General features: G+C 69.8%; 58 protein-coding genes, 1 rRNA gene and 1 pseudogene. 25 read left to right on the top strand and 35 right to left on the bottom strand.

The features are described from left to right. The first annotated feature begins 244 nt into the window (after window positions 1-244). The 7 genes from ACLBWP_RS04860 to ACLBWP_RS04830 all read left to right on the top strand — a co-directional run bounded on the left by ACLBWP_RS04860 (window position 245) and on the right by ACLBWP_RS04830 (window position 5,344). Window positions 245-643: a hypothetical protein gene (locus ACLBWP_RS04860; RefSeq protein WP_447654301.1), complete on the top strand. Its 399-nt coding sequence runs from the start codon at window positions 245-247 to the stop codon at window positions 641-643. Between the two features lie 362 nt (window positions 644-1,005). Further along, window positions 1,006-1,281, top strand: coding sequence for a hypothetical protein (locus ACLBWP_RS04855; protein ID WP_447654300.1), 276 nt, complete (start codon window positions 1,006-1,008; stop codon window positions 1,279-1,281). A gap of 40 nt (window positions 1,282-1,321) precedes the next feature. Beyond that, a complete protein-coding gene (locus ACLBWP_RS04850; protein WP_447654299.1) occupies window positions 1,322-1,717 on the top strand; it encodes a BlaI/MecI/CopY family transcriptional regulator in 396 nt (131 codons plus the stop codon). 30 nt (window positions 1,718-1,747) lie between these two features. Continuing rightward, a complete protein-coding gene (locus tag ACLBWP_RS04845) occupies window positions 1,748-2,656 on the top strand; it encodes a M56 family metallopeptidase (protein ID WP_447654298.1) in 909 nt (302 codons plus the stop codon). Between the two features lie 149 nt (window positions 2,657-2,805). After that, window positions 2,806-3,513, top strand: coding sequence for an ABC transporter ATP-binding protein (locus ACLBWP_RS04840; protein ID WP_447654297.1), 708 nt, complete (start codon window positions 2,806-2,808; stop codon window positions 3,511-3,513). A gap of 977 nt (window positions 3,514-4,490) precedes the next feature. Continuing rightward, window positions 4,491-5,039, top strand: coding sequence for a hypothetical protein (locus ACLBWP_RS04835; RefSeq protein ID WP_447654296.1), 549 nt, complete (start codon window positions 4,491-4,493; stop codon window positions 5,037-5,039). Further along, the gene (locus tag ACLBWP_RS04830) at window positions 5,036-5,344 is read left to right on the top strand and encodes a hypothetical protein (protein ID WP_447654295.1); all 309 of its coding nucleotides are present in this window, start codon (window positions 5,036-5,038) and stop codon (window positions 5,342-5,344) included. Before ACLBWP_RS04835 ends, ACLBWP_RS04830 begins: the two co-directional genes overlap by 4 nt. Before the next feature lie 79 nt (window positions 5,345-5,423). On the opposite strand, the gene ACLBWP_RS04825 is transcribed toward ACLBWP_RS04830, so the two are convergent. From ACLBWP_RS04825 to ACLBWP_RS04790, 8 genes are all read right to left on the bottom strand, one after another. Beyond that, complete coding sequence (locus ACLBWP_RS04825) at window positions 5,424-5,960, bottom strand: hypothetical protein (RefSeq protein ID WP_447654294.1); 537 nt, start codon at window positions 5,958-5,960, stop codon at window positions 5,424-5,426. Further along, window positions 5,957-7,285, bottom strand: a complete 1,329-nt coding sequence (locus ACLBWP_RS04820; RefSeq protein ID WP_447654293.1) for a DUF58 domain-containing protein — start codon at window positions 7,283-7,285, stop codon at window positions 5,957-5,959. Before ACLBWP_RS04820 ends, ACLBWP_RS04825 begins: the two co-directional genes overlap by 4 nt. Further along, complete coding sequence (locus tag ACLBWP_RS04815; protein ID WP_447654292.1) at window positions 7,282-8,373, bottom strand: AAA family ATPase; 1,092 nt, start codon at window positions 8,371-8,373, stop codon at window positions 7,282-7,284. Before ACLBWP_RS04815 ends, ACLBWP_RS04820 begins: the two co-directional genes overlap by 4 nt. Beyond that, entirely contained in the window at window positions 8,370-8,879 is a 510-nt protein-coding gene (locus ACLBWP_RS04810) for a hypothetical protein (RefSeq protein WP_447654290.1), read from the bottom strand. Before ACLBWP_RS04810 ends, ACLBWP_RS04815 begins: the two co-directional genes overlap by 4 nt. Continuing rightward, the gene (locus tag ACLBWP_RS04805) at window positions 8,876-9,610 is read right to left on the bottom strand and encodes a DUF4129 domain-containing protein (protein ID WP_447654288.1); all 735 of its coding nucleotides are present in this window, start codon (window positions 9,608-9,610) and stop codon (window positions 8,876-8,878) included. The genes ACLBWP_RS04810 and ACLBWP_RS04805 overlap by 4 nt, the downstream gene beginning before the upstream one ends. A 4-nt stretch (window positions 9,611-9,614) precedes the next feature. After that, window positions 9,615-10,475 carry a serine hydrolase domain-containing protein gene (locus ACLBWP_RS04800; protein WP_243561094.1) on the bottom strand — a complete coding sequence of 287 codons (861 nt, stop codon included), beginning with the start codon at window positions 10,473-10,475 and terminating at the stop codon, window positions 9,615-9,617. Between the two features lie 5 nt (window positions 10,476-10,480). Further along, complete coding sequence (locus ACLBWP_RS04795) at window positions 10,481-10,795, bottom strand: SdpI family protein (protein ID WP_243561095.1); 315 nt, start codon at window positions 10,793-10,795, stop codon at window positions 10,481-10,483. An 80-nt stretch (window positions 10,796-10,875) separates the two neighbouring features. Continuing rightward, window positions 10,876-11,817, bottom strand: coding sequence for a LysR family transcriptional regulator (locus ACLBWP_RS04790; RefSeq protein ID WP_447654287.1), 942 nt, complete (start codon window positions 11,815-11,817; stop codon window positions 10,876-10,878). A gap of 72 nt (window positions 11,818-11,889) precedes the next feature. On the opposite strand from ACLBWP_RS04790, the gene ACLBWP_RS04785 reads away from it, so the two are divergent. Next, window positions 11,890-12,879 (top strand): putative oxygenase MesX, encoded by a 990-nt coding sequence (locus ACLBWP_RS04785; protein ID WP_447654286.1) that lies wholly within the window; start codon window positions 11,890-11,892, stop codon window positions 12,877-12,879. A gap of 21 nt (window positions 12,880-12,900) precedes the next feature. Continuing rightward, window positions 12,901-13,950: a methionine synthase gene (locus ACLBWP_RS04780; RefSeq protein WP_447654285.1), complete on the top strand. Its 1,050-nt coding sequence runs from the start codon at window positions 12,901-12,903 to the stop codon at window positions 13,948-13,950. Between the two features lie 57 nt (window positions 13,951-14,007). On the opposite strand, the gene ACLBWP_RS04775 is transcribed toward ACLBWP_RS04780, so the two are convergent. Together ACLBWP_RS04775 and ACLBWP_RS04770 are read right to left on the bottom strand one after the other, a co-directional pair. Continuing rightward, window positions 14,008-14,406, bottom strand: coding sequence for a hypothetical protein (locus tag ACLBWP_RS04775; RefSeq protein ID WP_447654284.1), 399 nt, complete (start codon window positions 14,404-14,406; stop codon window positions 14,008-14,010). Window positions 14,407-14,551: 145 nt separating this feature from the next. Then, a complete protein-coding gene (locus ACLBWP_RS04770) occupies window positions 14,552-16,438 on the bottom strand; it encodes an alpha/beta hydrolase (RefSeq protein WP_447654283.1) in 1,887 nt (628 codons plus the stop codon). Window positions 16,439-16,661: 223 nt separating this feature from the next. Here ACLBWP_RS04770 and ACLBWP_RS04765 point away from each other — a divergent pair, with 223 nt between their 5' ends. Then, the gene (locus ACLBWP_RS04765; protein ID WP_447654282.1) at window positions 16,662-17,177 is read left to right on the top strand and encodes a hypothetical protein; all 516 of its coding nucleotides are present in this window, start codon (window positions 16,662-16,664) and stop codon (window positions 17,175-17,177) included. 21 nt (window positions 17,178-17,198) lie between these two features. Next, window positions 17,199-17,519 (top strand): annotated as a pseudogene (locus tag ACLBWP_RS04760) (methionine synthase); the annotation flags it as partial. 149 nt (window positions 17,520-17,668) lie between these two features. On the opposite strand, the gene ACLBWP_RS04755 reads toward ACLBWP_RS04760, so the two are convergent. From ACLBWP_RS04755 to ACLBWP_RS04745, 3 genes are read right to left on the bottom strand one after another with little or no spacing between them, the layout of a single operon-like run. Beyond that, entirely contained in the window at window positions 17,669-18,244 is a 576-nt protein-coding gene (locus ACLBWP_RS04755; RefSeq protein WP_447654281.1) for a hypothetical protein, read from the bottom strand. Then, window positions 18,241-18,990, bottom strand: a complete 750-nt coding sequence (locus tag ACLBWP_RS04750; RefSeq protein ID WP_447654280.1) for a hypothetical protein — start codon at window positions 18,988-18,990, stop codon at window positions 18,241-18,243. Before ACLBWP_RS04750 ends, ACLBWP_RS04755 begins: the two co-directional genes overlap by 4 nt. A 29-nt stretch (window positions 18,991-19,019) precedes the next feature. Beyond that, a complete protein-coding gene (locus ACLBWP_RS04745; protein WP_447654279.1) occupies window positions 19,020-19,511 on the bottom strand; it encodes a hypothetical protein in 492 nt (163 codons plus the stop codon). Between the two features lie 403 nt (window positions 19,512-19,914). Between ACLBWP_RS04745 and ACLBWP_RS04740 the strand changes: the two genes are divergently transcribed. After that, on the top strand, window positions 19,915-20,340 hold the full coding sequence (locus ACLBWP_RS04740; protein WP_447654278.1) for a PRC-barrel domain-containing protein: 426 nt from the start codon (window positions 19,915-19,917) through the stop codon (window positions 20,338-20,340). An 87-nt stretch (window positions 20,341-20,427) separates the two neighbouring features. Beyond that, window positions 20,428-20,856: a hypothetical protein gene (locus ACLBWP_RS04735; protein WP_447654277.1), complete on the top strand. Its 429-nt coding sequence runs from the start codon at window positions 20,428-20,430 to the stop codon at window positions 20,854-20,856. Between the two features lie 29 nt (window positions 20,857-20,885). On the opposite strand, the gene ACLBWP_RS04730 is transcribed toward ACLBWP_RS04735, so the two are convergent. The 5 genes from ACLBWP_RS04730 to nrdH form a co-directional block, all read right to left on the bottom strand. Then, entirely contained in the window at window positions 20,886-21,164 is a 279-nt protein-coding gene (locus ACLBWP_RS04730; RefSeq protein WP_447654276.1) for a hypothetical protein, read from the bottom strand. 98 nt (window positions 21,165-21,262) lie between these two features. Further along, window positions 21,263-22,264 carry a class 1b ribonucleoside-diphosphate reductase subunit beta gene (gene nrdF / locus ACLBWP_RS04725; protein WP_243561107.1) on the bottom strand — a complete coding sequence of 334 codons (1,002 nt, stop codon included), beginning with the start codon at window positions 22,262-22,264 and terminating at the stop codon, window positions 21,263-21,265. A gap of 108 nt (window positions 22,265-22,372) precedes the next feature. Continuing rightward, window positions 22,373-24,478, bottom strand: coding sequence for a class 1b ribonucleoside-diphosphate reductase subunit alpha (gene nrdE, locus ACLBWP_RS04720; protein ID WP_447654275.1), 2,106 nt, complete (start codon window positions 24,476-24,478; stop codon window positions 22,373-22,375). A 17-nt stretch (window positions 24,479-24,495) separates the two neighbouring features. Continuing rightward, window positions 24,496-24,912 carry a class Ib ribonucleoside-diphosphate reductase assembly flavoprotein NrdI gene (gene nrdI, locus ACLBWP_RS04715; RefSeq protein ID WP_447654274.1) on the bottom strand — a complete coding sequence of 139 codons (417 nt, stop codon included), beginning with the start codon at window positions 24,910-24,912 and terminating at the stop codon, window positions 24,496-24,498. A 112-nt stretch (window positions 24,913-25,024) separates the two neighbouring features. Then, window positions 25,025-25,258 (bottom strand): glutaredoxin-like protein NrdH, encoded by a 234-nt coding sequence (gene nrdH / locus ACLBWP_RS04710; RefSeq protein WP_243561110.1) that lies wholly within the window; start codon window positions 25,256-25,258, stop codon window positions 25,025-25,027. Between the two features lie 356 nt (window positions 25,259-25,614). Here nrdH and ACLBWP_RS04705 point away from each other — a divergent pair, with 356 nt between their 5' ends. After that, window positions 25,615-26,820 (top strand): MFS transporter, encoded by a 1,206-nt coding sequence (locus ACLBWP_RS04705; RefSeq protein ID WP_243561111.1) that lies wholly within the window; start codon window positions 25,615-25,617, stop codon window positions 26,818-26,820. Between the two features lie 51 nt (window positions 26,821-26,871). Beyond that, the gene (locus ACLBWP_RS04700; protein ID WP_447654273.1) at window positions 26,872-27,690 is read left to right on the top strand and encodes an aldo/keto reductase; all 819 of its coding nucleotides are present in this window, start codon (window positions 26,872-26,874) and stop codon (window positions 27,688-27,690) included. Window positions 27,691-27,695: 5 nt separating this feature from the next. On the opposite strand, the gene ACLBWP_RS04695 is transcribed toward ACLBWP_RS04700, so the two are convergent. Continuing rightward, complete coding sequence (locus ACLBWP_RS04695) at window positions 27,696-27,947, bottom strand: hypothetical protein (protein WP_447654272.1); 252 nt, start codon at window positions 27,945-27,947, stop codon at window positions 27,696-27,698. A gap of 103 nt (window positions 27,948-28,050) precedes the next feature. Here ACLBWP_RS04695 and ACLBWP_RS04690 point away from each other — a divergent pair, with 103 nt between their 5' ends. From ACLBWP_RS04690 to ACLBWP_RS04680, 3 genes are all read left to right on the top strand, one after another. Continuing rightward, window positions 28,051-28,620 (top strand): hypothetical protein, encoded by a 570-nt coding sequence (locus tag ACLBWP_RS04690; protein ID WP_447654271.1) that lies wholly within the window; start codon window positions 28,051-28,053, stop codon window positions 28,618-28,620. A 73-nt stretch (window positions 28,621-28,693) separates the two neighbouring features. Continuing rightward, entirely contained in the window at window positions 28,694-29,518 is an 825-nt protein-coding gene (locus ACLBWP_RS04685; RefSeq protein WP_447654270.1) for a hypothetical protein, read from the top strand. A 79-nt stretch (window positions 29,519-29,597) separates the two neighbouring features. Next, window positions 29,598-30,119, top strand: coding sequence for a ribonuclease H family protein (locus ACLBWP_RS04680; protein ID WP_447654269.1), 522 nt, complete (start codon window positions 29,598-29,600; stop codon window positions 30,117-30,119). Window positions 30,120-30,152: 33 nt separating this feature from the next. On the opposite strand, the gene ACLBWP_RS04675 is transcribed toward ACLBWP_RS04680, so the two are convergent. Next, a complete protein-coding gene (locus ACLBWP_RS04675; protein WP_447654268.1) occupies window positions 30,153-32,717 on the bottom strand; it encodes a DEAD/DEAH box helicase in 2,565 nt (854 codons plus the stop codon). Window positions 32,718-32,823: 106 nt separating this feature from the next. Between ACLBWP_RS04675 and ACLBWP_RS04670 the strand changes: the two genes are divergently transcribed. After that, window positions 32,824-33,852: an LLM class flavin-dependent oxidoreductase gene (locus ACLBWP_RS04670; protein ID WP_447654267.1), complete on the top strand. Its 1,029-nt coding sequence runs from the start codon at window positions 32,824-32,826 to the stop codon at window positions 33,850-33,852. 529 nt (window positions 33,853-34,381) lie between these two features. Here the strand turns inward: ACLBWP_RS04670 and ACLBWP_RS04665 are convergent. After that, on the bottom strand, window positions 34,382-36,868 hold the full coding sequence (locus ACLBWP_RS04665) for a beta-glucosidase (RefSeq protein ID WP_447654266.1): 2,487 nt from the start codon (window positions 36,866-36,868) through the stop codon (window positions 34,382-34,384). A gap of 144 nt (window positions 36,869-37,012) precedes the next feature. On the opposite strand from ACLBWP_RS04665, the gene ACLBWP_RS04660 reads away from it, so the two are divergent. Both ACLBWP_RS04660 and ACLBWP_RS04655 read left to right on the top strand, forming a co-directional pair. Beyond that, window positions 37,013-37,603: a TetR/AcrR family transcriptional regulator gene (locus ACLBWP_RS04660; protein WP_447654265.1), complete on the top strand. Its 591-nt coding sequence runs from the start codon at window positions 37,013-37,015 to the stop codon at window positions 37,601-37,603. A 206-nt stretch (window positions 37,604-37,809) separates the two neighbouring features. After that, the gene (locus tag ACLBWP_RS04655; protein ID WP_243561124.1) at window positions 37,810-38,673 is read left to right on the top strand and encodes an NAD-dependent epimerase/dehydratase family protein; all 864 of its coding nucleotides are present in this window, start codon (window positions 37,810-37,812) and stop codon (window positions 38,671-38,673) included. Window positions 38,674-38,701: 28 nt separating this feature from the next. Here the strand turns inward: ACLBWP_RS04655 and ACLBWP_RS04650 are convergent, their stop codons facing one another. Beyond that, window positions 38,702-40,267, bottom strand: coding sequence for a DUF7059 domain-containing protein (locus ACLBWP_RS04650; RefSeq protein ID WP_447654264.1), 1,566 nt, complete (start codon window positions 40,265-40,267; stop codon window positions 38,702-38,704). Further along, a complete protein-coding gene (locus ACLBWP_RS04645; protein ID WP_243561126.1) occupies window positions 40,264-40,629 on the bottom strand; it encodes an ArsR/SmtB family transcription factor in 366 nt (121 codons plus the stop codon). The genes ACLBWP_RS04650 and ACLBWP_RS04645 overlap by 4 nt, the downstream gene beginning before the upstream one ends. Before the next feature lie 125 nt (window positions 40,630-40,754). Here ACLBWP_RS04645 and ACLBWP_RS04640 point away from each other — a divergent pair, with 125 nt between their 5' ends. Beyond that, the gene (locus ACLBWP_RS04640; RefSeq protein WP_447654263.1) at window positions 40,755-42,002 is read left to right on the top strand and encodes an MFS transporter; all 1,248 of its coding nucleotides are present in this window, start codon (window positions 40,755-40,757) and stop codon (window positions 42,000-42,002) included. A 233-nt stretch (window positions 42,003-42,235) separates the two neighbouring features. Here the strand turns inward: ACLBWP_RS04640 and ACLBWP_RS04635 are convergent, their stop codons facing one another. Together ACLBWP_RS04635 and ACLBWP_RS04630 are read right to left on the bottom strand one after the other, a co-directional pair. Beyond that, window positions 42,236-42,658 (bottom strand): TIGR02611 family protein, encoded by a 423-nt coding sequence (locus tag ACLBWP_RS04635; RefSeq protein ID WP_243561128.1) that lies wholly within the window; start codon window positions 42,656-42,658, stop codon window positions 42,236-42,238. Between the two features lie 145 nt (window positions 42,659-42,803). Further along, complete coding sequence (locus ACLBWP_RS04630) at window positions 42,804-43,136, bottom strand: TraR/DksA family transcriptional regulator (protein WP_447654262.1); 333 nt, start codon at window positions 43,134-43,136, stop codon at window positions 42,804-42,806. A gap of 49 nt (window positions 43,137-43,185) precedes the next feature. On the opposite strand from ACLBWP_RS04630, the gene ACLBWP_RS04625 reads away from it, so the two are divergent. Continuing rightward, entirely contained in the window at window positions 43,186-44,223 is a 1,038-nt protein-coding gene (locus tag ACLBWP_RS04625) for an LLM class flavin-dependent oxidoreductase (RefSeq protein ID WP_447654261.1), read from the top strand. A 104-nt stretch (window positions 44,224-44,327) separates the two neighbouring features. Next, window positions 44,328-44,777 carry a DUF2510 domain-containing protein gene (locus tag ACLBWP_RS04620; RefSeq protein WP_447654260.1) on the top strand — a complete coding sequence of 150 codons (450 nt, stop codon included), beginning with the start codon at window positions 44,328-44,330 and terminating at the stop codon, window positions 44,775-44,777. A 154-nt stretch (window positions 44,778-44,931) separates the two neighbouring features. Here the strand turns inward: ACLBWP_RS04620 and ACLBWP_RS04615 are convergent, their stop codons facing one another. From ACLBWP_RS04615 to ACLBWP_RS04575, 9 genes are all read right to left on the bottom strand, one after another. Next, window positions 44,932-45,924, bottom strand: a complete 993-nt coding sequence (locus ACLBWP_RS04615) for a site-specific tyrosine recombinase XerD (RefSeq protein WP_447654834.1) — start codon at window positions 45,922-45,924, stop codon at window positions 44,932-44,934. Between the two features lie 12 nt (window positions 45,925-45,936). Next, the gene (locus tag ACLBWP_RS04610; RefSeq protein ID WP_447654259.1) at window positions 45,937-46,503 is read right to left on the bottom strand and encodes an NUDIX domain-containing protein; all 567 of its coding nucleotides are present in this window, start codon (window positions 46,501-46,503) and stop codon (window positions 45,937-45,939) included. A gap of 101 nt (window positions 46,504-46,604) precedes the next feature. After that, a complete protein-coding gene (locus ACLBWP_RS04605) occupies window positions 46,605-48,272 on the bottom strand; it encodes a CTP synthase (protein WP_447654258.1) in 1,668 nt (555 codons plus the stop codon). 202 nt (window positions 48,273-48,474) lie between these two features. Next, window positions 48,475-50,169 carry a DNA repair protein RecN gene (gene recN / locus ACLBWP_RS04600; protein WP_447654257.1) on the bottom strand — a complete coding sequence of 565 codons (1,695 nt, stop codon included), beginning with the start codon at window positions 50,167-50,169 and terminating at the stop codon, window positions 48,475-48,477. After that, the gene (locus ACLBWP_RS04595; protein WP_447654256.1) at window positions 50,166-51,098 is read right to left on the bottom strand and encodes an NAD kinase; all 933 of its coding nucleotides are present in this window, start codon (window positions 51,096-51,098) and stop codon (window positions 50,166-50,168) included. The genes recN and ACLBWP_RS04595 overlap by 4 nt, the downstream gene beginning before the upstream one ends. Further along, entirely contained in the window at window positions 51,095-51,913 is an 819-nt protein-coding gene (locus tag ACLBWP_RS04590) for a TlyA family RNA methyltransferase (RefSeq protein WP_447654255.1), read from the bottom strand. The genes ACLBWP_RS04595 and ACLBWP_RS04590 overlap by 4 nt, the downstream gene beginning before the upstream one ends. Before the next feature lie 37 nt (window positions 51,914-51,950). Then, a complete protein-coding gene (locus ACLBWP_RS04585; protein WP_447654254.1) occupies window positions 51,951-52,115 on the bottom strand; it encodes a hypothetical protein in 165 nt (54 codons plus the stop codon). Between the two features lie 10 nt (window positions 52,116-52,125). Beyond that, complete coding sequence (locus ACLBWP_RS04580) at window positions 52,126-53,100, bottom strand: HAD-IIA family hydrolase (RefSeq protein WP_447654833.1); 975 nt, start codon at window positions 53,098-53,100, stop codon at window positions 52,126-52,128. 31 nt (window positions 53,101-53,131) lie between these two features. Further along, entirely contained in the window at window positions 53,132-53,851 is a 720-nt protein-coding gene (locus ACLBWP_RS04575; protein ID WP_447654253.1) for a hypothetical protein, read from the bottom strand. A 123-nt stretch (window positions 53,852-53,974) separates the two neighbouring features. Between ACLBWP_RS04575 and ACLBWP_RS04570 the strand changes: the two genes are divergently transcribed. Then, on the top strand, window positions 53,975-54,793 hold the full coding sequence (locus ACLBWP_RS04570; protein ID WP_447654252.1) for a hypothetical protein: 819 nt from the start codon (window positions 53,975-53,977) through the stop codon (window positions 54,791-54,793). 441 nt (window positions 54,794-55,234) lie between these two features. On the opposite strand, the gene rrf is transcribed toward ACLBWP_RS04570, so the two are convergent. After that, window positions 55,235-55,326 (bottom strand): 5S ribosomal RNA (rrf, locus tag ACLBWP_RS04565); the annotation flags it as partial.

Below are 55,326 nucleotides of genomic sequence, written 5' to 3'. Positions count from 1 at the left end.
TGCCAGCCGGTGCTCCCCCGGTGCGATCGCGGAGTTGTGCGATCTGCTGAAATGCTGCACGCTGGTCCCGGGTACATCAGGGGGATCGTCGGGAGCGGAACGGAGAGACCGTGCTCGAACAGATGCAGGGGGTTCCGTGATGATGAAGGACGTCCGACACGGCAGGTCCGTCGCGGTCGCTCTGGCTCTCGGCTGCGCAGCTCTCGTGCTGTCCGGCTGCAGCAACCACTCTGAGGAGCCCACCATGAAGCCGTCAGAAGCGAAGCAGTCCGTGATCGAGTTCGTCCAAGAGTCGTCGAAATCGGCCGGGGGGACCTGGGCCCACCTCAGCGGTCCCGGAATCCGAGAGTGCAGCCAGGCAAGTGGCGCCCCCGGCACCATGTTCGTCTACGTGATGAAACGTGCGGACACCACAGGTGCGGACGCACGCAATGACGTCAAGGCCGTCAGCAAGCACTGGAAGGACGCCGGTGTCGATGTCGAGGAGTACCAGAGCGGCGGGCCCAATCCAGTACCCGGGGTCCGCGGTCGCGGCGGCCCGGTCATCTCGGCCAGCTTCGACGCCTACCCCGGCAACTACCAGATGTCCGCGGTCTCCAAGTGCTCCGACGGGATGCCCGACAAACTCCGCCTCGAGAACTGATCGGCCGAACTCGCCTCGCCTTCGGCTCCGCGGGCATCGCTCCTTCCGCGTCAAGCCACCCATCTGGAGATCCCACTGTGCGACCTTCTGACCTGAGACGTTCGATCATCGACGATGCTGACAAGTCCGTTGCCGCGGCAGTTGGTCGCCCTATCAACGTGCTTGCGACCGTTGTTTGTGCGGCGCTCCTCGTGTCCGGCTGCAGCAGTCGGCCGCAAGAGCCGTCCATCCAACCGTCCGAAGCGAAGCAGTCGGTCATCGACTTCGTCGAGCAGTCCTCGACCGCAGCCGGAGGGTCCTGGGAACACGTCAGCGGGCCCGGTGTCCGTGATTGTGAGCAGTCGGGGGGCGCTCCTGGGACGATGTTCGTCTACATCGTCAAGCGTGCGGACACCGCGGGCGCCGACGCACGGAGCGACGTCAAGGCCGTGAGCGTGCACTGGAAGGACGCCGGCGTCGATGTCGATGAGTACCAGAGCGGCGGCCCCGATCCAGTACCCGGGGTCCGCGGCCGCGGCGGCCCGGTCATCTCGGCCAGCTTCGACGCGTACCCCGGCAACTACCGGATCTCTGCGGTCTCCAAGTGCTCCGACGGGATGCCCGACAGGCTGTCACAGGAGGGCTCAGTGACCATGTGAGATCTCCCCAAGCCCAGCCGCTCTTGCTACATTCAGTCGCATGTCAGCCGATCGGAAGGGACTCGCGGGTCAGTTCGGGCCGCTCGAGTTCGCGATCCTGGAAGCGCTCTGGGCGGGCGGGGAGTCGTCCGTGGCTGAATGCGCAGAGCGTCTGAACGGAGGCCAGGCGTACACGACGGTGAAGACCGTGATGGAGCGGATGACGGTGAAGGGGCTGCTCGTGCGCCGCAAAGAGTCCCGTGCCTATCGGTACGACGCAGCGCGGACGCGTGACGAGATGAACCGTGACGCAGCCGAGCGGACGAGCCGCGAGCTCCTCGCCGGGTTCGGCAGCGTGGCAGTGAGCAGTTTCGTGGACGCGATCGATCCGACCTCTCCGGAGTTCGACGACCTCGTGGCACGGCTCCGAGCAATCGCCGGGCGGGACGAGGAGTAGACGGGGCACTGAGCTCGTCGGGGGATGAACATGGACATCGGAGTGATCGGCTACCCGCAGGTACTGCTGGGGCTGTGGGGACCGCTGGCCCTCCGCGTCGCCTGGTTCGTCTGGACACGCCGCAGCGCCGGCAGCGTCGCACCAGCCACACGGTCACTCGTCACCGCGGCGGTCGCAGTCGCGCCTCTCGTGGCACTCTTCGTGCCGTTCGACCCGTCCACCCCGCTCCGGGACGCCCTCCCCTGGCATGCACCCCTCGCCTGGGGCATCGCGCTCGCACCGCCAGTCGGCGCGGAACGATCACCGATCGGACTGGTGCTCACGCTGTTCGCGGTCGTCCCCGTCGTCTCCGTCCTCGTGTCGTTCTCGATCGGCGTCGTCGAGGTGATGGTGTCGCGGTGTCGACTGGCTCGGCTCGTCACCGGTCGACGCGGAGACCTGCGCCTCATTGCCGAGAAAGACTGTCTGACCGCGTGCGTCGCCGGGCTCTTCGTGCCACGCGTGTACATCACTGAGTCGGCGCTCGGCGAGTCACACGCGTCGGCGGTCATCGCCCACGAGCGCTCACACCAGCGTCGTCTCCACCCGTTGCTCAAGTGGACCGTGGGGTGCGCGCTGCGCGCGTGGTGGTGGATCCCCGGCGCGCGCGCGATGCGTCGGGACCTCGTCGTCTCGACGGAGCTCTGGGCCGACGATGCCGCACGGCGCAGCGTCGGCGACCGTGCAGTGGCGTCGGCACTGCTCGGCTCGATCCAGCAAACCGGCGTGGGCGGACTCCGCACGGCCGTCTCTGTTGCCGGTCTCGTCGGTTCCGAGAGCGTCCTCGAGGTGCGCGTCGCGGCGCTCTGCATGCCGGTGCGACCTCGCGGCAGCGTGCAGCGATTCCTCGTGCCTGCCCTCCTGCTCGGCTCGCTCGTCCTGTTCGTCCTGCTCTTCTGAGCTGCCTGGGGCTTCGTCGTCCTGATCCGGCCGGGTGCGCGCGGTTCTGCTACGTTGTGTAGCAGTTCGCAGCGGGGCGAGCACGACGGAAGGGGACCACGGTGGACCATGCGGCAACGACAGGGCGGGGACGTGGCACGGGGACGACGGTGGGTGAACCGGTCGCGGAGACCGGCGGTCTGACGAAGCGATTCGGCCGGACAGTGGTGGTCGACGGCGTAGATCTGATCGTTCGACCCGGCAGCGTCTACGGTCTGCTCGGGCCGAACGGGGCGGGCAAGAGCACGACGCTGAAGATGCTGCTCGGTCTGCTCAAACCGACGTCGGGCGGCGTCCACCTGTTCGGCGAACCCTGGAACCGGGCGGCACTCAGCCGAGTCGGTGCGAGTGTCGACGGACCAGGCCTCTACGAGCACCTCTCCGCCGCGCAGAACCTCGGGGTACACGCGGAGCTGCTCGGGCTCGACCGGGGCGGGATCGACACGGCGCTGGACATCGTCGGACTCGCACACACCGGACGGAAGGCCGTCCGGCACTTCTCGCTCGGGATGAAGAGTCGGCTCGCTCTGGCGGTGGCGCTCCTCGGCGAGCCGGAGCTCGTGATCGTCGACGAGCCACAGAACGGGCTCGACCCCGAGGGGATCGCCGCGACGCGCCGACTCCTGCGGTGCATCGCGGACTCCGGTCGCACGGTGCTGCTCTCCAGCCACGTGCTGGCCGAGGTGGCAGCGGTCGCCGACGACATCGGTGTCATGGCTGCGGGTCGGCTCGTGTACCAGGGGGCACTGGCAGACCTGGCGCCGGACGGCGACCTCGAGCGGGCGTACTTCGCGCTCACCGCGGGCGGTGTGCGGTGACCGCCTCGGCTGGTGTGGTGTCGCTGCCGCGAGTGGTCCGCGCCGAGGCGCTGCGGTGGCGGCGCGACGTGGCGGCATGGCTGCCGTTGGGCGGAGTGGTCGTCGGCGCGGGCCTCGGCGTCCTCTCGAGCGGCGTCCACACCGGTTCCGGATGGGGGGCCGTGCTCGCGTGGCTCAACCCGTGGGCGGTGTTCGTCGGACCGATGCTCGCCGCGCTCGTCGTCGGCGTCTCGGTCACAGGCGACCGCGCGTGTCGTGGCGGTGGGACGTGGTGGCGGCCGGTCGACGCCCTCCGAGCGGACGTTGCGAAACTCGCGGTCGCCGCCGTGTTCCTCCTCGCAATGGACCTCCTCGCCGTGATGGGAGTCCTCGGCGTCGGGGCGACCCACGCCGACGGAGTGTTGCCGGCGCTCCGGGTCCTCGGGGTCGTGGTCGTGCTCTGGTCTGGGTCGCTCTGCGTGGCCGCGGTCGGGCTCCGCGTGGCCCGACGTCTCGGCGTCCTCGCAGCCCTCGGCGTTGGCGCCGTGTGGTGTGTCATCGGGGCCCTCGCCGCCGAGAGCCGTGTGGCGTCGTTCGTCCCACCGGCCTGGGCGGTCCGCGCGACCATTCCCCTCCTCGGAACACACGCGAACGGCGTCCGACTCCCGAGGTCCTCCGCTCTGCAGCTGATCCAGCCATTCCCCCTCGCGCTCGCCTGCATCGTGTTGGCCGTGGCGATCGTGGTCGCACGCCCGCCGCAGTCCCGTCCGTCCGGGGTCTCGCGGGGTGCTGGTCACCGCCGGCGAGTGGACCGCGTCGGACCAGGAGCTCCCGCACCACTGCGGACTGTCGACGACCGGGAACACGGAGCCGAACTGGTCGAGCGCGCAGTCGGCCGCCGAGCGGTACGACCCAGTGCTGCCGGTGCGGTGGCCGCATCGCTGCGGCGCACACCCATGTGGATCCTTCCGGCAGCATCGCTCGCGCTTTGTCTCCTCATGACACGCTGGCAGTCACCGGACCGTGTCCTCGTCATCGTCCCCGTACTCGTTGCGCCCGTCGTCGCGTTCGTCGCGCCGATGGCGCTGTGGGGTCGGCAGCGACCGGCCTGGCGAGCGATCGCGAGCCGGACGGTGCCGATCGAACGGATCGCGGGTGCCCTCGCGCTCATGAACGCGGTGCTCGCCGCCGTCTCCGTCGTCGTGCCGCTCGTCGTGCTCAGCCTGCTCGCCGGAGCGCGGCCGCCTCGGGTGCTGCTCATCGTCGGCCTCGGCTGTCTGACGGTACTGGCAGTGTCAGCCTGGCAATTCGTGTTGGAGATGTCCGTCGGCCGCGTGGTGGCCCTCGCCGTGGGGATCGTCGGTACGTTCGGCTCGCTGCTCATCGGCGGCAGTGGGCTCGGCACGGTCTTCTGGATCGTCGACCCGTGGTCCTGGGGCGCCTTCGGCTCGCCAGCACAAACGGTGGTGACCGTCCCGGTCATGCTGGTGGCTCTGGTCCTGGCATGGTTCGCGATCGCCCGATGTGGACGGCGGGCTGCAGCGTGAGTGATGACCTGCTCGACCTCGATCTCAGTGCCGCGCCGCGTCCTTCCGAGATCCCCGATGTCCGCCTGTTGGGTCGTCCCACCGTGAACGCGCAGCCCGTGCGTTCGACGAAGCCGCTGGAACTGGTCGCGGCGGTGGCGCTCGCCGGCGGTCGGTACTCGCGAGACGGTCTGGTGTCGGGCATCTACGGCGGCGAAGCGTCCGATTCGGCAATTCCCGCGCTCGCCGATCGCTCGGTGCGGCACACCGGCCCGGCATCGTCGCCTCCTCCCGATCTCCGGAGCGGAACCGTGATGGAGATGTGACGGGGGTGTGCCGGGGGTGTGCCGGGGGTGCGACCGGCCCTCGCGACCGTGGCTCTGGCCGGGTCCTCGCTCTGCACGGTCAGCGCTCGGCGTCCTCCCGAGTGCCGAGCAACGTCGGCACGAACAGGCCGACCGCCAGCGCGAGGAGCGCGACCGCACCGGCGACCGCCAGCCAGATGCCGCCGACCGGGCCGGCATCCCCGAACCGCCCGACCACCACGAACGCCACCGCCTGCGCACCGATCTGCACCGCGATGAACCGCAGTGCCGAGGGCAGGAGCGCTCGCAGCTGCACCCGCGCGGTCCGCGGCATCCACGCCCAGAGCAGACCCGTCGCCAGCACGAGGTGCGTCGTCAGGACGAGGACCACCAGGCTCATCCCGTCCAGGCCCGCGAGCGCGAGCTGCACGACGAGCAGCGCGGCGAACGGGCCGCGGGGCAGGAGCGCTGCGGCCACCGCGAGGACCACCGCCACGACGAGCCAGCCACTCGCGCCGATGACGACGACTGACCCGACGACCCCGGCGACCAGGCCGAGCGCACCGATCGTCCACGCCGGGACAGCCGGACCGATGGACGGGGCTCCGGCGCGCTCCGCCCGCGATCCGACCCTCATCCGGCCCTCCGCGGACGGCTCAGCAGCCGGAGCTGCACCGCTGGGGAACCGCCGTCACGCGTCTGCCAGCGGATCAGCTCGACGCCGCTCGCGGCCATCTCCGCGAGTCGGTCGTCACGCTCGAGGGCGACGAGCCGGAAGGCTGCCCGCTCCCACTTGTCCGCGTCGCTCGTGTCCGGCGTGGGGAGCACGTCGACCGCGACGACGCGGTGTCCGGTGGCGGCCCACGTCATCGCCATCGACGCGGCCTGATCGTCGAGGAAGGTCGACAGGACGACCACCAGCGACGCTGCCGGCACGAGGGGCATGCGCGCGGTCGACACCGCCTCACCGCCCGGGGTCACGGACGCGATCGTCGAACGGAGTCGCTCGAGGTGCCGGGTCCCGCCGCCGGGTTCGACCGAGCGTGCGGTCCCGGCCAGGTCGCGGAAGCCGACCCGGTCCCCCGCGCTGATGTAGGCGGTCGCCAGCGAGACGGCAGACTCGCGCGCAAGGTCGAGCGACGTGGCTTCGTGCGCCGCGTGCCGTGCGCCGCCCCACTCCGTCACGTCGGAACCGAGGTCATCGCGGCCGTCGACGACGAGGACGACGAGCGCGTCCGCCGTCGCGAAGGTGCGCCGGACGTACAGGTCGCCAGGCTGCGAGGCCCGACGTGCAGTCCGCCGCCAGTCGACGCGCCGCAGCCGGTCTCCCGGTGCGAACAGTGCGACGTCGCGGAACTCTCCCCCGTCGCCCGGGCGAGTGGAGTCGTGCGCTCCCGTGATGCCCGTCACCCGACGCGGCATCGGCAGGTGCTGCATGCGCAGGTGCGGCGGTGGGATGACGGCTGCGTGGACGGGGCCCGGCGCCGGCACCGTGACCGCGAGGCCACCCCGTCCGAGCAGCGAGACGTGTGTCCGCAGGATCTCCTGCGGCCCGGAGTGCGCGATCGGAACGGTCCCGGCCAGGTCCTCCGCCCTGCCGGGGCCGACCACCACGACGTGCCGGCGGCCGCCCACGACCCGGAACTCGAGTGCGACTGCCTCGGCAGACGGCGGCAGCAACGCCGCCGTGCGGTAGGCGACACCGCGGCCGGAGGCGGACGGGGCGAGCGTCGTCGCCACCCTGATGGCAGCGCCGCCCAGGCGCACCCGCGCACCGAACGCCGCTGTCACCAGGATCGGCAACGCCACGACCGCGAGCTCGGCTCGCCCCAGGACCAGTCCGAGCCCGGCGAGGAACACCCCGGCGGCGAGCGCGGACACGAGTGCCGGGTTGCGCGCCCACGCCGGCGTGATGTCGGAGCCGGCCGACGGGCGGGCGGCGGCTTCGTCGGGAACGCTCACCGCGCCTCCAGGCCGGATGCGCCGGACGCACCGGACGCACCGGACGCGCCGGACGCGCCGGACCCACCAGCACCGGCACCGGCACCGGCACCGGACCCACCCACCCCGACCACCGGCGGTCCCGGCACCTGCGCGACGATGCTGCGGATGACCTGCGCCGGGTCCACCCCGTTCGCCCATGCCTGCGGCGTCAGCGAGATCCGATGCGTGAGCACCGCGACCGCGGCGGTCTTGACGTCCTCCGGCGTCACGAAGTCCCGCCCGTCCATGACCGCCCGAGCGCGTCCGACCAGCATCAGTGCCTGCGCGCCGCGCGGCGATGCCCCGACTTGCACGTCGCGATGGGTCCGGGTCGCGCCGGCCAGGTCGACGCAGTACAGCGCGATGTCGTCGTCGACGTGCACGCCCTCGACGCTCGCCTGCATGCGCAGCAACTCGGACGCGTCGATCACGGCGGGGACGTCCGCCACCTCGTGCCGCCGGCGGACCCGGTTGAGCAGCACCTGCTGTTCGCCCTCGCGGCTGGGGTACCCGACGGACAGCCGCACCATGAAGCGGTCGAGTTGGGCCTCTGGCAGTGCGTACGTGCCCTCGTACTCGATCGGGTTCGACGTCGCCAGGACGTGGAACGGCCGCGGGAGCGGGAACCCCTCACCCTCGACCGTCACCTGCCCCTCCGCCATCGCCTCGAGCAGCGCCGACTGCGTCTTCGGCGACGTCCGGTTGATCTCGTCGGCCAGGAACATCCCCGCGAAGACGGGACCGGGCCGGAAGACGAACTCGGCAGTCGTGGGCGCGTAGACGAACGACCCGGTGATGTCGGCCGGCAGCAGGTCCGGCGTGCACTGCAGCCGACGGAAGTCGAGTCCGCACGCGGCAGCCAGGCTGCGCGCCGCCAGGGTCTTGCCGAGCCCGGGGACGTCCTCGAAGAGCACGTGCCCGCCGGCCAGGACGCTCGCGAACGCCAGCTCGAGCGGTTCGCGCATCCCGACGACGACCGAGCCGACCGTGTCGAGCACGTCCCGCGCGCGTGCGGCGACGTCGGCGATGGGCATGTCGGGTGCCGTTCCGGGCGGGGTCACGGTCATGGCTGCCTCTCGGTCACTGTGCGCTCGATCGCTGTGCGCTGGGTGGTGGGTTCGATCGCCTCGATCGCGGTGAGGACGGCACCGAACGCGGCGAGGTCCACTTCGGGTCGCCGGTCGCTCAGCAGGACGATGACGACCGTGGGCGGGATGACCGCTTCGATCGCAGCGCGGTCGGCCGGGTCGTCCAGATCGAGTCGGTGGTGCGTCCGCAGGCGGTGCCGCGCGACCGCGCGAGCGCGGGCGAGCGCCCGCTCCGGCACGCCGCCGTGGGACCGGAGGGTCCACGCGGTCTGGGACAGCTCGCGGCGGGCGCCGGGCGCGGTCCGGACTGGAGGCTCGGGCCAGGTCAGCGGGACGCCGTCGCGGACCGCGGTCCACGTCAGGCCCACCGCGGCGACGATGCCACCGACGGCGAGCGACTGCACGACGCCGACGCCGAAGAACCAGGTGATCCCGGCCGCGACCACGGCGAGCAGGACGACACCGACGGTGGACCGGCGGGTCACGATCGGTCCGCCGGAGCGCTGGCCCACTGCCGGTCCAGCGTCTGCAGCGCATCACGCGCCGCCTGGACGTCGGCCGCGGTTGCGGGAACGCCCCCGAACCGCACGGCGAGGTAGCAGCGACGCAGGGTGGCGAGCGCGGTCTCGTCGACGTCGAGCTGCCGGAGGATCCGCGTGGTGAACTCCGTCGGGGTCTCGGCGGCCCCGCGGTGGAAGCCGGCGTCCTCGGCGGACTCCTGCAGCCCGAGCCACGCGGCGGTGACGGCGTCGGAGGGGTCCCGCGGCTCCGACAGCTCGTCGAGCGCTCGACCGATCCCCCGCCGGATGTGCGCCAGCCCGACCGCCGCCGAGGGGTCGACGGCGACGTCCACGGCGAGCGCGCCCACGTCGATCTGGTCCGGGCGGACACGGCGGCGTCGGTTGCGCAGCAGGTACCACAGCACCAGGACCACGAGCATGCCGACGATCACCGTCGCGACGACGAGGACCCACGTGGTGTCGACGTGCTGGGCAGCGCGTGCGCCGAGCGGCTGCGGTTCGCCGGTGGACTGCGGCTGAGCGGTCTGCTGCTGCGGCGGGACACTGGCCCGGGCGACCGTCGGTGACCACCGTGCGCCGGTCATGACGGGGCGCGCTCCGAGGCCGGCTGCGACGACGACCAGCGCACCGAGGACGAACGTGACGACGGGGACGAGCGGGGAGCCCCCACGGTGCGGACCGTCGTCGTTCGCCATGGCGTCACGCTACCCCGCGAGCGCCGTCCTGCCTGCGAACCGCTTGCCCGATCAGGGCCGTGGCGATCCGGTCCGCCGCGTGCGGCGCCTTCGCGAGTGCATGGACGACTGCGGTGACCCCTCCGGCACTCGCGATGACGGCGCCCGCAGCGCGGACCTCCCCGTTGATCCACGTCGACTTCCCGTGCCGCTGCCAACTCACCGTCCGGGCCGGTTCCGCATCGGGGGCGAGCGCCCAGTCGGCGTACCGGCACAGGTCGTCGAAGGTGGACCAGATCCCCCCAGCCGCCGCGTAGGGGGACGCTCCGAGCGCCCACGGCGTGATCGCGCGCCCGAAGAACAGCGTCGGGATCACTCGCTCCACCGGGTCAGGCGCGATGGTCGCGGTGGTGATGCCCGCCGGCTGGAGCACGTGCTCTGTCACCGCGGAGAACCAGTCGCCGTGGACGACGTCGAGGACCGCACCGAGCAGGGCGTACCCGAGGTTCGAGTACACGAACTGTCCGCGGGGTGTCACCGGCACCGCTGCCGACAGGTCGAGCGGACGGCCGACCGTTCTCCGGTAGGGATCGCGGAACGGGTTGCCGGCCATCCCGTCCGGAAGCCGTGGGAGTCCTGACGTGTGGTGGACGAGGTCGGCGATCGTCACCCTGTCGTCGGGCACACCGGACAGGTAGTGCGCGACGGGCCGCTCGACGTCGAGCGTCGACCACGCGGTCGTGCCGACGAGCCCCTTCGTGATGCTCCCCCACTCCAGCAGGGATGCCGATGCGTACGGCCCGCGGGGTTCCCGCACGGTCGCCCAGCCGTCGTCCGTCCGGAGGCTGGCGCGCCAGTCGCCAGAGGTCTTCCGCGGATCCCGCATCGGACCTATCCGACTGCCCGATGCGCCGCGACGACGCTCCACAGCGCCCCGGCGACCAACACCGCCGCACACAGGATCACCGCGACCGAGTCGTTCTCCCGCCCCACGGCGATCGAGCCGCCACCGAGCACGATCACCGCGCCCGTGGCGACGCCTGTCGGCAGGATCGCAGCCTGGTGTCCTCGGCGCCAGGCTGCGTCGTCCTGCATGGTCGCTCGGGTTCGGACGCCGACGAACGGATTCCGCCCGATCACGCCGCGGGCAGGCAGGACGACGAAGATGACCGTCAGGATCGCCGCGATCATCACGATGACGACCATCGCGCCCCCTCTCCACATGCACGAGTGCACACCCGTCGCATCATCATTTCACACAACACGTTCCACGTGCCAGGTTCGGTCTACCCGAGCGGCTCGACCCCGTAGCTGATGACGACGGCGCGCAACTCGTCCAGGTACGTCTGCGCCTGCACGGTGAGCGGCACGGAGGCGTGCGCGATCCACCCGATCTCGATGCGTTCGTCGACGTCCAACGGGATGGCGACGATCTCCGGGTCCAGGTCGTCGCTGATCAGCCCCGTCGAGATCGTGTACCCGCCCAGACCGATCATCAGGTTGAAGATCGTCGCCCGGTCCGACACCCGGATCTCCCGCTTGCTGGACATCGTCGACAGGATCTCCTCGGCCAGGTAGAACGAGTTGTTCGCACCCTGGTCGAAGGTCAGCCGAGGCAGGTCCGCCAGGTCGGCGAGGGTCGCCCGCTCCCGCGAGGCCAGCGGGTTCCGCCGCGCCACGAAGATGTGCGGCTGGGCGACGAACAGCGGCGTGAACACCACCCCCGCGTCCCGCAGCAGCTTCCCGAGCACCTGCCGGTTGAAGTCGTTGCGGTACAGGATGCCGACCTCGCTGCGCAGGGTGCGGACGTCCTCGATGATGTCCCAGGTGCGGGTCTCACGGAGCGAGAACTCGTACTCGTCCGCAGCGGCCGCCTCGACCATCCGGACGAAGGCCTCCACCGCGAACGAGTAGTGCTGCGCTGACACTCCGAGCAGCCGGCGCGACGGCCGGCCGCCGACGTACCGCTGCTCGAGCAGCGAGACCTGCTCGACGACCTGCCGGGCGTACCCGAGGAACTCGACGCCCTCGACGGTGAGGACGACACCACGCGCCGAACGCACGAAGAGCGCCCGGCCGATCCGGGCCTCCAGGTCCTTCATCGCTGCCGACAGCGTCGGCTGCGCGACGTACAGCAGATCGGCCGCAGCGCTGATCGATCCCTCGGTCGCGACCTCGATGAAGTACCGCAGCTGCTGCAGGGTGATGTCGTTCGAGACACGGGCCATAGGCGCAGGCTATACCAGGGCATAGTGACAGGGAGTTACCCGATGACCCGCGCCTCCCGTCATGATCGGGGGATGGCGAATGACCTGACCTTCAGCATCACGCGGACGCGGTTCGACGAGGACTACGCCCCCGCCGACAGCTCGCGGCTGACCACGAACTTCGCCAACCTGGCGCGCGGCGAGCACCGTCAGCAGAACCTGCGCAGCGCTCTCACGATGATCGACCGCCGCTGCAACGACCTGGCGGCGGGCGACTCCGACGACGACCGGTTCCGTGTCGAACTCGACATCGTCTCCGTCGCGGCCCACTTCGTCGAGCACGGTGTGGACGAGCAGTTCCCCCTGCTCGAGATGCTCGACGTCGCGATTCTCGATCAGCACACCGGCGAGCGCCACCAGGGGATCCTCGGCAACAACTTCTCGTCGTACCTGCGTGACTACGACTTCGCCGTCCTGCTGCCGTCGCTGAAGGACGGCGCCGACGCACCCAGCATCCCGTCCGACTTCGGCGAGCTCCACGGGGCGCTCTTCCAGCGATTCCTGGAGTCCGACGCCTTCCGGTCGCAGTTCGATGCCGAGCCCGTGGTCTGCATCAGCGTCTCCACCAGTCAGACCTACCGGCAGACGGAGTACGTCCACCCGGTCCTGGGCGCCGAGTACGCGCACGAGCACTCCTCGCTCACCGACGACTACTTCGGTCGGATGGGGATGCAGGTCCGCTACTTCATGCCGCCCGGGGCCAAGGCGCCGCTGGCGTTCTACACGCGCGGCGACCTGGTCAACGACTACTCCGACCTGCAGCTCATCGGCACGATCAGCACCATGGAGACGTTCCAGAAGATCTACCGACCGGAGATCTACAACGCCGACACGGCCGCGCCGAGCGTCTACCGCCCGAGCCTGTCGCACACGGACTTCTCGACACCCTCGGTCACGTACGACCGGGAGGAACGCAGCCGCCTTGCCGTCACCCAGGGTCGCTACACCGAGGAGCACCTCGTGAAGCCGCACCGAGCACTCCTCGAGCAGTGGGCCACCAACCCCGCTGCCCTGACCCACTGACCTGTTAGGAACTCCACGAGCATGAGCACCCTTCTGCCCACCGCCATCGTCGGCAGCCTGCCGAAGCCGTCCTGGCTCGCCGAGCCCGAGAAGCTCTGGTCCCCCTGGCAACTGGAAGGGGCGGCGCTGGCCGAGGGCAAGCAGGACGCGCTCCGGGCCGCCGTCCACGAGCAGGAGCACCACGGCCTCGACATCATCAGCGACGGCGAGCAGACCCGCCAGCACTTCGTCACGACGTTCATCGAGCACCTGGACGGCGTCGACCTCGAGCGCAAGGAGACCGTCCGGATCCGTGACCGGTACGACGCGGCGGTCCCGACCGTCGTCGGTGCCGTCAGCCGCCGCCAGCCGGTGTTCGTCGAGGACGCGAAGTTCCTGCGGGCACAGACCGACCGCCCGATCAAGTGGGCGCTCCCCGGCCCGATGACCATGATCGACACCCTCTCCGACCAGCACTACAAGAGCCGCGAGAAGCTGGCATGGGAGTTCGCCACGATCCTCAACCAAGAGGCCCGCGAGCTCGAAGCCGCCGGCGTGGACATCATCCAGTTCGACGAGCCCGCCTTCACGGTCTTCCACGACGAGGTGCAGGACTGGGGCGTCGCCGCACTCGAACGGGCCGCCGAGGGACTGCGCGCCGAGACCGTCGTGCACATCTGTTACGGCTACGGCATCGAGGCGAACAACACGTGGAAGGAGACGCTCGGCGCGGAGTGGCGCCAGTACGAGCAGTCCTTCCCGCTCCTGCAGCAGTCGTCGATCGACACCGTGTCGCTGGAGTGCATCCACTCGCATGTGCCGCTCGAACTCGTCGAATTGATCCGTGGAAAGAAGGTCATGCTCGGCGCCATCGACGTCGCGACCGAGACCGTCGAGACCCCGGAAGAGGTCGCGGAAGTGATTCGCCGCGCACTCGAGTTCGTCGACGCCGACAAGCTCATCCCCAGCTCCAACTGCGGGATGGCGCCGCTTGCGCGGGGCGCGGCGCTCCAGAAGCTCGGCGCCCTGGCCGCAGGCGCGGACATCGTGCGAGCAGAGCTCGCCGAGGTTGCGGTGCCGGCAGCGCACTAGCCCGACGGCCTGGAGGCACGGCTCGACACCGTCACGCAGGTCGCGTCGGCAGTGTCGTCACCCCTGGCCGTCGAGGCTCATCTTGTCGAAGTCACCCGCGAAGCACTGCGAGCTGCCGTCGATCGTGTAGCCCCGCGGATCTGCCCGGAAGTCGGAGGAACTCACCGGGCCGCCCCTGCCGCGGACCCCGAGGATCGGGTCCTCACCGCCGGTCTGGTACCGCTCGGTCGTGACCCCGAGCTCCTTCCAGTGGCGTTCCACTGCCACGACATCCGCCCTCGGGTCGGCGCTCGCAGAACGGACCATGGCGTAGACATACTGCACACCGCCTTGCCCCAGGCCGAGACCGCACTTGCCGAGCCGCGGACCGTCGTTGGCTTCCCAACCACGCCCCACCACGTCGGTCGATCCCTCGACGAACGTGACAACGGACTGTTTCGCTTCATTCGTGTTCATCCCAGACCCTTCGCTGCAACCGGTGAGAACGGCGACAGCGAGCAGCACTGCTCCTGCCGACCGGACGACGTTGACGGCCTTCCGCCGCGGTGGTTTCATCCGAGAGTTCCTTCCAGATCAGTTCGCTTCTGCGACATCGTCATCATCATTTCGTCAGTCGTTCGGGCTGGCCCGTCGTGGCGTAGGCGACGTTCTGCAGCGACTGCGTGTCCTCGTCGAGGTAGCCGCCGCCGTACCAGGTGTGCACGCCGTGGTCGCGCACAGGCTTGAGTCCTGGCGCACCATCGGCGCCGAAGCTCGTCGCGCCAAATTCCGGTGCAGTCGGGTCCTGGTGGTGATCAGAGCTGAAGTCCCGCCCGACGGCCGCCCACTCGTCGCCACTTCCGTGTTCGATGATCGGCTTCACCACTTCCGCTTGACCGGCGTACACCGCATCCGCGTGGATCTCGTCCGCCCCATGGATGCTGTCCGGGATCCCAGCTGAAGCGATGGATGTGAATGAATCAACGTGCACGCCCTCGGTCGTGAGCGCGTAGGACGCAGTCGTGGTGCCGTAGGAGTGCCCGAGGACATTGACCGTCGGCATGCTACTTGCTCTCGTCGCATCGAGTCCCTTGATCGACGCGGCCAGCTTCTCCCCGCCGGCTTTCGCGTAGTCGCTGCCGAAGACGGCGTTGCTCGCCGGCGGGACCGGCGGTGCTTCGTAGCCCATCCAGGCGACGACGGCATTCGTGGTGCCGCGCCCTGCCGGGACCGCCTTCGCCTGCTCGCTGTAGACGTTCTGAGCGGCGTCGGTCCAATCAGTCATGCTCCCCGTGCTGGATCCCATCCCTGGCACCGCCCACGTGACATTGGTCGCTTCGTCGAGATCACCGATGGACACTGCAGCCAGGGGCGGATGGTCTGCGCTGAGCACGACGAGCGTGCGAGGAGCGCTCGGGCCACCGGCGCTGAGAGAAGACTTGATCGACTCGAGCGCTGACAGGTCCTCCGCGTTCTTGCGCGCCTCAGCACTGTAGACGCGGTCCGGGCGATCGAGGTCGTCCAGGAACTGCTTCGCGGACGCGATCCGGCGGTCCAAGACAGCGACGTTCGCAGCTCCACGCGCCCAGTACGGCGTCCCCTCGAGATTCCCCAGCGCGGTCAACAGCGAGGTCGGGAGGAGTGCGAGATCCGCAGTGTCCTCCCTCGTGAGACCCAGCTCCGTCCACATCGCTGCGACTTCGGCCGGGGTCAGGCCGTCGGCGAAGAGCCGCTGGACGCCGCGGACGAGCTCGTCATCGGTCGCCCTGTCGATCATGGCGTTCGTCAGCGATCCGTCACCCCCGGCTTGATCGAACGCGTCTGCGATGCGGTCGATCCAGGCGGCATCGGCTCGGTTCTCCTCGAGGAACCGCTCGAACCCGGTTACGAAGGTGCACCCATCGATCACAACCCAAGAGCTCGAAGCGGTGAAGGCCGTCCACGAGTTGGTGAGCGTCGAGGCCTTCGCTCCTGCAGCAGCATCGTTCGCCCGGCTGACGGTACTGAAATCACGCAGTCGTGCCGGGTCCGCCGAGCTCCGGCCGTTCCCCGTACCGCCTCCGGATCGACTTCGCTCACGGGGTGCGAACGCCGCGTGGATCGACGGCGGTCGGATCGGGATCTCCGATGGTTTCGGTGCACGGATCGCAACTGGCGGCAGGGTGGCCGTGGCGAGCAGAGAGGTCGCCGCGGCGTGCTGACGGTCGCGTTCGGCTTCGTTCCACGCATCAAGGGCGTTCAGCCGTTCCTCCTCCGCCTCGGCAGAGGACTTGGCATCGCGCACCTGGCTGGCCAGGTCGTTCAGGACCGACGCCAATTTGCCCCGGTCGGTTGACTCGGCCGACGCAGACTCAGTGAACCGGTCCGCATAGGTACCGGAGAAGTCAGCCGCGGCTTCCTCCACGGCGGACCGGCGAGGCGCTGACTGAGCACGGAGCTCGTCCTCCGCCGACGTCGCAGCCCTGATGACGGCGTCTGCTGCAGCCGCGTTGAACTCGATTTTCCCCATGTCGTCCCCTCCGACCCACCCCGGTCTCGGCTCCGACCCTAGCCGAGAGCAGCACGCAGAACAACACACTCCACACACCACTCGATGTTCATCCCCGCCACTTCGCCGCACCCGATGAACGTGGCGACAGCGAACTGCACTCCTGCTGCCAGTCAGGCGACATCGCGGCCCGCAAACCCCGTAGTGTCGGCGGCCTCACCATCACGCAAGAAGGCGATCACGGATGACACGACGGACTCCCTGGCGCTCGGCGGTTCGCTCGTCGGCGGCGATCGCGATCGTCGCCACTGCATCGCTCGCACTGACCGCATGCAACGCAGGACCCGCCGCAAAGAACGGGCAGACCCCGAACCAGGCAAGAGTGGCCGTCACCGCGATCGTCGATGCCACTGCGGATGTTGTCGGCGGCAAGTGGTCGGTCGTGAGCGGCCCCGCAGTCCAGGGCTGCAATCGCGACAGCGGCGGACGCGGCGCTGCGTACTTCTCCACGAAGATGCGAGAACAGCGCGATGGCGATCCCGCCGAAGACGTAGCAAACGTCGAGCGGCTGTGGAAGGGGAAAGGGCTCACGACCGAGCGCTACAAGAGCGGCGGCACCGACCCCACACTCGGCCTCCGAGGTGCAGGCGGCCCGACGACGAGCATCGACTTCCTCGCCGACGAACGCGGGTACAGCCTCGACGCCGTCTCGACGTGCATCGCGGGCGATGCGGAGGAACTGCAGCGCAACGGAGAGTGACCTCTCACAGGCTCGGAGTCGGAGGTGACGCTCGGAGCGGCTTGGCGCCCGTACGAGCAGTCCTTCCACTCGTGGAGCAGTCGTCGATCAACATCGTCTCGCTCGAGTGCGTCCACTCCCACGTCCCGCTCGAGCTCGTCGAGCTCATCCGCGGCAAGGAGGTCATGCTCGGCGCGATCGCTGCGTCGTGCGCTTGAGTTCGTCGACGCCGACAAGTTCATCCCGAGCCCGAACTGCGGGATGGCCCCGCTTGCGCGGGGTGCGGCGCTCGACAAGCTCGGGGCGCTGGCGGCAGGCGCGGACATCGTCTGCAGTGAGCTCGTCGGCACCGCCGATCATTGACAGCTCCACTCCAGAAGGAGGAGCGCCGTCACGGTCGTCGCGTTGGCCGGCTGCGCGGCGCTCGAACCTGACTGGAGGCACGGCCGCTGTCCGACCGTCGGCTCAGGTTGACACTGGCGTCACCTTCTGGATCGTGAGGGGGTCCTGCCTCACCGGATGGTTGCGGTGTCTCCGAGATGACGCACGAGATCCACGGCACGCCGGATCCACGGCGCCGCCACGATCACGGTCACCGCAACCAGCGTCGCGATCTGCAGCGCAAGGAAGAGTGCGAGCCACAGCGGCACGAATGCAACCACCGCCCACGTGAGAGCAAGGCCCGCAGCGATGATCGAGGCTGCTCGCGTCGACGTGCGGGCTGAGCTGCGCGACGTGAGGACGGCGCAGCCCGCGAATCCCAGCGGCACGACCGCCTGAAACGCGATCGACAGTGGGAACCACGATGAAGTAGTGACGGCCGGAGACTGCGTCACCACGAATCCGACGACCGATGCCGCTGCGATGCCACGAGCGAGATCGCGGGCCCGCAGCGCGAAGGCGATGCAGCTGACAGCGACGAGCACCACGAGCACGACGATGACGGGCGCCGCCCCGATTCCGAGAAGGTGGTGACCGGCGAATCCCAGCATGTTGTCCACGGCGAGGATGGCGGCCCCGAGCGCCGCGAACGTCGACGTGTTGACGGCCGCTGTGCGCTTGAGGCTGGGACCCGAGCGATCCATCATCGGGCTTCCTCGAGCGGGCTCACGGTGTCGCGCACCTTCTCGTAGGCAGTGGCGCACCTTGCCTTGAGATGCGGGCCGATCGGTGAGAGCGCCGCGACCCACCGTTCTTCATCCGCAATCTGCCGGATCCGTGCCCGGCCCAGATGATCGACCGAGGCGTGCACCGCGGCGGTGACGCCGGGGAAGAGGGCCTCGTACTGCTTCGCCGACCCGCTCCGCTTGCGAGGGTGCTTGACGTACCGTTCCCCCTCGCTCGCGACGAACCGCGTACACGTCGTCAGGTAGTCCTGCGCCGCCGTCAGCTTCGTCGGGACACCGACGTCATCGGCGATCGCCGGTGAACCTTCGGGCGCTGTCACGGCCGCGATGACGGAGGGCGGCCCGATGACATACCAGTTCTCACCGCGTGTGACCGCGCGTTGGGCGTTCACCGTGTCCTTCCACTCGTCCAGCGTCTGCGACACGGAGGCGGCGTGAGCGTAGACCCGAACGAACACCGAGTCGGTGCCGTCGAAGCAGTCGAACCCGCGCATCGCATCCCAGAACGCAAGATCGTCCGCCAACGCGTCCGCATCACCACACGGCAGGGACTGGCGGAGCTGCCCAGCGATCGACCGCAACGCTGCCCCGCTGAGCCCGGGCTCAGTGGGACGAGGCTTGGGGTCGTCGGTGACGGCCGCTTGCGGTTGATGAGAGGCGCAACCCGACAGAACGGCTGCGGCGACGCAACCCGAGACGATTGTCACGAGGCTGCGTCGCCACACGCTGTGGCAAGTCACTGCCACTGGACGCCGGCCCACCCGGTGCCAGTGAGGCCCTTCATCTTCTTGGTCCCGGCGACGTTGCCCCACGGGACACTCTTGGAACGGCCGGTGCCGCAATCCAGCGCCGTCCACGTGGGAGCGTGCTTTGAGTTGAAGGACTTACCCCAGATGCACGGATTGGCGTTGCCCTGGTGCTTGTACCACTTGTACGACACCTGGGCAGAGGCAGTTGAACCGATCACGCTGCAACCGTTGAGCGACTCGCTCATCACGGCGACGACCGCGAACGCGCGGTCCTTGCAATCACCAGACAGCGTGCTCGGGCCATCACCGATCACGACAACCTCCCCGTCGGGGTCGAAGCTGTCGTCGACGACGACGTTCTTCGGGACTGACACCCCCACTCCACCGCTGACTGCGTTCGCTGGGACCGCCGCCACCAGGGCGGTTGCGGCCACCGACGCTGAGATGAGCGCGGCGGTCAACAGGTTGATCTTCTTCATTTCTCACCTTTGAGTTCCGGTGAAGTTCTACCGGCTACACACAGGATGCATCAGGTCGACATCCGCCGCAAGTCCAGATGTCGATCCGGGTCACCCGATCGATCACTCGGCCTCCAGTACTCCCGCCCCGACGAAATTTCACGGCGGTGATGAGGCCGAGGCCGGACCGCAGCCCTGCCGCAACAGCGACGAGCGCACAACCGTTCTGGCGACGAAGCCGATCGACCCTGATGCAGTTCGACGGTCCCGGGAAGAGCACCCCGGTGCCACCATCAGTGAAGCGGCGGCGGTTCTCGCACGCAGGTAGTCCGATCCCTGCCCCCACACGTCTCCATCAGATGTCCTGATCTGCGGGTCGGGAACGCCGCCGCGAAGCGCCAGGCGCAGGGCGTTGACTACGCCCATGATCACCAAGAGCAAGATCCACGAGGTCGAGAACGCGACCGTAAGGGACCGCGACGGCGCATCGGTCGGCAAGGTCGCGCAGGTGTTCCCCTCCGAGTCGGACGGCAGTGCTGCGTTCGTCAGCGTCGCGACCGGGCTCTTCGGGGCTCACACCGCGCTCGTCCCGGTCGAGGACGCCACGTTCGACGGCACGGACCTACACGTCGGGTACGCAAAAAGCACGATCAAGGATGCGCCCTCCACCGGACCCGGGAACACCCTGTCCGTCACCGAGGAGAACGCCGTCCGCAAGCACTTCGGGCTCTCCCCCACAGGCAAGGCGACCGGCGACATGGGCGATCCGCACGAGAACCTCGACCAGGCCGATACCGGTCCGGCGGGCGCAGACGACACCGAGGGCGCCGGCACGACGCCCCCAGCGTGAGCAGCACCAGGTGGCCGCTGAACCGAGAAGCGGGGCAGCCAGGAAGATGGACGAGACCACGCGAACGCGTCGGTCGGAGAGGGCACTGTGACGGACAACACCAGCAACGCTGAACTGCAGTCGATGATCGACCGCGCCGGGCAGATCACCGCCGAAGAGGCAGAAGCGCTCGACGTCACGTGGAAAGCCGACGAGGGCATCCTGCTGCCGGAACCGAGCGCATCGCTCGCGATCCAGGGAGGCGCGGACGGGCGGATGGTCACGAACGCCGACCTCGTGGCCGCGTGGCAGCACGCGCTCGACGCCGCCGGCGCTGCGGGACGCGTCGAGGAGATCGAGGCCGCACAGCAGGCCGGACGCGCGGTGCGGCACTCGGACGCGCACTTGCGGGACCGCGCCGGCGCCGAGGAAGCCGTGCGGTCCGCGGTGCTTGCGATCGGGGTGCGCGACCTCGTCTCTGACGATGAGGTCGCCACGCTAACCGCGGCCTGGCGGAAGGTGCTCGGGGAGGTCTGACCGAGAGCGGCCCGGGCTGACTCTGGGACCTACGGCCTCTTGCGCTTGTTCGTCTCCCAGTAGTCGAGCACGACATCGTCTCCGTCTGGCAGCTCTCGTTCGACGAGTGACAACAAACGACGGGCTTGGCGTCCGTGGGAGCGGGCAGCTGCCTCAGTTGGCCAGCCGGTCTCGACGCCGTAGTTCTCGGTGAAGTCGCGGGCCCACTCTAGGATGTCGCGTTCAAGCCGTGGCGAGAGCGACGGGGTACCCGCGGCGCAGGGGCCGTCGTCGTCCCACAACGGCCAATCGAAGTTGTACTCATTCATCAGCCGATAGCGCACACCCGAAGGATCGCACAGGGGTCGAGACGAAGAACGCCCCGCCGGCCGAAGCCAGCGGGGCGTCCCCACGAGTCAGACCAGGCTCAGAAGTCCCAGTCCTCGTCCTCGGTGCTCTCCGCCTTGCCGATGACGTACGACGAGCCTGACCCCGAGAAGAAGTCGTGGTTCTCGTCCGCGTTGGGCGACAGCGCCGACAGGATCGCCGGGTTCACGTCCGTCGTCTCCTTGGGGAACATCGGCTCGTAGCCCAGGTTCATCAGCGCCTTGTTGGCGTTGTAGTGCAGGAACTTCTTGACGTCCTCGGTCAGCCCGACCTGGTCGTAGAGGTCCTGCGTGTACTGGATCTCGTTCTCGTACAGCTCGAACAGCAGGCTGAACGTGTAGTCCTTGATCTCCTGCTTGCGCTCTTCCGAAGCGCCCTCAAGCCCCTTCTGGAACTTGTACCCGATGTAGTACCCGTGGACGGCTTCGTCGCGGATGATCAGGCGGATCAGGTCAGCGGTGTTCGTGAGCTTCGCGCGCGAGGACCAGTACATCGGCAGGTAGAAGCCGGAGTAGAACAGGAACGACTCGAGCAGCGTCGACGCGACCTTGCGCTTCAGGGGATCGTCGCCGGTGTAGTAGTCCAGGACGATCTGTGCCTTCTTCTGCAGGTTCACGTTCTCGGTGGACCAGCGGAAGGCGTCGTCGATCTCGGGCGTCGACGCCAGGGTCGAGAAGATCGACGAGTAGCTCTTGGCGTGCACCGACTCCATGAACGCGATGTTCGTGTAGACGGATTCCTCGTGCGGGGTGACCGCGTCGGGGATCAGGCTGATCGCGCCGACGGTGCCCTGGATGGTGTCCAGCAGCGTCAGACCGGTGAACACGCGCATGGTGAGCTGCTGCTCTTCGGGCGTGAGGGTGTTCCACGACTGCACGTCGTTCGACAGCGGCACCTTCTCGGGCAGCCAGAAGTTGTTGACGAGGCGGTTCCAGACCTCGACGTCCTTCTCGTCCTGGATGCGGTTCCAGTTGATCGCGCTGACCGAACGGATCAGCGGGACGGCTTTGCCGGTGGCGTGGACCGGGTCGGTGAGAGTCATTGCGTTCTTCCGGAAGTGGTGGTTCAGAACAGGTGACGGACTGGAGGCTCGGGGCGGGCTCGCCACGAGCCTCCAGTCCGGTGGGTGGTCGCGTTCAGCGACCAGCCGCTACAGCATGCAGCTGACGCAGCCCTCGACCTCGGTGCCCTCGAGTGCCAGCTGACGCAGACGGATGTAGTAGATCGTCTTGATGCCCTTGCGCCATGCGTAGATCTGCGCCTTGTTGATGTCGCGCGTGGTGGCGGTGTCCTTGAAGAACAGCGTCAGGGACAGGCCCTGGTCCACGTGCTGCGTCGCCGCGGCGTACGTGTCGATGATCTTCTCGGCGCCGATCTCGTACGCGTCCTGGTAGTAGTCCAGGTTGTCGTTCGTCATGAACGGCGCCGGGTAGTAGACGCGACCGAGCTTGCCTTCCTTGCGGATCTCGATCTTCGACGCGATCGGGTGGATCGACGACGTCGAGTGGTTGATGTACGAGATCGAACCGGTCGGCGGGACGGCCTGCAGGTTCTGGTTGTAGATGCCGTGCTGCTGGATGGACGCCTTCAGCGCCTTCCAGTCGTCCTGCGTGGGGATCGTGATGTTCGCGTTGTCGAACAGCGATGCCACGCGGGTCGTCGCGGGCGTCCAGGCCTGGTCGGTGTACTTGTCGAAGAACTCACCCGACGCGTACTTCGAGTCGCGGAAGCCGTCGAAGGTCTCCCCGGTCTCGATCGCGATGTTGTTCGAGGCGCGCAGGGCGTGGAACAGCACCGTGTAGAAGTAGATGTTCGTGAAGTCGATGCCTTCTTCGGAGCCGTAGTACACGCGCTCACGAGCCAGGTAGCCGTGCAGGTTCATCTGCCCCAGGCCGATGGCGTGCGACTTGTCGTTGCCGTCTTCGACGGAACGGACCGACGAGATGTGCGACATCTGCGAGACCGAGGTCAGGCCGCGGATGGCGGTCTCGATGGTCTTGCCGAAGTCGGGCGAGTCCATCGTCAGCGCGATGTTCAGCGAGCCGAGGTTGCAGGAGATGTCCTTGCCGATCTCCTTGTAGGACAGGTCCTCGTTGAAGGTGGTCGGCGTGTTGACCTGCAGGATCTCCGAGCACAGGTTCGACATGTTGATCCGGCCCTTGATCGGGTTGGCCTTGTTCACCGTGTCCTCGAACACGATGTACGGGTAACCCGACTCGAACTGGATCTCCGCGATGGTCTGGAAGAACTCGCGCGCCTTGATCTTCGTCTTCTTGATGCGCGAGTCGTCGACCATCGCGCGGTAGTTCTCGGAGATCGGGACGTCACCGAAGGGGACGCCGTAGACCTTCTCGACGTCGTACGGCGAGAACAGGTACATGTCCTCGTTGTTCTTCGCGAGCTCGAACGTGATGTCCGGCACGACGACGCCGAGCGACAGCGTCTTGATGCGGATCTTCTCGTCGGCGTTCTCGCGCTTGGTGTCGAGGAACTTCATGATGTCCGGGTGGTGAGCGCTGAGGTAGACCGCGCCGGCACCCTGACGCGCACCGAGCTGGTTGGCGTACGAGAACGAGTCTTCCAGCAGCTTCATCACGGGGATGATGCCCGAGGACTGGTTCTCGATCTGCTTGATCGGGGCGCCGGCCTCGCGGATGTTCGACAGCAGCAGGGCAACACCGCCGCCGCGCTTGGACAGCTGCAGCGACGAGTTGATGCCGCGCGAGATCGACTCCATGTTGTCTTCGATGCGCAGCAGGAAGCAGGAGACGAGTTCACCGCGCTGGGCCTTGGCGGTGTTCAGGAACGTCGGGGTGGCGGGCTGGAATCGCCCGGCGATGATCTCTTCGACCAGGTTGATCGCGAGCTGCTCGTCGCCCTGGGCCAGGCCGAGGGCGGTCATCACGACGCGGTCCTCGAAGCGCTCGAGGTAGCGCTTGCCGTCGAAGGTCTTGAGCGTGTAGCTCGTGTAGTACTTGAACGCACCGAGGAACGTCTGGAACCGGAACTTCTTGGAGTACGCCAGGTCGTTGAGCCGCTGGATGAAGTCCATCGAGTACAGGTCGATCGTCGCCTGCTCGTAGTACTCGTTCTCCACCAGGTAGTCGAGCCGCTCCTGCAGGTTGTGGAAGAAGACGGTGTTCTGGTTGACGTGCTGCAGGAAGAACTGCTTGGCAGCTTCGCGGTCCTTGTCGAACTGGATGTTGCCGTTCGCGTCGTAGAGGTTGAGCATCGCGTTGAGGGAGTGGTAATCCATCCCCGTCGTCGGCGACGTCAGTTCGACGTCTGCAACTGCTGCGTCCAAAATGCATCCAATCCTGAGTTGACCGCCGACACGTCGTCAGGCGTTCCGAAGAGTTCGAACCGGTAGAGCACGGGCACGTGGCACTTCTGTGACACCACGTCGCCCGCGAGGCCGTAGGCCTCGCCGAAGTTCGTGTTCCCCCCGACGATGACGCCCCGGATCAGTGCCCGGTTGCGTTCGTCGTTGAGGAACTTGATGACCTGCTTGGGGACCGCTCCCTCGCCGTTGCCGCCACCGTAGGTGGGCAGGACGAGGACGTACGGTTCGTCCACGTGCAGGAACGGTTCGCTCGGGTAGAGCGGGATCCGGTCCGCGTCGCGGCCGAGCTTCTCGATGAAGCGTGCGGTGTACCCGGACACACTCGAGAAGTAGACGAGTCGGCTCATGGTGTCGCTCCTCGTACGGACGGTGCGGACAGACGGACCGGAGGGTGTCCGTGGGTGGTGGGTCGGGCCTCCTGAACGGACCCGCTCCACCGCCCGACGGACGGGAGGCGCCTTACGCCAGTTCGGCGGAGAGCGTCGCGATCTTGTCGGGACGGAAGCCCGACCAGTGGTCGTCGTCGGTGACGACGACGGGTGCCTGCAGGTAGCCGAGGCTCTTGACGTGCTCGAGCGCGGCGTCGTCCGTGGAGACGTCGTGCACCTCGTACTGGATGCCCTTGTTGTCGAGGGCCCGGTACGTCGCGGTGCACTGGACGCAGGACGGCTTGGTGTAGACGGTGACGGCCATGATTACCCCTGGTTCTGGGCTCGAAACCGGGCCCGAAGTTCTGGTGCTGTGCTGAGCACGACGCTACTACATGTTGTGCCCGATGATCGGTTGGACCACTAGAGGAAGTGTTACACCCCTGTAGTTCTCCACAACGCCATCCACAGTCTGTGGATTCCCCACAGCCCCGGATTTCCGCCAGTGTCGCACCCACCACCGACACTCCCAACAGCCTGTGGAGGGGGCTGTCCACGGGTGTGGAAACACGCGATCCGTACCCCTGCGTCGGCGTGTCTGAGAACGCCGGATCCGGGCCGCTCCCCCGGACGGGTGACACCGCCGGCGAGCCCGCCCGTCTGGTCCGTACACTCCTGGATGTGAGTACGTACGGGCCCCTGCTGAAGACCCCCGGTGTCGGCCGTGTCATCGCCGCCCAGCTCACCGCGCGCTTCCCGTTCGGCATGCTCTCGCTGGCCTACCTGCTGCACGTCGAGCACCTGTTCGGGTCGTACGGCTCGGCCGGTCTGGTGCTGGCGACCACGAGTGTCGGCCAGGCCCTCGCCGGTCCGCTCACCAGCCGGTGGATGGGCCGCTGGGGCATGCGCCCCGTGCTCGTCCTGACCAGCCTGGTCGCTCTGCTGAGCATGGGTGTGATCGCGTTCGTGCTGATGCCGCTGTGGGCGTACGTGCTGATCGGGTTCATCGGCGGTCTGGCCGTCCCGCCCGTGCAGCCGGCCGTCCGCACCATCTACCCCAAGATGGTGACCTCGGCGCAGCTGACGCCCCTGTTCTCCCTCGACGCCAGCGCGCAAGAGCTCATCTGGGTCGCCGGCCCGGTCATCACCACGTTCGTCGCGACGCAGATCGGCACCGTGCAGGCGATCGTCGTCGCGATGGTGTTCCTGGTCATCGGTGGCACGTGGTTCATCGCGTCCCCCGAGCTCGGCCGCGTCCGCATCCCCCGGTCCAAGCGCGCGTTCGGCGTCGTGCTCAAGCGCCCCTCCGTCGTCGTCGCGACCCTGACCGGTCTGCTGCTCATCGGAGCGTGTGCCGCGGTCGAGGCCGGCGTGATCAGCGCGTTCGGCGAGGGCAGTCCCAACGCGGGCATCGTCCTGGCGATCTTCGCGATCGGCTCGCTGGTCGGTGGGCTGGCGTTCGGGCACCGTCCGATCTCGCCGAACTCACTCTGGGCACGCATGCTCATCGTCTTCATCGGTCTGGGACTCGCCACGTTCGGCACCGGGTTCTGGTGGCTGGCGTTCGCCCTGCTGATCGCCGGCGCCGGCATCGCCCCGGCCCTGACCGTGATGTTCGGCTCGGTCTCTGCGACCGTCAAGTTCTCGGACACCGCCGAGGCCTACGGCTGGATGGGCACAGGGCAGCTCATCGGTGCCGCCGGTGGATCCGCCGTGGCCGGGTTCCTGATCGACCTGCACGGCGCGACCGGTGGGCTGGTCGTCGGCGTGGCTGCGGCATTCGTCGGGGTGCTGCTGCCGCTGATCGCCAAGCGGTGGCTGCCGGACCTGCGCGGGCGCGACGCCAGTCCCCTGCCCGACACCGAGCCGGTGGTCCTCCCCACCTGAGCACGGCCCCTGTGCACGGGCCACCCCCGCCACGACCGGCAGGATGGACGCATGGTCACCTCCATCCCCCTCCGCGACGGTCGGAGTATCCCCGCCGTGGGCTTCGGCGTGTACAAGGTCGACGACGCCGAAGCCGAGACCGCCGTGGGCACTGCCCTGACCGCCGGGTACCGGCACGTGGACACCGCCGAGATGTACGGCAACGAGCGCGGTGTCGGGGCAGCGGTCCGCGCCTCCGGTCTCGCGCGCGACGAGGTGTTCGTCACCACCAAGGTCTGGAACGACCACCAGGGACGCGATGCCACGCTCCGGGCGTTCGACGCCAGTCTGCAGCGGCTCGGCCTCGACGCGGTCGACCTCTACCTGATCCACTGGCCGGCGGCGGCGAACGACCACTACGTCGAGACCTGGCGCACCCTGGTCGAACTGCACGAGTCCGGGCGGGCGCGAAGCATCGGCGTCTCGAACTTCCAGGTGCCGCACCTCGAGCGCATCATCGGTGAGACGGGCCAGGTCCCGGCGCTCAACCAAGTCGAGCGGCACCCGTGGTTGCCCCAGCGCGACCTCATCGCGTTCCACGCGCGGCACGGCATCGTCACCGGCGCCTGGTCACCGCTCGGTCGTGGGCGCCTGGTCGACGAGCCGGTGCTCACGCGCATCGCCGCAGCCCACGGGGTCAGCGTCGCGCAGGTCCTGGTGCGGTGGAACGTGCAACAGGGCGTCGTCGTGCTGCCGAAGTCCGTCACGCCGTCGCGGATCCGCTCGAACCTCGACGTCGAGGGCTTCACGCTGTCCGACGACGACCTGCAGGCGATCGCGACGCTCGAGTCCGGGCAGCGGACGGGCTCCCACCCGGACTCGGTGTCCTAGCGGGCTCAGCCCCGGCGGTCGTCTTCCGACTGCCACGGCAGGTGCAGGTCCCCCGGCTCGGGCTCGACGTCACCCGCGTCGTCCGCTCCGCCGGTCCCCGGTGCGGCGATGACCTTCGAGGGGTCGATGCCGTCCGCGCGCAGGTCGTCGTCGTCGCGCTGCAGGGTCTGCGACGCCTCGGTCTCGCGCTCGCTGGACGGGCTGTACGAGGTGTCGGTGTCGTCGGGGCCGATGCCGGTGGTGTCGTCGGTGCTCATGACGGTGACGCTAGGCCCGACGACCACGCACATTCTCAGCGCGGCTACCGGGTTCCCAGCTCTGGGGTCGGCACTTCGCGAACCGGATCGGTAGCGTCGACTCGTGATCGATCCTCGCGCCCTGGCCACCGCCGAACTCCGGAGTGGAGAGACCCTCCTCTGGTCCGGCCAGAGCGACCCCCGCGTGCTGTTCACCGGCCGTGACGCGTTCCTGATCCCGTTCAGCGTGCTGTGGTGCGGCTTCATCGTGTTCTGGCTGACCCAGGCGATCAGCACGGGCGCACCGTGGTTCTTCGCCGTCATCGGTTCGCAGTTCGCGCTCATGGGCCTGCACCTGCTGATCGGTCGTTTCGTGGTCAAGCGACGCCGCAAGCTGACGGAGGCATACGCCGTGACGAACCGCCGTGCGTTCATCACGAACGGGCAGCGCACGAGCGAGACGAGCGTCGGACGCGACGACCGCGAGACACACTGGTCGAAGGGCCGCACCCACTGCTCCGTCGAGTGGCGCGGGACCAGCGGGTCGTCCTCGTTGGGGTTCGGCCGTACCGCGAACGCCCAGCAGGTCTACGCCAACACCGGCCTCGACGGCTTCTTCGGCCCGCGGATCGTCGCGTTCTGGGACGTGCCGGACGGCGAAGCGCTGATGTCTGCGCTCGAACGCGCAGCCTGAGCCACGGTTCGATCACGGCACTGGTCGAACTGACGCACGCTCAGTACGCTCGACTCCAGATCGAGGGGGAAGCATGGACCGACGACCGTTCCTGGTCGCAGCCGCGGGCAGTGTCGCCCTGGTGGTGGCGCTGACCGGATGCAGTCTCCTGCGCGGCGGCGATGACCCGATCCCGAAACCGAGCCGCGCTGCAGGCACGAGCGCACCTGCGCCCACGGCGGACCCGACGGTGCAGGCCGTGTCGCTCGATCCGCCGACGATGCCTGCGGGCTCGGTGCTCACCGAGACCGACGTCACCTCGCCGAGCGGCCGCACCGCGATCCACGTGCGCGTGGTGGTCGCCGAGAACGGCACGTTCCGCACCGAGCTGTCCGGGTACCGCTCGACCGAGGCGCAGGCGATGACGCTCGAGTTCCGCCGCTCGGTGCCGAAGCCGTCGGACGGGTACGGCACGCCGTTCGGGCAGGTGCAGTGGGCCGCAGACGCACAACCGCCGGCGTCGTCCCCGCTCGACGACGTCGGAGCACGCCCGGACTTCCTGCAGAGCGTCGTGCTCGTGCCGACGGTCACGACCGACGCGAACGGGGACGTCGACGCTCCCGAGTGGGCCGGGCACGTCCTGGCGGTCGCACCGCTGACCTGGCACGTCCCGACCCCCTACCCGCACCTGACCGTGACGATGGGTGCAGCGCGTCCCGGGGCCTACGGCGTCGTGAACGTCACGGGCAGCCGCGGGGCCGACTACCTCGTCGCCCACGGGGACGACCAGATCACGGTCGCGAAGCGCTTCGGCATCACGGTGCCCGAGCTCCGCTGGATGAACCCGGACATGCAGGTCGCCCGGAACGGGTGGCTCACCGAGTACGACCACCTCAACCTGGACCCGTCGGCGCGCTGAACACGAGACCCGGGAGGCCCGGGTCACCTCCGGCGGTCCGCTACCGTGGTCGGGCACTCGCCCACCTCAGGAGGTCCCCGTGACGATCGTCGCAGCAGCAGACGGCTCAGCCCTCGGCAACCCCGGCCCGGCCGGCTGGGCCTGGTACGTCGACGACGACCGGTGGGCCGCCGGCGGATGGCCCAGGGGCACGAACAACCAGGGCGAACTGACCGCCGTCCTGCAGCTCCTGCACGCCACCGAGCACACCGGCGAGCCCCTGCACATCCTGTGCGACAGCCAGTACGCCATCAAGGCCTGCACCGAGTGGCTGGCGGGCTGGAAGCGCAAGGGCTGGCGCAAGGCCGACGGCAAGCCCGTGCTGAACGTCGAGATCATCAAGGAGCTCGACCAGGCCCTGCAGGGCCGCAAGGTCACCTTCGAGTGGGTGCGCGGCCACATGGGGCACGAGATGAACGAAGCCGCCGACGTCCGCGCACGCGGTGCCGCCACGGCGTACCAGAACCGCACCGACGTCCCGACAGGCCCGGGCTGGCCGGGCGTCGAGGTCGCCGAGCCCGCGCCCCTGGCCGAGCCGACCCCGCCCGCCACCCTGTTCTAGCCCAGGGCGCCGGCCACCGCGCCGCCGAGCCGTTCAGTCGACGTCGACCTCGGCCCACCCGTCGAAGCGCCCGATCTCGGTGACCGTCACGACGGCCTCGCCGGCATCGTCGGACGCATCCAGGTCGATGGTCGCCGAGAACCCGAAGTCCTTGTCGCCCGCTGGGTCGGCGAAGATCTGCCGCGCACGCCACGTGCGGCCCTGCTCGGACAGCACCAGGTACTGCATCGACCGCGCCTCGGCGTCGATCCCGATCGTGTCGTGCTCGTCGTAGTACTCCTCGAGCACGGCGTCCCACTCGTCCTGGCCGAACCCCGCCGCGCCGTCGAGCGTGGCGAGCGTCTCGACGTCGTCGCGCGCGGCGAGCAGCACCCGCTGGAACAGCGCGTTGCGCACGAGCACCCGGAACGCCCGCACGTTGCCGGTGAGCCGGGCGGGCTGCGGAGGCGCGATCTCCTCGTGCTCCGAGGCAGCGAGCGCCACGTCCCCGTTGACCAGGGCCTCCCACTCGTCGACCAGTGACGAGTCGACCTGGCGCACGAGTTCCCCGAGCCACTCGATCAGGTCGTCGAGCTCGGGGGTGCGCTGCTCCTCGGTGATCGTCTGCCGCATGGTGCGGTACGCGTCGGACAGGTAGCGCAGTACGAGCCCCTCGGAGCGGGTGAGCTGGTAGAACCGCACGAAGTCGCCGAACGTCATCGCCCGCTCGTACATGTCGCGGACGACGGCCTTGGGTGACAGCGTGAAGTCGAGCACCCAGGGCTGTTCGGCGGCGTAGCTCTCGTACGCGGCCTCCAGCAGTTCGGCGAGCGGGCGCGGCCAGGTGACCTCGTCGAGCAGCTCCATGCGCTCCTCGTACTCGATGCCCTCCTGCTTCATCCGGGCGACCGCTTCGCCGCGTTCCTTGAACTGCTGCTGCGACAGGATCGCGCGCGGATCGTCCAGGGTCGCCTCGACGATGGACACCATGTCGAGCGCGTAGGTCGGCGACTCCGGGTCGAGCAGTTCGAAGGCGGCGAGCGCGAACGGTGACAGCGGCTGGTTGAGCGCGAAGTTCTGCTGCAGGTCGACGGCCAGCCGGTACGTGGCGGGGTCGCCGGGGATGCGTTCGATGACCTGCGCGTTGACCAGGGTCCGCGCGATGGTGAGCGCGCGACGGGCCAACGCGAGCTGGCGTGCGCGTGGCTCGTGGTTCTCGAACACCAGCTGGCGCACCGAGTCGAACGCCGATCCCCCGCGGGCGATCACGGAGAGCACCATCGCGTGCGTGATCCGCATGCGCGAGACCATCGGTTCGGGTTCGGCGCCGATGAGCCGCTCGAACGACGCCTGTCCCCACGACACGAACCCGTCGGGCGCCTTCTTCCGCTTGATCTTGTTCTTCTTCTTCGGGTCGTCGCCGGCCTTGGCGACGGCCCGGGCGTTCTCGATGTCGTGCTCGGGCGCCTCGGCGACGACGTCGCCCTCGGTGTCGTAGCCCGCGCGTCCGGCTCGACCGGCGATCTGGTGGAACTCGCGCGCCGACAGCTGCCGCATCTTGGTGCCGTCGAACTTGGTCAGCCCGGTCAGCAGCACCGAGCGGATCGGGACGTTGATGCCGACGCCCAGCGTGTCGGTGCCGCAGATGACCGGCAGCAGCCCACGTTGGGCGAGCTGTTCGACGAGCCGTCGGTACTTCGGCAGCATGCCTGCGTGGTGCACGCCGATGCCGGCACGGATCAGCCGCGACAGGGTCTGCCCGAAGCCGGCGCTGAAGCGGAAGCCGGCGATGGCCTCGGCGATCGCGTCCCGGCGTTCGCGGCTGGCGACCTTGGCGGACATGAGTGCCTGCGCGCGCTCGAGCGCCGCCGCCTGGGCGAAGTGCACGATGTAGATCGGCGCCTTGCCCTCGTCCAGCAGCCGCTCGACGGTCTCCTGCACGGGCGTCGTCACGTACTCGTACTCCAGCGGCACGGGGCGCGAGACCCCGGTGACGCGCGCCGTGGGTCGGCCGGTCCGTCGCGACAGGTCGTCCGCGATGGTCGTCACGTCGCCCAGGGTGGCGGACATCAGCAGGAACTGCGCACGCTCGAGCACCAGGAGCGGCACCTGCCATGCCCAGCCGCGGTCCGGGTCGCCGTAGAAGTGGAACTCGTCCATGACGACCACGTCGACGTCGGCGTCGGGGCCTTCGCGCAGCGCGAGATTGGCCAGGATCTCGGCCGTGCAGCAGACGATCGGGGCGTCGGCGTTGACGCTCGAGTCGCCGGTCACCATGCCGACGTTCTGCGCGCCGAACAGCTCGACGAGCTGGAAGAACTTCTCGGACACCAGCGCCTTGATCGGCGCGGTGTACCAGCTGCGCTTGCCCTCGGCGATCGCCGCGAAGTGCGCGCCCGCGGCCACCAGGGACTTGCCGGTGCCCGTCGGGGTGCTCAGCACGACGTTGGCGCCGGACACCAGCTCGATCACGGCTTCGTCCTGTGCCGGGTACAGCGGTCGCCCGCTGGCCTCGGCCCAGTCGGCGAACGCCTGGTAGACGGCGTCCGGGTCGACGACACCGCCGGGCGCCGCCGGCAGGGCGGCGACGAGTGGTGGCTGGGTGGTGACGTCGGTCATGCGACCATCCTCCCAGCCGGACGGGAGGCGCGTGGCGGGCGCACACCGAGCCTCCAGTCCGGTGGATGCGGACGCATCTTTCCATGCGAGCGCATAGACTCGGCCCGTGCGTGAACTCGGCTTCCTGTCCTTCGTCCCGAACCACGGCGGCCCTGCGGGCGCTGCCGCCGCGCTGGAGGACGGCCTGCGGCTGTTCGAGACCGCCGAACGGCTGGGCTACGGCACCGGCTGGGTGCGCGGGCGGCACTTCGAGCCGTTCCTGACCAGCCCCATGACCTTCTTCGCGGCCGCGGCGCAGCGCACCAGCACGATCGGCTTCGGCACGGCCGTGCTCGGCATGCGGTACGAGGACCCGGTGCGCCTGGCCGAGGACGCCAGCACCGTCGACCTGCTGAGCGGCGGGCGCGTGCAGCTCGGCATCAGCACGGGCATCGCGGGGTACGGGCCCATCCTCGATCCGGTGTTCGGCAGCGTCGAGCGGAGCTTCCGCGACGAGGCCGAGGCCCGCGCGGCCCGCCTGCTCGAGGTACTGGACGGCGACGCCCTCGGCACCGCGGGCAAGGGCTACGAGAGCATCCCCGCCGACGCCGACCTGACCCTGCAGCCACTCAGCCCCGAGCTGCGCGGTCGGGTCTGGTGGGGCGGGGGCAGCATGGGCACCGCGGTCCGCACGGCTGAGAAGGGCCTGCGCCTGCACTGCTCGACCCTGAACACCGAGGACACCGGTGAGCCCTTCACGGTGGCCCAGGCCACCCAGATCGACGCCTACCGGTCGCGGTTCGCCGAACTGCAGGCGGCGGGCGAGCACGTCGGTCGCACGCCGAAGGTCGCCGTGGGACGCATCGTCGTGCCGCTGCTCGACGACCACGACCGCCAGGTGCACGAGGAGTTCCTGACCAGCTACGCCGCGGGCATGGACGACGAGGGACGCCCCCTGTCCGGCACCCCGCCGTTCCGCTTCAGCACGGTCGTGTCGGGCGAGCCGGCCGCGATCGTCGACGCCCTGCGCGCGGACCCGGCCGTCACCGCGACCGACGAGCTCGTCATCACCCTGCCGGCGAACGGCGACGCGGCGTCGCACGAACGGATCCTGACGGTCATCGCCGAGCAGATCGCGCCGCACCTGCAGGGCTGAGCCGACGACCGGGCCCCTGTCGGACCGGACCGGATGCCCCACATCGGACGGTGCGGTGCATCCGGCGGAGGCCGCTTCGGGGTGGTGAAGGCCGGGGCCTCACGCCGGATGACCATCTCGTCCCTGATCCGCACGAGATGGTCTGACCATCGTTCCACTGATCATGTCGTTTGTCACAGCACGGCGAACCGGCTCCCAGCTAATCGTGATGGTTCGTCATTTCACACTCCGGGCGGTCGTGACAGATCGCCGGTCGCGCTCGGGGGCCACCACGGGACGCGTACCGCAAACGGTCTGCCGCAGGACCAAGAAAGCGATGCGCCCCCGCACGGAGGCGGGGGCGCATCTGACGCACCAGGATCACCGGGGCTCCATCGGCCGGATCAGGAGGCCATGTCGCACGCTCGGCGATCCTGTGTCGGTGCGGGCGCCGACGGTAACCAGCCGACTGACGCCAGGTGCATGTTACTGAATGGAACTCGCTGTTGCGCGGAAACCGGATCGATTGCCAGCTGTTCGACCAGGATGCTCAGGCCAGTGCGACCTCGACCGTGCCCGACTCGGCGGCGACCGACGTGCCGACGTGCAGCGTGAACACCCCGGGCTCACAGGCCCATGCCCCGTCCCAGTGGGCGAACGCCCGGGCCGGCACGGTGACGGTCACCTCGGTCGACTCCCCCGCGCCGAGTCGGACGGGCGCGAACCCGACCAGCCAGCGCACGGGGCGGTCGACGGACGACGTCGCCCGCGATGCGTAGACCTGCACGACCTGCTTGCCGGCACGGTCGCCGGTGTTGGTCACGGTCGCCGTCACGGTCGCGTCGCTGCCCGGCGACACCGTCGGCGTCGCGGCGATCCCGTCGATGGTCCACGTCGTGTAGCCCAGGCCGTGTCCGAACGGGTACGCGGGTGCGACCCCGGCGCGCAGCCAGGCCCGGTACCCGATGTGCACGCCCTCGTCGTAGCGCACGGCACCGTCGACCGGGGTGACGTCGAGCACCGGCACGTCGGCCATGGCGACCGGCCACGTGGTGGGCAGACGACCGCCGGGCTCGCGCGCGCCGGTCAGCACGTCGGCCAGGGCGTTGCCGTACTCCTGCCCGCCGAACCAGGTCAGCAGGACCGCGGCGACGTCGTCGCGCCAGGGCATCTCGACCGGGGACCCGGCGTTGACCACCACGACGGTGTTGGGGTTCGCGGCGACGACGGCTGCGACCAGCGCGTCCTGGTGTCCGGGCAGCGCCAGCGAGGACCGGTCGTAGCCCTCCGACTCCACCTTCGAGTTCGTGCCGACCACGACCACGGCGACGTCAGCGGCCCGCGCGGCGGCCACGGCCGCGTCGATCAGGACGCGCGGGTCGTCGTCCGACGGCTCGGTGCCGAACTGGTAGGCCAGCACCCCGCCGAGCGTCTCGTCCTGCACCACGTCGTACTCGATGCGGACCGCCAGCTGCTGACCCTGGGTCACCTCGACGGGCACCGAGCGTGCGGGCGGGTTCAGGAAGGCGGCACCGAGCTGGTCACCCTCGTACGGCACGTCCTCGTCGAGCACGAGCGCGTCGTCGATCCACATCCGCGAGCGGCCGGCGGCGCCGACGCCGATCCGGACGGTGCCGGTGGACTGCGCGGTGTACGTGGTCGTGATGTCGATCCGGTCGGCCTCGCGCGTCGGGGCGTCGCCGCCGAACCAGAACAGCGCGGTCGCCTGCCGGTCCTCGACGTACAGCTCCTGGCCGTCGCGGACGAAGGCCACGCGGGCTCCGGGCTGCCCGGTCCCCGGGTTGGTGATCGTCGACAGCGGGAACTCGGCGATCCCCTGCTGCACGACGGCCCCGAGCGCGTACTCGACCTGGGCCGAGGGGAACGCCGCGCGGATACCGTCGAGCGGCGACACGACCGACGACGGCACGACGGTCGCCGAGCCACCGCCCTGCGTGCGCGCCTGGTCGGCGTTGTGGCCGATCACGGCGATGCGCGTCGGGGCTGCCTCGCCAGTGTCGGGGAGCGGCAGGATCCCGGTGTTCCGGACCAGCACGGTGCCCTCGGCCTCGGCCTCGCGCACGAAGGCGATGCCGTCCTCGACGTGCACGGGCTGCGCCGCGACGGGCTCGAAGCCCTCGAGCGCGCCGACCCGCGCCGCGAGCGTCAGGATGCGGTGCACCTTGCGGTCGATCGCGGCCTCGGGCACTGCGCCGGAGCGCACCGCGTCGAGCAGCGGACCCTCGCTCCACCACGGGTTCGGCCCGGGCATCGCGACGTCCTGCGACGCCGTCGCCGCCTCCACGGAACGCACCCCCGTCCAGTCCGACACGACGATGCCGTCGAAGCCCCACTCCGAGTTCAGGGGCGTCTCGAGCAGGTCGTTCTCGGACGCGGTCACGCCGTTGATGCCGTTGTACGAGGACATGATCGCCCACGCGTGCGCCTCGGTGACGGCCTTCTCGAACGCCAGCAGGTAGAGCTCGCGGAGCGCCCGGTCGGACACCTCGGTGCTGGCGGTGAAGCGGTCGGTCTCGTAGTCGTTCGCGATGTAGTGCTTCGGCGTCGCGGCGACGCCGTTCTCCTGCACGCCTGCCACGTACGACGCGGCCAGGTCGCCCGTCAGCACGGGGTCCTCACTGAAGGCCTCGAAGTGGCGGCCACCGAGCGGCGATCGGTGCAGGTTGATGGTCGGTCCGAGCACGACGTCCACACCCTTGCGGCGGGCCTCGACGGCTGCGGCGGCGCCGTAACGCTTCGCGATCGCACGGTCCCAGCTGGCCGACAGCGCGGTCGCGGACGGCAGGTTGAGCGACGGGTCGCGCTCGTCCCAGACCTCGCCACGCACACCCGAGGGACCGTCCGACATGAGCATCGGCCGCAACCCGATCTCGTCGATCGGCCAGGTGGTCCAGAAGTCGCGGCCGGTCAGCAGCTGCACCTTCTGTTCGGCGCTCAGGCGTCCGACGAGCGCGTCGATGCGCTCGGCCAGGGGCCCCGAGTCGGAGGCGGTGGTCACGTTGTCGACGGTCGTCACGATGTCGGTCCTCTCGTTCCAGCTGATGGGTCGCGTCGGGACCCGAGCTGGAGGGGACCGTCGACGGCGACGCTGGCGACGCTACCACCAAAACCATGCAGTGGTTGGTTTTTACAGCGCACGCCGGGGCGGTACAGTCCTGCCATGACACGACGGGGTTCGTACGCCAAGGGCATCGCCAAGCGCGAGGAGATCCTCACCGTGGCGCTCGAACTCGTCGCTCAGCAGGGCTTCCGTCGCACCAGCATCAAGGACGTCTCCGACGCGGTCGGCCTGACCCAGGCGGGCCTGCTGCACTACTTCGACTCCAAGGACGAGCTCTGGGTCGAGATCCTGCGACGCCGCGACGAGATCGACAACGCGACGGACTGGCACGCGAACGACCCGAGCGAGCTGCTGTCGGCGATCGTGCGCCACAACGCCGAGGTCCCCGGCCTGGTGCAGATGTTCGTCAACCTGTCGGCAGCGGCGGCCACCGACACGGAGCACCCGGCGCACGAGTACTTCCGCGAGCGGTACGAGAAGTCCCGCCGCTCGATGGCGGCCGACTTCCGCGCGATGCAGCAGGACGGCCGCCTGCGCGCCGACGTCGACCCCGAGGCACTGACCAGCGTGCTGCTCGCCGTGTCGGACGGCATGCAGATCCAGTGGCTGTTCGACCCGTCGCGCGACATGGCCGCACACGTCGAGCTCGTCACCCGCCTGGCCGTCGCGCAGGTCGCCGCCGCGTCCTAGGTCCGCCGGCCCGTCGGTCCGTCGGCCCGTCGGTCCGTCGGCCCGTCGGCCCGTCCGTCCGTCCGTTCGTCAGCCGGGAGGCCCGGTGCGGCCCCGGCGAGCCAGGTACCGCCAGGGCCTGGCCGCGTCCAGGGCCCGCACGGCAGGATGGGACAGGCCAACAGGCACGGGCCGTGTGCCCAGTTCGTGAGAAGAGCGGAGGCGCGATGACGCGCGTAGTGGTGACCGGCGGCAGCGGCAAGCTCGGACGCGCAGTGGTGCGCGACCTCGACGAGCACGGGTACGACGTGGTCCTGCTCGACCGCGTGCCCTCTCCTGACAAGCCCGAGCGCGTGCAGTTCGTGCGCATCGACCTGACCGACTACGGGCAGGTGCTCAACGCGCTGCTCGGGATCGACGACCGGTACGACTCCGTCGACGCCGTCGTCCACCTTGCGGCGGTGCCCGCTCCGGGCCAGGTGCCCGACGTTGCGCTCATCACGAACAACGTGACCGCGTCGATCAACGTGTTCCACGCCGCGCGCGCCGCGAAGATCACGAACGTGGTCTGGGCGTCGAGCGAGACCCTGCTCGGGATCCCGATGGGCGAGCACCACCCGCCCTACCTGCCCGTCGACGAGGAGTTCCCGGTCCGCCCGCAGTCCTCGTACTCGCTCGGCAAGGCCGTCGAAGAGGAGATGGCGCGGCACTTCACGCGCTGGGACCCGACGCTGAAGATGATCGGGCTGCGGTTCTCGAACGTGATGGACGAGTCCGACTACCCGTCGTACCCGTGGGACGCCACCCCCGAGGCCAAGACGTTCAACCTGTGGTCGTACATCGACAGCCGCGACGGTGCCCAGGCCGTGCGCAAGGCCCTCGAGAGCGAGCTCACCGGGTTCGAGGCGTTCGTGATCGCCAGCCCCGACACCGTGATGGACACCCCCACGATCGAGCTCGTCGAGCGCTTCGTGCCGGACATCGAGCGCCGCAGCGACATCGACGGCGTCAGCTCGCTGCTGTCGAGCGACAAGGCCCGCGAACTGCTCGGCTACGACCCGCAGCACTCCTGGCGCGACCACCGCTCCTGACCCGCACGACGCGGCTGCTCGTCTCCGGTCAGGCCGATGCGCCTGGGTCCGGGACGAGCAGCCCGTCGAGCACCAGGTCGCGGGCCGCGGGAAGCAGGTCCGCTGCCAACACCTGCTCGTCGACCCCGGTGATCTGCGCGAGCGCCCCGACGATCGCGGCCACGGACAGGTCACCGTCGCAGGCGCCCACGAACGCAGCGAGCGCCGTGTCCGCGTCGACGCGACGACCGAACCCGCCGCCCTGCACCAGGGTCATCACCGTGGGGTCGTCGTTGCCCGGCCAGTAGTACCGTTCCTCGGTCACGTCGCCGGCGACCCGCAGGTGCGCGGCAGCGAGCGCGGCGTCGTCGTGCGCGGCGAGCCAGGCGGCCGCGTCCAGGACCCGGGCGACCGTCGCGCCGAGGCCGGCGGGGTTGGAGCCGAGCGTCTCGGGGACGCGCTCGAAGCGGCGGAGCTGCACCGGGCCTCCCGTCGGTGCCTTCCGGACCATGACGTAGCCGAAGCCGACCCCGGTGACCCGGCGCTCGACGAAGTCGTCGAGCCAGGCGCCGACCAGGCGGTCGAACTCCGGCGAGCCGGGCTTCGTGCCGCCGTCGCGGATCCACGTCTCGGCGTAGGCGTTCGGGTCCTGACGCTCGCGCTCGATCACCCAGGCGTCCAGGTCGGTGTCCGCGAACCATGCTCGGACCCGGTCGAGCCCGTCGACGCCCCAGTGGTACTCCCAGTTGCCGAGCAGCTGCGCGGTGCCGCCCGGGGTCAGGTGGTCGGCCAGGCCGGTCAGCACGGTCTCGACCAAGGCGTCGCCGACCATGCCGCCGTCGCGGTACTCGTACGACGGCACACCCTCGGTGCGGGGCGTGATGACGAACGGCGGGTTCGAGACGATCCGGTCGAACCGCTCGCCGGCCACCGGCTCGAACAGCGAGCCGAGACGGAACTCGATGCCGTCGATGCCGTTCAGTTGCGCGTTGAACCGGGCGATGTCGAGCGCACGACGCGAGATGTCCGTCGCGACGACCTCGTCCGCGAAGCGCCGCGCGTGCATGGCCTGGATGCCGCAGCCGGTGCCCAGGTCGAGCACCCGGTGCACGGGCACGGGGAGCTGCAGACCGCTCAGCGTGGTGGTGGCGCCGCCGATGCCGAGCACGTGCTCCTCGTCGAGCGCTGCGCCGAGGGCCAGCTCCCCCAGGTCGGACACGATCCACCAGCTGCCGGCGCCGGCATCGTCGACGAACGCGTACGGACGCAGGTCGACGGCGGGGTGCACCTGGTCGTCGTTCGCCCGCACGATCCCGATGCGCGCGAGTTCCTCGACTCCGGTCTCCGGGAACGCCTGGTCCGCGTCAGCGCGTGCGACGGGGAGCCCCAGGACGAAGAGCGTCGCGAGGGTCCCGAGCGCCGAGGGCCCGCGGGCGGCGAGCCCACGTCGGGCAGCCACCCGGTTGCCGCGGTGCAGGGCGGCGGCAGCGTCCGCGCCCCACAGCGCGTCGACACCCTCGACGGTGAAGCCCGTGGCCGTCAGGTCGGCGGCGAGCGCCGTGGTGACCGTCGGGTCGGCGACCACGTCGGGCAGTACGTGTGCGCGAGCGGTCATGCGGTCAGGTCCTCGCGCATCAGCGCGGCGGGGACCTGCCACGCGAACACCAGGTCGAGCAGGCCGGGGAACCGCTGTTCGAGGTCGTCGACGCGCACACGGCTGATCCGGGTCAGGCCCTCGAGGTGTTGCTCGAGCAGCCCGGCCTCGCGCAGCACGCGGAAGTGGTGCGTCAGGGTGGACTTCGGCCGGTCGATGCCGACCCAGCCGCACGAGCGCGCTCCCCCCGCGGCGTCGACCAGGTAGCGGTGCAGGATCGCCAGCCGGATCGGGTCGGACAGTGCGTCCATGACGACGGGCAGGTCCATCTCGGCCACCGACGGCTGGGGCAGCCGTTCCGGAGCGTCCACACGATCGGGCATGCCTCGGACGCTACCACCGTTCACCTCGCTGTACGACTTGCGTCGTACAGGCCGGATGCGGTACCAATGCGGTACTGGATCCGTACGACTCCCGTCGTACACGGCCACTCACGGAAGGTGCGCTCATGCAGTCAGCCCGCTCGGTCGCCGGGTTCTGGATCATCGCGGCGATGCTCTTCGTGGCACTCGCATCGTCGGCCGTGCCGTCGCCGATCTACCCCGTGTACGCCGCCGAGTGGCACCTCACACCGCTCATGCTCACCGGGGTCTTCGCCATCTACGTCGCCGGACTGCTGGCCAGCCTGCTCATCGCGGGCCGACTGTCGGACCACGTCGGCCGAAAGCCCGTGCTCGTCGTCGGCGGTCTCGCGCTGACGGTCTCGCTCGGCCTGTTCGCCGGCGCGGACGGCCTCGGCGCGCTCATCCTCGACCGCATCCTGCAGGGTGTCGCGGTGGGGCTGCTCATCGGTGCCCTCGGTGCTGCACTCATCGACAACTCCCTGGTCAAGCACCCGACCCTGGCCGGCGTGCTGAACGGTGCTGTGCCGCCGATCGCCCTGGCCATCGGCGCCATGTCGAGCGGCGCCCTGGTGGAGTGGGGCCCGGCGCCCGAGCAGTTCGTCTACGTGCTGTTCGGCAGCCTGCTGTTCCTCATGGTGCTCGCGCTGTTCATCGTCCCCGAACAGGTCCAGCGCCGCCCGGGAGCCCTGCGCTCCCTCCGCCCGACCATCTCCGTGCCGCGGTCGTCCCGCGCACTGTTCCGCGGCGTCGCCGGAGCCCTCATCGCCAGCTGGGCCCTCGGTGGGCTGTTCCTGTCGCTGGTGCCCTCGGCGCTCGGCCAGGTGTTCGGCATCGAGAACCACTTCGCGGCCGGTGCGCTCATCGCCGTCGTCACGGGCATCGGTGCACTGACCGGCCTCGCGATCCAGCGGGTCGACGCTCGGATCGGCGTGCTCATCGGGCTGGTCGCACTCATCCTCGGACCGATCGTCACCGTGGCCTTCGTCGTCGCGCACTCGCTGCCCGGGCTCGTCGTGGGCAGCGCGATCGCGGGGGTCGGCTTCGGCGCCGGGTTCCAGGCGCCGTTGCGGCTGCTGCTCGCGACGGCCGCGCCGATGCACCGTGCGGGGCTGCTGTCGACCATCTACGTCGTCAGCTACCTGGCCTTCGGCGTGCCGGCGGTCATCGCGGGGCTGCTCGAGCCGGCCGTGGGTCTGGTGCCGGTGCTGGCCGGGTACGGGGCGTTCATCGTGCTGGCGGCGGCGGTCGCCCTCGTGCTGCAGCTCGTGTCGCGCGCCGCTGCCACCGTCGAGGAGCAGGCGTGCGAGGTCCTCGAGCGCACCGCCACCGGGTCGATCCGCACGGCCGAGTAGCGCCCGCAGCACGGTGCGAGGTTCGCGGCCCGTGCGAGGTTCGCGGCCCGTGCGAGGTTCGCGGCCCGTGCGAGGTTCGCGGCCCGTGCGAGGTTGGTCGCCCTGTGCCGGGCAACAACCTCGCACCGAGCCACTAACCCGCCACCCGCCGTCGACCTTGCACGGTGCTCGACGCGCCACACCCCGCCAACGCAGCACGGTGCGCGGCCGGACGTCGCCCAGCCGCAGCGCCGCTAGTGCGTCGGCCGCGGCGGCCGCCGCATGCTGCGGTTCGCCTCGGCGTGTGCGGAGTCGACGTCCGCCTTGCCCCGGTCGGCCGCGCGACGCAGCCACTGCGGCCCGTGCGACTTCGCCCAGTCCCAGAAGCGGTGCAGCTGCGCTCGCAGCCACGTGATGATCCGGTGGAAGAAGTGGAACTCGCTCGCCAGGATCGTCAGGCCGATGAACACGACCAGCCAGCCGGGTCCGGGCAGCGGCACCAGGATCAGGCCGATGATGACGACGAGCCCGCCGACGATGCCGATGAGCACCTTCCAGAACAGGTGCACGTGCGGCCGGGCGTGGATCCACGTGCGCATGTCGTGGAACCACTGGAACCGGTGGCGCGGCGTGCCGTCCACTGCGCTCGCAGTGCGGTCCTCCGGGTCGCCGTCCATGCTGGAACGCTAGGGCGCGCGGCTGGGAATCCGCGGCGCAGCAGGTGCCGATCGGCCGGGTACGCGGCCTGCGGTCAGCACGTTCCGGACGGGAGGCCCGTCATGCGTGCACCAGGCGAGTCTCGGCACCTGGATGGCAGGCCCGTCACGCGTGCGCGACACACGTCGCGGCCCACGGGACGGCGGCGAGTCGGGCCTCCGGGATCGGTTCGCCACCCACGGCGCACGTCCCGTAGGTGCCGGCGTCGAGCCGCGCGAGCGCGGCGTCGACCTGCTCGATGCGGTGGCGCGCATCGTCACGCACCGCGCCGAGCGAGCCGCGCTCCCACGCGAGCGTCGCCCCCTCGGGGTCGTGCTCGTCGTCGGTGTTCGCCCCGTCGCGGGCGTCGCTGACATCGCGCATGCTCCGCTCGACGTCGGTCAGCAGTCGCTCGGACCGGCTGCGTTCGGCGTCCAGGGCTGCGCGGGGATCGTCCATGGCGCCGACCGTAGTCCCGTGGAATGGACGCGCTGCCGGATGCGTTCGCATGGACATGACCAAGATCGGGTTCCTGTCGTTCGGACACTGGCGTGACGTGCCGGGGTCCCGTGTGCGCAGCGGGCGCGAGGCGCTGCTGCAGGGCATCGACCTCGCCGTCGCCGCGGAAGAGGCCGGGGTGGACGGCGCGTACTTCCGCGTGCACCACTTCGCGCCGCAGCAGGCCGCACCCTTCCCGCTGCTGTCCGCGATCGCCGCGAAGACCAGCCGCATCGAGATCGGCACCGGCGTCATCGACATGCGGTACGAGAACCCGCTGTACATGGCGGAAGAGGCAGCCGCGACCGACTTGATCTCGGGTGGCCGACTGCAGCTCGGCGTGAGCCGGGGGTCACCCGAGACCGCCCAGGCCGGCTACCAGTCCTTCGGGTACGTGCCCGAGGCCTCCGACCCGGCGGGCGCCGACCTGGCCCGTGCCCACACGAACGTCTTCCGACGCGCGATCGCCGGCGAACCCATGGCGACCGCGAACCCGCAGATGACCGGCGCCGAGGGGTCGTTGCCGATCCTGCCGCAGTCGGACACCCTGTCCGAGCGCATCTGGTGGGGTGCCGGCACCCGTGCCACCGCGGAGTGGACGGCCGAGCAGGGCATGAACCTGATGTCGTCGACCCTGCTGACCGAGGACACCGGCGTGCCGTTCGACCAGCTGCAGGCGGAACAGATCGAGCGCTTCCGTCGTGTCTGGGCCGAGTCCGAGTGGGACCGCACACCGCGGGTCAGCGTCAGCCGCAGCATCATCCCGATCACCGACGACGAGTCTCGCCACTACTTCGGGGTCCGGGCGCAGATCGAGGGCTCCGACCAGGTCGGGTACCTCGACGGTGGACTGGCGCGCTTCGGCCGTTCGTACATCGGCGAGCCCGAAGACCTGGTCGCCGAGCTCGCTGCGGACGCCGCCGTCCGCGCTGCCGACACCGTGCTCGTCACCGTGCCGAACCAGCTCGGCGTCGACTTCAACGCCCGTCTGCTGGCTGCGGTCAAGGACGTGTTCACCGAGGTCGACGCGGCACCCGTCCCCGCCTGACCCGCACGTCCCCCTTCCTGCCGACACCCGGGTTGGGACTGGGGGCGGTGCGACACTGCCCGTAGCGTCGAGGAGCGCCATTCCCTCGTGCTCAGGAGGTCTCCGTGACACTGCCGGCCGCTGGCTGGTTCCCGGACCCCCGGGACGCCGCCCGACTGCGTTGGTGGGACGGTCGCGCCTGGGGTGAGGGCACCCGCCCCCTGCCGAGCCGTCACCCGGCCGCCGTGCGACCCGTGGTGGTCGCGCCGACCGGCCCCTCGTTCTCGGTGATGACCCCGCCGACCGAGCGCCAGACCTGGGCGTACGGGGCATCGACCTCGCGCAGGCTCTGCGCCTTCACGGTGTCGGCGGCGCTGCTGGCCATCGCGTCCCTGGTGCTCGACTTGTGGGGCGCGTTCAGCGTGCTGGCGATCCTCGCCGGAGTGGTCGGCGTGGTCCGCCCGGGTGCCACCGGTCGGTGGCGTGTCCTGGCGCGGAGTGTCGCCGCGTCCGCGATCGTGGTCGCCCTCGGCACGGGCCTGGCCGCCCTGAGCGCCGTCACGTCCCTGTTCTGACGCGCCGGCCCCGCCGGTGACCCGCCGGCCCCGCCGGTGTGTTCGCACAACGGGAGTCACCCGGCGCCACGGGATCCCGTTGTGCGGTGTGACTTGTGTTGTGCGAACGCGATCGGAACAACCGCCCGGACGGCCCAGGCGCAACCGCCCGCCCCTACCCCCGCGCCCGCGGGTGCGCCGTCTGGTAGACGTCCCGCAGCATGTCTGCCGTGACCATCGTGTAGATCTGCGTCGTCGCGACGCTCGCGTGCCCGAGCAGCTCCTGCACGACCCGCACGTCCGCCCCACCCTCGAGCAGGTGCGTCGCGAACGAGTGCCGGAACGTGTGCGGCGACACGTGGTCGGCAAGTCCCGCGCGGGCAGCTGCGGTCTGGATGACGAGCCACGCACTCTGCCGCGACAACCGCGAGCCCCGCGCCCCCAGGAACAACGCTGGCGTCGACGTCCCCCGCACGGCGAACACCGGCCGGGCCCGCACCAGGTAGGCGTCCACCGCAGCGCGCGCGTAGCTGCCGAGCGGCACGATGCGCTGCTTGTTCCCCTTGCCCGTGACCCGCACGACCGACACGTCGGTGTCCAGGTCGGCGGCCTCGTCGTCCACGGACAGCGTCGTCACGTCGTCCACGGACAGCCCCACTGCCTCGGAGATGCGTGCCCCCGTGGCGTAGAGCAGCTCGAGCAGCGCACGGTCCCGCAGCGCCACGGGATCATCCCCGTCGGTGCCCTGCAGCAGCCGCTCCATGTCGTGCACCGAGATCGCCTTGGGCAATCGCATCGGGGCCTTCGGCGGTCGGACGGAGGCGCCCGGGTCGAGTGGCAGCCAGCCCTCGCCCGCGGCGAACGTGGCGAAGGACCGCACCGAGCTGAGCATCCGCGCGACCGACCGAGGCGCCAGCGGACCCTCCGGTCGGGTCGCCAGGTGCGTCACGAAGCCTGCCAGGTCGGCGCGTGCCAGCCGTCCGACATCGGTCACGACGGCCGCACCCCCGGCACGGTCGGCCCCGTCCGACTCGACGACCGGCTGCGCCCCCACCCAGTCGGCGAACGTCGCCAGGTCACGGCGGTAGGCCGCCAGGGTGTGCTGCGACAACCCTCGCTCGATGGCGACGTGCCGCAGGTAGGTCTCCGTGGCACGGTCGAGCGGGATCACCCCAGCAGGCTAGCCGCGTTCGATCGCGTCGACCGCGAGCGCCGCCACGATGAGCGCCGAGTTCTGTAGCCGACCGTCGAGCGCGCCGGCGACGACCTCGGAACGCGGCACCCACCGAGCCACGATGTCGGCTTCTTCGTCCTCACGCTCGAACGCCGTCGCGGCGGCGCGGACGTCCCGCGCGCGGTAGATCTGGATGAACTCGTTGCTGCCGCCCGACGAGGTGTTGTACCGCACCAACGGCTCCCACGTGTCGGCCTCGATGTCGGCCTCTTCGGCCAGCTCGCGCTTGGCAGCCTCCAGGTGGTCCTCGCCCGCGTGGTCGAGCAGCCCGGCCGGCAGCTCCCAGTCACGCATGCGCACCGGGTGCCGGTACTGCTGGATGACGAGCACGCGGCCGTCGGCGTCCTCGGCCCAGACCGCGACGGCACCGGTGTGGTCGATGTACTCGCGGACCATGCCGTCGCCGTAGGCCACGTCGTCGCGGCGCACGTTCCACACCGCACCCTGGTGGACCACGTCCGACCGGGTCACGTCGAAGGAGGTGGGCTCGTCATGGATCGGTGCGTCGGTCACACCCCCATCCAACCAGCGCGCGCGGTGGGCGCGGCCACAGACGGACTGGAGGCCCGGTGCCAGCTGGCACCGGGCCTCCTGTCCGAACGTGGGGACGTCGACTACGCGACCTCCACCGACTCCGTCTCCGGGTCGAACAGGCGGGAGGCCTCGTTGCGGGTGATCGCGGCCTCGACCAGTCCGGCGAACAGCGGGTGCGCGTGGTTCGGCCGCGAGCGCAGCTCGGGGTGCGCCTGCGTGCCGATGTAGAACGGGTGCTCCGCACGGTCCAGCTCGACGTACTCCACCAGCGAGCCGTCGGGCGAGGTGCCCGAGAACACCATGCCGGCGTCCGCGATCTGCTGGCGGTACGTGTTGTTGACCTCGTAGCGGTGACGGTGCCGCTCGGACGCCTCGGACGCGCCGTACAGGTCGGCCGCCAGCGAACCGTCGGTGAAGACCGCCGGGTACAGGCCCAGCCGCATCGTGCCGCCCAGGTCACCGCCGGCGATGATGTCGACCTGCTCGGCCATGGTCGCGACGACGGGGGTCGGGGTCTCCGGGTCGAACTCGGAGCTCGACGCGTCGACCAGACCGGCCTCGTGGCGGGCGTACTCGATGACCATGCACTGCAGTCCCAGGCACAGGCCGAGCGTGGGGATGTGGTTCTCGCGCGCGAACTTCAGCGCGCCGAGCTTGCCCTCGATGCCGCGCACGCCGAACCCGCCCGGGATGCAGATGCCGTCGACGTCGCCGAGCTGCTTGGCGGCGCCCTCGGGCGTGGTGCAGTCGTCCGACACGACCCACTTCAGCGTGACCTTCGCGTTGTGGGCGAAGCCACCCGCGCGGAGCGCCTCGGTGACAGACAGGTACGCGTCCGGCAGGTCGATGTACTTGCCGACCAGCGCGATCGTGACGTCCTTCTTGGGCTCGTGCACGGCCTGCAGCACCGGGTTCCACGAGGTCCAGTCGACCGGACCGGCGTCCAGGTGCAGCGCGTCGACGATGACCTGGTCGAGGCCCTGCGTGTTCAGCAGCGTCGGCAGGTCGTAGATCGAGGGGACGTCGACGGCGTTCACCACGGCGCCCTCGTCGACGTCGCACATCAGCGCGATCTTCTTCTTGTTCGAGTCGGACACCGGCCGGTCGCTGCGGAGCACGAGCGCATCGGGCTGGATGCCGATCGAGCGCAGCTGCGCCACGGAGTGCTGCGTCGGCTTGGTCTTCTGCTCACCCGAGGCGTTCATGAACGGCACGAGCGACACGTGCACGAAGAACACGTTGTTGCGGCCGAGCTCGTGGCGCACCTGGCGTGCCGACTCGATGAAGGGCTGCGACTCGATGTCGCCGACCGTGCCGCCGACCTCGGTGATGATGACGTCGGGCTGCGGGTCGTTGTCGGCCTGCTCGCGCATCCGCCGCTTGATCTCGTCGGTGATGTGCGGGATGACCTGCACGGTGTCGCCGAGGTACTCGCCGCGGCGCTCCTTGGCGATGACCGTCGAGTAGACCTGCCCGGTCGTGACGTTCGCCGCCTGCGACAGGTTGATGTCGAGGAACCGCTCGTAGTGCCCGATGTCCAGGTCCGTCTCGGCACCGTCGTCGGTCACGAAGACCTCGCCGTGCTGGAACGGGTTCATGGTGCCCGGGTCCACGTTGAGGTACGGGTCGAGCTTCTGCATGACGACCTTGAGGCCGCGTGCCGTCAAGAGGTTGCCGAGGCTGGCCGCCGTCAGGCCCTTGCCGAGAGACGAGACGACCCCGCCGGTCACGAAGATCTGCTTCGTCACCTTCGAGGTCGTGTGTTGCGTGTTTGCCTGGGTACCGCTGGAAGTGTCCGCCACGGGATTCCATCGTACGTCAGAACTGCCAGGAGGCGCGACCCGCGTTCGCCGCGCGCGTGTCCGCCCTGCTCTGGCCGGACCGGTGGTCCGTGGCCGGGCTCGACTGATCCCTCGCGCTTCGTGCTCGGCGCCTGGCGTGCTGCGGCGCTCAGGCGGTCTGCGCTGCCACGGCGAGCAGCTCGCGGGCGTGCTCCATGCCGCTGGCGCTGTCGCCGAGGCCGGAGAGCAGCCGCGCCATCTCCTGCAGCCGGTCGTCGCCCTCCAGCCGTCGCACGCTCGACGAGGTGACCGCGCCGCTGGCGTCCTTGACGACGTTGAGGTGGTTCGTGGCGAACGCCGCGACCTGGGCCAGGTGCGTGACGACGATGACCTGCGTGCGCTCGGCGAGCTTCGCCAGGCGTCGGCCGATCTCGATCGCCGCGGCGCCACCGACGCCGGCATCGACCTCGTCGAACACGAACGTGGGCACAGTCGTGCTGCCGGCCATGACCACCTCGATCGCCAGCATGACGCGTGACAGCTCGCCGCCGGAGGCGCCCTTGCTGATCGGCCTCGGGTCGGTGCCCGAGTGCGGCTGCAGCAGGATCGCGACCTGGTCGCGGCCGTGGCGGCGGTACTCACCGGCGTCGGTGACCTCGACCACGAGCGTCGCACCGGCCATCGCCAGGGTCCGCAGCTCGGCGGTCACGCGCTTCGCCAGGTCGTTCGCGGCCGTCGTCCGCGCCGCCGTCAGGGTTGCACCGGCTGCTTCGAGGGTCGATTCGTCCTGCTCGACGGCCTGCTGCAGCGCGACGATCCGGTCGTCGTCACCGTCGAGTTCGAGCAGTCGGTCGCTGGCACGCTGCCCGAAGGCGATGACGTCGTCGACGGTCTCGCCGTACTTGCGGCTCAGAGCCGACAGCACCGCCCGGCGCTCGTTGATGAGCTCGAGGTCGTGGCCGGCTTCCGGTTCGAGCGACCCGAGGTAGCTCGACAGACTGGCCGAGGCCTCACTGGCCTGGATGCCGAGCTCGGTCAGTTGCTCGAGCACGGGCTGCAGTGCGGCGTCGGCGCTCGTCACCCGCTCGATCGCGCGACGGGCCGCCTCGACCAGCCCGATGACGTCGGTCGCTCCGTCGAGGGACTCGGACGAGATCGCCTCGTGAGCCAGGCCCGCGGACAGCCGGAGCTCTTCGAGGTTGCCGAGGCGTTCGGCGCGTTCGGCCAGCTCGTCGTCCTCACCGGGCTGGGGTGCGGCAGCCTCGATCTCGTCGGAGGCCTCGCGCAACCGAGCCGCCTCGGCCAGGCGTTCGTCGCGATCACGCGTCAGGGTCTCGAGGTCGGCCGTGTGCTCCTGCCAGGCGTCGAAGGCGCGGACGTACGCCGCCAACGCCTTGTCGACGGCTGCCCCGCCGAAGCCGTCGAGTGCGGCACGTTGCGCCGTCGACGAGGTCAGCCGGATCTGGTCGGACTGCCCGTGCACGGTGACCAGCTGGTCGGCCAGTTCGCCGAGCACCGCGACCGGGGCGCTGCGACCGCCGACCGTGGCGCGGCTGCGGCCTTCGGCGGAGACGGTCCGGGTGAGGATGAGCTCGCCGTCCTCGACCGCTCCCCCGGCGTCCTCGACCCGTTCGGCGACCGCGGCGTGGTCCGGCACGTCCCAGCGGCCCTCGACGACGGCGCTCGACGCACCACGACGCACGGAGCCCGCATCGGCCCGGGCACCGAGCAGCAGCCCGAGTGCGGTGACGATCATCGTCTTGCCGGCACCGGTCTCACCGGTGACGACCGTGAACCCGGGACCGAGCTCGAGCGTGGCGTCACCGATCACCCCGAGGTCCGCGATGCGGATCTCCTCGATCACCGGTCGACTCCGTGCTCGTCGTCCTGGTGGGGTCCGCGCCACCCGGCGACGGGCAGCCGGAACTTCGCGACCAGCCGGTCGGTGAACGGGGCGTCCTTCAGCCGCGCCACACGGACGGGTTCGGGCGACCGCCGGACCTCGACGCGCGCACCCGGGGGCAGGTCGTGCGTGCGACGACCATCGCACCACAGCACGCCGACGCCGCTCGTCCGGCGCAGGACCTCGACGGCCAGCACACGGTCGGGGCCGACGACGATCGGCCGCGAGAACAACGCGTGGGCGCTCAGCGGCACCATGAGGATGGCGTCGACGTCCGGCCACACGATCGGGCCGCCGCCGGAGAACGAGTACGCCGTCGACCCCGTCGGAGTGGCGACGACGACACCGTCGCACCCGAAGGACGACAGCGGACGACCGTCCACCTCGGTGACGACCTCGAGCATGCGCTCGCGCGAGGCCTTCTCGATCGTCGCCTCGTTCAGGGCCCACGACGAGTAGACCTTCTCGTTGCCGACCACGACGTCGACCTGCAGGGCGACGCGCTCTTCGACGTTGTACTCGCCGGCCAGGGCACGCTGGACGGTCTCGGCCAGGCCGTCCCGCTCGCTCTCGGCCAGGAACCCGACGTGGCCCAGGTTGACGCCGATCAGCGGGGCGCGCGTCCCGCGGACGAGTTCTGCTGCGCGCAGGATCGTACCGTCGCCGCCGAGCACGATGACGATCTCGAGGTCGTCGGGCTGCACGTCGACGCCGAGGATGTCGACCTTGCCGACCGACGCTTCGGCGCGGCGGATGTCGGCGTACTCGTCGAAGGGCATCACCGGGGTCAGGTCGGCCGCGTTCAGCAGGTCGCAGACCTCGACCGCGGCGTCGATGGAGTCGCACCGGCCCGTGTGCGAGACGAGCAGGATGTGCCGTTCGTCGCTCATGGAGCCCCTTCCGCCAGTTCGGTCGCCCGAGTGATCCATTCTGTCGGATTGGACCCTGCGCCCCGCTGGAGACGCGCGAGGTACTCGTGGTTGCCGTGGGTCCCGAGGATCGGCGAGGCGATCAGGCCCGACGTCCCGAAGCCGAGGTCCCATGCGGCCCACAGCACGTTCATGAGTGCGTCGTTCCGCAGGTCGACGTCGTGCACGATGCCCTCGCGCACACCGTTCCGGCCGACCTCGAACTGCGGTTTCACGAGCAGCACGTACTCGTCCGCCGGCACGGCACGGGCCAGTGCGGGCAGGACGATGCGCAGGCTGATGAACGACAGGTCCCCGACCACCAGCGTGGTGTCCGCCGCGGCCGGGTCGAACGCCAGGTAGTCCTCGGCGGTCAGGTTCCGAGCGTTGACGCCCTCGACCACGACGACCCGGTCGTCCAGCGCGACGACGGGGTCGAGCTGGCCGTGACCGACGTCGAGCGCGACGACCCGCCGGGCACCTCGGGCGAGCAGCACCTGCGTGAACCCACCGGTGCTGGCGCCGACGTCGAGCGCGACGCGGCCCGTCGGGTCCACCCCGAAGGCGTCGAGGGCACCGACGAGCTTGAGCGCTGCCCGCGAGACCCAGTCGTCCCCGGCATCGACCTGGATCACGGTGTCGGGCAGCACCGGGGTCGAGGCCTTGACCACCGGCACGCCGTCGATGCTGACGCGGCCGTTCGCGACGAGCTTGGCTGCAGCGGTTCGGGACTTGGCGAGTCCCCGCGCAGCCACGGCCGCGTCCAGCCGCACGGGCCGGACATCGGAGCGCTGCATGTCCGCCCCGGGCCCGTCGGCTCGGGGGAGGTGGGTGTCAGGCACTCGCGGTGCCGCCGTTCTCGAGCCGCGTGCGCAGCTCGTCGTGCAGCCCGGCGAAGACGTCCGCACGGGCCGGCAACGGCAGGTCCTCGGCCCGACGAGCGCGCGCTGCGACGTCGCCGTCGTTGTCGATCGGCTGCGGTCCGGGGGTGTCTGACACGTCCGACACGCTACTCGCCGCCGTGGAGCGCAGGGTCGACGTCGAGCCCGTAGATCGCCAAGCCGGAGTCCCAGATCGCTGCGGCACCAGCGCGCAGCAGGTCCATCAGGTCGTCGCCGCGCTGCTCGACACGGACGACGTTCCGCTGCATCCGGACCGTCGACTCGCCGACGCTGACGTACCGCGTGCCGTCCGCAGATCCGTGCCGGTGCGTCACCGGGTAGGGCTCGGACAGACCTCGCAGGTCCTGCAGCACGTACGTCGGCCGCGAACGCACATCGGCCGCGAGCACCTGCTTCGCCTGGTCGATGCCGGTCAGCACGAGGACACTCGGGATCCCGACGTCGTTCGCGCCCTTGATGTCGGTGTCCAGGCGGTCGCCGATGAACAGCGGCCGCTCCCCGCCGAAGCGAGCCAGGGCCGCGTCGAAGATCGGTCGCTCGGGCTTGCCGGCCACGACCGGCATGCGTCCGACGGCCTGGTGCACGGCGGACACGAGGGTGCCGTTGCCGGGCGCGATGCCGCGTTCGACCGGGATCGACCAGTCCATGTTCGTCGCGACCCACGGGATGTCGGGATCGGCCAGGGCGAACGAGGCCTCGGCCAGCTGCTGCCACCCGAGGTCCGGCGAGAACCCCTGGATGACCGCAGCGGGCGCGTCCTCGGCACTCGCCGTGACCGTGAAGCCCGCCTGTTCGACGATGCTGGTCAGGCCGATGCCGCCGATCACCAGGACCGTCGACCCGGCGGGCACCAGGGTCTCGAGCAGCCGGACGCCGGCCTGCGAACTCGTGACGACGTCGTCCGCCGTGACGTCGAGGCCGTAGCGCTGCAGGTGCTCAGCGACGTCGGACGGACGACGCGAGGCGTTGTTCGTGATGTAGCCGACCCGTGCCGTCAGCGAGGCGCGCGTCAGCGACTCGACGGCGTGCGGGATGGCGTTGCGGCCGCGGTAGACGACGCCGTCCAGGTCGGTGAGGACCAGGTCGACGCCGTCCGTCGGTGGACGCGGGGTGTCAGCCGGCTGCGGAGCCGTCGACGTCGCGGGGGTTGTCCTCGTCGATCTCGCCGAGGTCGTCGTCGGGCTCGTCGGGCTCGGGCTCGCCGAGGGGCGCGAGCTGGTCGGGCTCCCCTGGCTCGTCGACGTCGGCGAGCTCGTGCTCGTCGGACTCGTGTCCTTCGACTTCTTCCTCGACCACATCCACTGTCTCCCAAGAGTCTTCGTCAGCAGCTTCGGCGAGGGCTTCGGTCGCGCGGTCCACACGCGCCCACCACTCGTCGGCTTCGTCCTGGCGACCGAGCTCCTCGAGCGTGGCCGCGTAAGCACTGTAGAGCGCCGGCGACCAGCTGTAGGCCGTCGACGGGTCGAGCTGTGGAATCTCCAGCTCGCCCAGTGCGGCTGTGGGATTCCCGAGGTCGATCCGGGCTCCGGACATCGCGATGGACAACTCGACCTGCACCGCCGGCTCGAGCGCGGCGCGGTCCACGGAACGACCGAGCTCGAGCGCGCGCTCGGGGCGTCCCAGGCCGCGTTCGCAGTCGACCATCATCGGCAGCTGGTCGTTGCGGCCCGAGATGCGACGGTAGGTCCGGAGCTCGCGGAGCGCCGTGGTGAAGTCCCCGAGCCGGTAGGCGGTGATCGCTGCGGTCTCGCGGACGACTGCCACACGACCGGCGCGACGTGCGGCGCTCAGCGCGTGCTGGTTGGCGAGCTCCGGGTCCTCGTCCACGTACATGGCGGCCGTGAGCAGGTGCCGTGCGACCCAGTCCGCGTTGTCCTTGCTGAGCGTCTTGAGCTCGGCCCGGGCTTGCGGGTGGAGGTCACGCGCCGAGATCTCGTCGGGGATCTCCGGGTCCTCGTGACGCGGGCGGATCGACCGGGTGCCGTACGGGTCGCGGTCCTCGAAGTCGTCGCGGGCAGCCTCGCCGAAGCGGGCACCGGGGCCGCGGCTGCCGTCGCCGAAACGCTTGCGGTCGTCGCTGCCCCCACGGGTGCTGAACTGGCCCCGTTCGGGCCGGTCGGAACCTCCGCGGAAGGGTCGGTCACCATCGCGACGAGGACGGTCCGAGTTGTACGCGGGACGGTCACCGTCACGACGCGGACGGTCGGAGTTGTACGACGGACGATCACCATCACGACGCGGACGGTCCGAGTTGTAGGACGGACGATCACCATCACGACGCGGACGGTCCGAGTTGTACGACGGACGATCACCATCACGACGCGGACGGTCCGAGTTGTACGACGGACGATCCCCATCACGACGAGGCCGGTCCGAGTTGTACGACGGACGATCACCATCACGACGCGGACGGTCCGAGTTGTACGACGGACGGTCACCATCCCGACGCGGACGGTCCGAGTTGTACGACGGACGGTCACCATCACGACGCGGACGGTCCGAGTTGTACGACGGACGATCACCATCACGACGCGGACGGTCCGAGTTGTACGACGGACGATCCCCATCACGACGAGGCCGGTCCGAGTTGTACGACGGACGATCACCATCACGACGCGGCCGGTCCGAGTTGTACGACGGACGATCCCCATCACGACGAGGCCGGTCAGAATTGTAGGACGGACGATCACCGCGTGGCCCACTCGAACGGTCGGACCGCTGCCCACCGTCGCGGAAACCACGCCCCGGAGCGCTGTCGCGGCTCGGTCGATCTGATCGGAACGGACGGTCACCGTCGCGCTGCGGACGGTCGGAACGCGCACCTTCACGCCGCTCGAACTCGCGCGGGCCAGAGGACCAACCGCCTCGGCCACCACCGTTCGAACCACCGTCACGGCCTACGGGACGATCGCTGTCACGGCGCGGAGGCCGCTCTCCGCGGTCGTCGTTGCGGTCGTTCCGCCGCTCGTCGTCGTTCGCCACCGTTGCTCCTCATCGCGTGCCGGAGCGCAAGCCCCGGTGATCGTCCGCTGTGTCGTTGTGTGTGTCCGCGCCGTCCCTGGCTCGTCGTCCCAGTCCATCACGGACTTGCGCTGACGTCGAGCGTCGAAGTCCGACGCGCAAAACAGAAATGGCCACCGGCCCCGATCGAGAACGAAGGAATCCCTTCGTGTTCTCGATGGAGGGCCGATGGCCACATCTTCCTACCTACGTTGAGTCCGGCGGCGTCCTACTCTCCCACAAGGTCCCCCTTGCAGTACCATCGGCGCTGAGAGGCTTAGCTTCCGGGTTCGGAATGTGACCGGGCG

It is taken from the genome of Microbacterium sp. M1A1_1b (assembly GCF_053345565.1).
The sequence above is the reverse complement of the archived record's forward strand: the minus strand, read 5'-3'. Positions and strand labels throughout refer to the sequence as shown.

Excerpts from the sequence above, each read along its gene's own strand:
- ACLBWP_RS04860 (WP_447654301.1), top strand. The coding sequence starts at position 245 with ATGAAGCCGTCAGAAGCGAAGCAGTCCGTGATCGAGTTCGTCCAAGAG.
- ACLBWP_RS04855 (WP_447654300.1), top strand. The coding sequence starts at position 1,006 with ATGTTCGTCTACATCGTCAAGCGTGCGGACACCGCGGGCGCCGACGCA.
- ACLBWP_RS04850 (WP_447654299.1), top strand. The coding sequence starts at position 1,322 with ATGTCAGCCGATCGGAAGGGACTCGCGGGTCAGTTCGGGCCGCTCGAG.
- ACLBWP_RS04845 (WP_447654298.1), top strand. The coding sequence starts at position 1,748 with ATGGACATCGGAGTGATCGGCTACCCGCAGGTACTGCTGGGGCTGTGG.
- ACLBWP_RS04835 (WP_447654296.1), top strand. The coding sequence starts at position 4,491 with ATGACACGCTGGCAGTCACCGGACCGTGTCCTCGTCATCGTCCCCGTA.
- ACLBWP_RS04825 (WP_447654294.1), bottom strand. The coding sequence starts at position 5,960 with ATGAGGGTCGGATCGCGGGCGGAGCGCGCCGGAGCCCCGTCCATCGGT.
- ACLBWP_RS04815 (WP_447654292.1), bottom strand. The coding sequence starts at position 8,373 with ATGACCGTGACCCCGCCCGGAACGGCACCCGACATGCCCATCGCCGAC.
- ACLBWP_RS04805 (WP_447654288.1), bottom strand. The coding sequence starts at position 9,610 with ATGGCGAACGACGACGGTCCGCACCGTGGGGGCTCCCCGCTCGTCCCC.
- ACLBWP_RS04800 (WP_243561094.1), bottom strand. The coding sequence starts at position 10,475 with ATGCGGGATCCGCGGAAGACCTCTGGCGACTGGCGCGCCAGCCTCCGG.
- ACLBWP_RS04795 (WP_243561095.1), bottom strand. The coding sequence starts at position 10,795 with ATGGTCGTCATCGTGATGATCGCGGCGATCCTGACGGTCATCTTCGTC.
- ACLBWP_RS04790 (WP_447654287.1), bottom strand. The coding sequence starts at position 11,817 with ATGGCCCGTGTCTCGAACGACATCACCCTGCAGCAGCTGCGGTACTTC.
- ACLBWP_RS04785 (WP_447654286.1), top strand. The coding sequence starts at position 11,890 with ATGGCGAATGACCTGACCTTCAGCATCACGCGGACGCGGTTCGACGAG.
- ACLBWP_RS04780 (WP_447654285.1), top strand. The coding sequence starts at position 12,901 with ATGAGCACCCTTCTGCCCACCGCCATCGTCGGCAGCCTGCCGAAGCCG.
- ACLBWP_RS04775 (WP_447654284.1), bottom strand. The coding sequence starts at position 14,406 with ATGAACACGAATGAAGCGAAACAGTCCGTTGTCACGTTCGTCGAGGGA.
- ACLBWP_RS04770 (WP_447654283.1), bottom strand. The coding sequence starts at position 16,438 with ATGGGGAAAATCGAGTTCAACGCGGCTGCAGCAGACGCCGTCATCAGG.
- ACLBWP_RS04765 (WP_447654282.1), top strand. The coding sequence starts at position 16,662 with ATGACACGACGGACTCCCTGGCGCTCGGCGGTTCGCTCGTCGGCGGCG.
- ACLBWP_RS04755 (WP_447654281.1), bottom strand. The coding sequence starts at position 18,244 with ATGATGGATCGCTCGGGTCCCAGCCTCAAGCGCACAGCGGCCGTCAAC.
- ACLBWP_RS04745 (WP_447654279.1), bottom strand. The coding sequence starts at position 19,511 with ATGAAGAAGATCAACCTGTTGACCGCCGCGCTCATCTCAGCGTCGGTG.
- ACLBWP_RS04740 (WP_447654278.1), top strand. The coding sequence starts at position 19,915 with ATGATCACCAAGAGCAAGATCCACGAGGTCGAGAACGCGACCGTAAGG.
- ACLBWP_RS04730 (WP_447654276.1), bottom strand. The coding sequence starts at position 21,164 with ATGAATGAGTACAACTTCGATTGGCCGTTGTGGGACGACGACGGCCCC.
- nrdF (WP_243561107.1), bottom strand. The coding sequence starts at position 22,264 with ATGACTCTCACCGACCCGGTCCACGCCACCGGCAAAGCCGTCCCGCTG.
- nrdE (WP_447654275.1), bottom strand. The coding sequence starts at position 24,478 with ATGGATTACCACTCCCTCAACGCGATGCTCAACCTCTACGACGCGAAC.
- nrdI (WP_447654274.1), bottom strand. The coding sequence starts at position 24,912 with ATGAGCCGACTCGTCTACTTCTCGAGTGTGTCCGGGTACACCGCACGC.
- nrdH (WP_243561110.1), bottom strand. The coding sequence starts at position 25,258 with ATGGCCGTCACCGTCTACACCAAGCCGTCCTGCGTCCAGTGCACCGCG.
- ACLBWP_RS04700 (WP_447654273.1), top strand. The coding sequence starts at position 26,872 with ATGGTCACCTCCATCCCCCTCCGCGACGGTCGGAGTATCCCCGCCGTG.
- ACLBWP_RS04695 (WP_447654272.1), bottom strand. The coding sequence starts at position 27,947 with ATGAGCACCGACGACACCACCGGCATCGGCCCCGACGACACCGACACC.
- ACLBWP_RS04685 (WP_447654270.1), top strand. The coding sequence starts at position 28,694 with ATGGACCGACGACCGTTCCTGGTCGCAGCCGCGGGCAGTGTCGCCCTG.
- ACLBWP_RS04675 (WP_447654268.1), bottom strand. The coding sequence starts at position 32,717 with ATGACCGACGTCACCACCCAGCCACCACTCGTCGCCGCCCTGCCGGCG.
- ACLBWP_RS04660 (WP_447654265.1), top strand. The coding sequence starts at position 37,013 with ATGACACGACGGGGTTCGTACGCCAAGGGCATCGCCAAGCGCGAGGAG.
- ACLBWP_RS04655 (WP_243561124.1), top strand. The coding sequence starts at position 37,810 with ATGACGCGCGTAGTGGTGACCGGCGGCAGCGGCAAGCTCGGACGCGCA.
- ACLBWP_RS04650 (WP_447654264.1), bottom strand. The coding sequence starts at position 40,267 with ATGACCGCTCGCGCACACGTACTGCCCGACGTGGTCGCCGACCCGACG.
- ACLBWP_RS04645 (WP_243561126.1), bottom strand. The coding sequence starts at position 40,629 with ATGCCCGATCGTGTGGACGCTCCGGAACGGCTGCCCCAGCCGTCGGTG.
- ACLBWP_RS04640 (WP_447654263.1), top strand. The coding sequence starts at position 40,755 with ATGCAGTCAGCCCGCTCGGTCGCCGGGTTCTGGATCATCGCGGCGATG.
- ACLBWP_RS04635 (WP_243561128.1), bottom strand. The coding sequence starts at position 42,658 with ATGGACGGCGACCCGGAGGACCGCACTGCGAGCGCAGTGGACGGCACG.
- ACLBWP_RS04630 (WP_447654262.1), bottom strand. The coding sequence starts at position 43,136 with ATGGACGATCCCCGCGCAGCCCTGGACGCCGAACGCAGCCGGTCCGAG.
- ACLBWP_RS04625 (WP_447654261.1), top strand. The coding sequence starts at position 43,186 with ATGGACATGACCAAGATCGGGTTCCTGTCGTTCGGACACTGGCGTGAC.
- ACLBWP_RS04595 (WP_447654256.1), bottom strand. The coding sequence starts at position 51,098 with ATGAGCGACGAACGGCACATCCTGCTCGTCTCGCACACGGGCCGGTGC.
- ACLBWP_RS04590 (WP_447654255.1), bottom strand. The coding sequence starts at position 51,913 with ATGCAGCGCTCCGATGTCCGGCCCGTGCGGCTGGACGCGGCCGTGGCT.
- ACLBWP_RS04575 (WP_447654253.1), bottom strand. The coding sequence starts at position 53,851 with ATGTACGTGGACGAGGACCCGGAGCTCGCCAACCAGCACGCGCTGAGC.